A 57,062-nucleotide genomic window follows, 5' to 3' on the forward strand; every position below is an offset into this window, starting at 1 on the left:
ATCATAAATAAAAATTAATGTAAAGATAATAACCACCCTGGGGGGGTGGTTATTAGTTAATAATATTTTTTATTCAGTTCTTAATGCTTCTATAGGGTTTAATTTAGCAGCTTTACGTGATGGGAAGTAACCAGAAATAATAGCAACTAACATTAAACTAATTATAAGCACTATTGAGGCAGGCCAGTCCATAATTAATAGCTTAGTCCCCTCGCGTAAACCTATAGCACTACTGATAGCAGGATTAAGAAGCGTAAATAATGAAGCAATTGTTACACCTATTACCCCACCTAAAAAGCCAATTAAAGCAGCTTCGTAACGGAACAACCTAGAAACATCTTTACTTTTAAGTCCTAATGATTTCATTAAACCTATTTCACGAGTTCTTTCTAGTACGCTAATGTATTGAGTATTAATAATACCGAATACGCTGGCTAAAATAGCTAACATGCCAAAGCCAATTAAACCGTACTGTAAAATAGCAAGTGCTTGGCTCATAACTGAAGCTACTTGTTTGAATGATAAAGCTTCATAACGGCTACCACCATCTAATTCCTTAATTTTATTAGCTATTTCTTCAGCCTTACTACTATCATTAACTATTACAGAAATATATCCGTAATAATTATTACCACTTTGAATTTGGGCTAACTCGGTCATATCTTCAGTAGACATAACTATATTTTCTTGGTAGTACACAAAAGCATCATATTTACCGTTATCAATACCAGCAATTATGAAATCTTTAGTGAATTTTTCACCGTTAGTCTTTTTAAATCCTAACCTTATAGTTTTACCAATAAGATCCTGTGGGTTTTTACTTAAAGCTTCAGCGTAAGATTTAGCTACAACAACTGTACCATTTTGAATATTTTTAATGCTTTTTTGCTTGCCTTGTGATAATTCTATAGAACTCTCATTAATTTTAGGTGCTATTGAGCCAATATATTTATTATTACTATTAGCTAGCTGAAAATATTCAATGCCAATATTATTAACCCCATTTACCTTTTTAACACCTTCAACTTTTTTTAGCTTTTCAATATCGTTATTATCAAAGGTGTAATCTTTTAGCGATTTAGCTTTCTTTTCTTCAACGCTTTCTTCTTTTTCTTCATATTTATTAACTTTATTTTTTTCGTTATGTTCAACTTTTCTAGTCACTTGAATGGCATTTTTATCAGCATTAGCTGAGACAATAGTGTCTAAGTAATTACTTGCACCTTTACCAGCTGCTAAGGATAAAGCAATAGTAGTTGAACCTACTGCAATAGCAAGCGAAGTTAGAAGTGTTCTTATTTTAGACCTTTTTAAATTTTTACTAGCTCTTTTAATTATATCTATTCTACGCATTTTTATTACCTTCAATTCTTTCTATCTGACCATCTTTAATATGAATTTTAATCTCACATTTTTTAGCTAAATCTTCATCATGAGTAATAATGAAAAGAGTTACACCAGATTGCTTATTATAATCAAAAAGTAATTTTTCAATTTTCTTACTTGTTACTGTATCTAAGTTCCCGGTTGGTTCATCGGCAAAAATAATTTTAGGGTTATTTACTATTGCCCTAGCAATAGCTAGCCTTTGTTTTTGCCCACCTGATAAATCACGAGCTTTACTTTTAAGCTTATCTTCTAAACCTACTGACATAAGAGCTTTTTTAATTCTGCTTTTTCTACTATGTAATGGTACTTCGGCAATCTCTAACGGCAAACTAACATTTTCACTGCAAGTTTCATTGCCTTGTACGAAAAAGCTCTGGAAAATGAAACCCATTTTTTCTGCCCTGAATTTATCAATTTTCTTCTGCTTCATTGATAGAATATTAACTCCATCAATAAATACACTGCCTTCCTCTGGAGCGTCTAGCCCACTTATAGCATGGATTAATGTTGATTTACCGCTACCACTTTTACCAACAATAGCTACACTTTTACCACTTGGAATTTTAAAACTTACATTTTTTAAAGCTTTAAAACGGTTATGCTTTTTGCCATATGTTTTAGAAATATTTTTAACTTCTATCATTATATCCTCCTATCTTCATCTATATCTAACATAAAACACTCTCCCCTGCGTTCTTCATTAAAGTCCTTACCATTTAATAAAATTTTTGCAGGCTTTCCTTTTTCTAGACTTAATTCAGCATAACTATGGTAGCCTTGTCTGTTTCTACAGTTAAAAGTTTCAAATTCTACATTATCAGCTTTGAAGAGCTCAATTCTACCTATGTCAGATCTTGCAATTAATTTATTAGCTATAACACCGTTAGCGTTTACATTGCTTTCATTTTCTTGCATTACTTTAAGTTCATCAATAGTAATGTCGCCTAAAACTTTTAGTGAACTACTTTTTTGTACTATTTCTAACTTAGGTTGAGATACGCCGTAATAATCAAACCTGGTATTATTAAGGGTTATTTTTTCAATTTCTGGACCAACTATATCAATATTTTGTTTAAAGCCCCAACCATATACATTAGCTTTAGCTGTAGATATTTTTAAAGTGTCGCCCACAATTTCTGCCTTAATATCTTCTTTCTTAATAGTAGTTTTTATTTTGTCAAATTGATGAAACTTAGCGGACACTTCTTTATTTTTAGCTACACTATAATTAACTTCAATGTCTCCATCTACTTTGATATTTTTAATTTGGCTTAATTTTTGTTTATCAATATTTAAGTCTACCACTTTCTCATTTGCTAAAATATCGCCTCTAATACTATAACTACGCGAAATAGCTATAAATATTCCACTGGTAAAAGACGTAACACTAATTATAAAGCTAGCAATTAATAGTATTAGCCTTGCTCTACCTAATTTAATTAAGAATAAACTAATAGCAGAAACTAGGAAAAATAGTACAAAAGTAATACCTGATATATTTGTTAAAACCCTAATAGCTATTTTGGAAGCTTCGTCAATTTCTACCGGTACAGTAAAAGCTTGGTTTAAGCCAATATTACCAATATAAATAAGGAAAATTCCTCCTAAAGCTATTAAAAGTGATATTACGCCTAGAAAGTAACAAATAACTTTTTTAGTGTTTTCACTGCTATGGTTTATTTTTGCAAAATCATATTCTGCATTTACTTCTTTAATATTATTAGCCGTAATTTTTTTACCTCTTAAGTTCAAAATTTCGCTAGCATTTTTAGCTCTAGGAATTATAAGGCTTAGAATAATATAGACCGGAATACCTACACCAAAAGAAAGGAAACAGGCTAATATAAATGCCATGCGTACTATTATGGCATCAACCTCAAAATATTCAGCAATACCACTAGCAACACCTGTAATAATTTTATTTTGTGTATCACGATAAAGTTTCTTTTTTACTTTACTATTATTTTCTAAAGGCTGGTTATCATCTTCACGAAAAACTGATGGATCGCCAATTTGCTTTTTAATTTTCTGTACATCTTCAAGTGTAATAATACCACCAGCAATAATTTTATTTTCACTTAAAATTTCTGTAATACGAATTTCTACATCACTAAAAATATCTTCATCTGCTGAATATTTTTTTAGCTCATCTAAATATTTTTGCAGTACTTTTTTAGCATCTATTTCAATATCATAAGGAACTTTAGCTAAATGTATTCTTGTTATTTCTTTCATATAACTCTACCCTCTTAAAGTTTTTTAATTGTATTATTTAAATTTTGAATATCTTCTTTTACTGCTTTCATTACTCCTTCCCCAAATTCAGTAATTTTATAGTACTTACGGGGTGGACCCTGTTCACTTTCCTGCCACTCATGAGATAAAAGCCCATCTTTTTGTAAGCGAGATAATAGTGGATATATAGTACCCTCCACTACTACTAGCTTCGCATCCCTTAGCTCTTTAATAATATCGCTAGTATAGACAGGTTTTTTAGAGCAAACTTTTAGCACGCAATAAGCAATAAAGCCTTTTCTCATTTGAGTAGACATTTGAGAAGTATATTTTTCTATGCTACCTTTGTCTGTCATACTTCTATGTTATACCTAGTACCTTAAAAATGCAAGTAGTTTTTTTTAAATTTATTGAAAATTTAAAAAATTAAAGAAAAACTACCACTGATATAGAGGTAGTTAATTATATTTTTTATTAAAATAATTTTCTAGCTATTATTATATTATTAATTAAAAATAGGCAAGCATATATGCTTACCTATTTTTATTATTTTACTAAAAATTAAGCTTCTGCTTCTTCTTTAGGTTGGTTCTTTCGCAATTTTTCTACATTTTTAATTGCACGATTTTTTGGAGCTGGTTTTTTAACCCATTTAGGTAGTTCAATACCTGCTTTTTCTAGTAGCAAGGCTACGCGTGGTGTAGGCTGTGCTCCGTTATAAAGATATTTTTCAGCTAATTCTTTTTCAATTTTAGCTTCTTTTGTATGTGGGTTATATGAACCAACATAGCTAACTACGCGCCCACTCGACGGATGTCGATGCGCTTCCTGAACCGCAAGACGATAAACAGGATAACCTTTGCGACCAAGTCGCTGTAATCTGATTGCTAGCATTCTTGTTTCCCTTTTATTAAACTTTTATATAGCTATAAAATTATACTAAAAAATAACTTTTTTTTCAAGTAGATAAATAATTATTTGACTTTTATTTGATTTAATGGCATTATATTGATAATTTAGTACATTACTGGGAGGGATAAAAAATGAAAAAGGATAATAAATGCCCTACTAAATATAATTATAATAAGTTAATTGAGCTACAAGAGGCTATTATTATGATTTTTATACTGATAGCTATAGTCTTAGGTGCTTATTTTATTGCAATTCACCCAATATCTATAAAAATGGATGAGGAAGCTAACCTGCATTTAAAGAATGAAATATTACAACATATAAGCAACAATCAAGCTACTATTCCAGTTAAGGATGTAGGCAAAGCTAAAGAATATTGTAATAGAATAGAACGCTTTCAAAAAGAGGGAATAACTAATATTGAAAGATGTTCCGTTATTGACAACAATGACGATGAAGGGAAAAAAGTTATAGTATATTTTAAAAAAAGTACGCATGAGTAAATGCGTACTATTTTATTTGAGAGCCTTTATATTTTTTAATAGCATCCCTAGCAGCTTCTTGCTGAGCTATTTGTTTGCTAGGCCCTTCACCTTGCCCCATTTGTTTTTCGCCAACAAATACGCCCAATGTAAAAGTTTTGTCGTGGTCTGGGCCATTTTCATCTAGAACCTTGTAAACAGGCGTGTAGCCATCTTTAGCTTGAGATAACTCTTGAAGGTATGATTTAGGATCTCGCCATGATTCTTCATCTAAAATTTGAGGAAGAGTAGATAAAATATTATCTGTTATATATTTTTTAGCAGCTTCATAACCCTTATCTAGATAAATAGCACCAGTAGTAGCCTCAAAAGCATTAGCTAGAATTTGTTGGCGTGCTCTTCTAGAACCTTGCTTTTCACCACGACTCATTCTAATTAGCTTTTCGTAACCTAAGCGGTCGCCAGCAGCACCAATGCTTTCAGTTCTAACAAGCGCTGAGCGCCAAGCAGTTAATATACCCTCTGGTTTATTGTAGTTTTTAAATAAGAAATCAGTAGTTACCAGTTCTAAGACAGCATCACCTAAAAATTCTAGCCGTTCATTATGTTCACTAGCTGATTTTTTATGTTCGTTAATATAACTACGGTGCGTTAAGGCTGTAATTAATAATTCTATATTATCAAAATGATAACCTAATTTTTCTTTTGCCCAGTCTTGATATGGCTGAACTAAAATTCCACTCATATTTTATAATTTCTCCTGTCTTATTTTTTTCATAGCAAGTAGAATTAATTTTTCAATATCTTCATATTCAATAGCATCTAGAGCATCTATAAAACTAAACCAACGGATATCGTTCATCCATTCTTCTTTTTGTATAGCATTAGTGTCACCTAAAGCCTTAACTAAATAAACTTGCGTTGTCATTAAAACAAGTTTATCAATTCGACGGTAACGAAAATTTATTTTACCAAGCCAGCCAATAACTTTAACATCTTTAAGGCCAGCTTCCTCGCCTATCTCCCTTTTAGCAGTTTGTTGTGCTGTTTCGCCTGGCTCAATATGACCTTTTGGAATAGTCCAACGGTTTTTAGCATCTTGTATTAAAAGAATCTCAACTTCACCCGATTTATTTCTACGGTAAATAACGCCACCAGCAGTTGGTTCACGCACAATTTCCTGTATTGAAACTCGACGGTTGCGATTAAAATACTTTTTAAATTTCTCTACTTTCTTGTTTGCCATCCTGCTTCTCTATAAAAAGCTTATAAGCTGTACCTAGTACGCCATTAATAAATTTACTTGAATTATCAGAACCAAAAGCTTTAGCTAATTCAATAGCCTCATTGATTGCCACTTTTGTTGGCACTGTATCTTGCATATATAGAAGTTCAAAAAGGCCCATACGAAGTACGTTTCTATCTATACGTGCAATTTGTGATATTGGCCATTCTGGCGCCATTGGTTGTAACTTAGTATCAAGTTCAACTTGCTTTTCAATTATCCCGTTTAATAAATCTTGAACAAATTGTTTGTCGCCAATAGTTTCCTCATAGCGAGACATGTTACGCATAATAATTTCGCTTAAACTAACTGTTGGGTCGTTTAACTGTGAACGAAATTCATATTCATAAAGTGTCTGTAAAACAACAATTCTTCCAAGGTGTCTATTTGATGCCATATTGAGTAAGGTTCTTTCCTTTTTTATCAAAATATTAATTCTTTTATTTTAAATAAAATAAAACGCCGCAAGCACTAAGCCGCAAGCGTTTTATTTTCTTCTAGTTGCTTATTTAAAGCTTTACCAGATTGTTTTTTAGTAGTATAAACTTTAACTGGTGATTTTTTATTAACACGGCGTGCTAATTCTAGGCGAAGATGACTGCGTCTTAAACCAGTTTTTCGTGGACTACTTTGTTTTTTTGGTTGTCCCATAAAGGTTCTCCTTGAATAATTTAATATTTACTTTGTAATAATTGTAGCAAATTAACCTATAAATATCAAGTACTCTTTATTTTACGAGATTTTGCCTAATTGACATAAGAAGTATTTTATGATATAATAAAAGTATAATGAAAAATTATGAAAAACAAAAAAGACAACAATACGAAACACATAAAAAACTAAACCGTCGTGGTAAAAAAGTATTAGGAATGCTAGCTGCCTCATTAATGATAGGTGGGTATGCCTATAGCTCTAACGATGCTAGTACACATAATATTAAATACGATAGTCGTTTCAAAATGCAAAGTAATGAAGGTTTAGTGGGTACAGGTATGGACCTTAATAGGCTAGAAAAAATATCTTCAAACGGTGGAACTATTGAGCTAGATGATGGCGAATCAATAAGAGCTACAATTGGTCATTATAATATGGAGAAAGGTTCAGGAAACCATACTGCTATTGCTACAGCAAAAGAAAAAGTCAAATTACACCTTTCTGGAGATGTATACCGTTACGGTAACCAAATTGTTGCAGAAAATAGTAATTTAAAAGACACTACTAATAATGAATCATTAGTAGTAGAAAATAAATATGGTAGCCATATAGTACTAGATAATTTTGACAACGACTTCAAAGCCGACAAGCAACAATAAAATAACCCTTTCGTAAAAGGGTTATTTTATTTATATTATTGATTTACTTTACTACAAAGTTAATTAATTTATTAGGGACAAAAATTTCTTTAATAATCTCCCCTTCTGCTAGGTATTTCTTAACTTTTTCTTCATCTTTAGCTAGCAATAAAGCTTCTTCTTTAGTGTGTTCTTTAGGTAGAGAAATTTTTCCCCTTAATTTACCATTTACTTGAATCATAATTTGAACGGTATCTTCTACTAATAATTTATCGTCCCATTTTGGCCAGCCTGCATGGTCGATAAAGGTATTATTACCCATAATCTCCCATAATTCACTTGCCATATGTGGAGCGAAAGGTGCTAACATTTTTAGTAAATCTTCCAAAACACCTTGCCATTCTTTAGAAAAACCAACTAGTTTTAACTTATAAAGTTCATTAGTCATTTCCATAAGAGCTGCAATAGCAGTATTTAAACTTTCACGGTGAAAATCTTCAGTTACCTTTTTAATTGTTTTATGCTGAACTTTTTGAACTTCGCCAAAATTATTAACTTCTTTTTTATCGCTATCAGTAAATTCATTAACTAGCGTCCAAACACGGTTTAAGAAACGGTATACGCCAGCAATGCCACGAGGATCCCATGAAGCATCCAGTTCGTAAGGTGCTATAAACATTTCGTAAGTACGAAGAGAATCAGCACCATAACCTTGATCAATAACTTCAAGTGGATCTACCGTATTACCTTTGCTTTTACTCATTTTAGTGCCATCTTCAGCATTTATATAACCGTGATATAACAGTTTTTTAACAGGCTCAGCGAAGTTAGTAAGGCCTAAATCACGGAAAAAGTGCGTCCAAAAACGAATGTAAAGTAAGTGAGCAACAGCGTGATCTCCCCCAACATAATAATCAACAGGAGCAAAATAATTTACTAAGTCACTATTCCATGCTTCCTTATTATTTTTAGGGTCACAATAACGGAACAAATACCAACTAGAACATGCATAACCGTCCATAGTATCAGTTTCGCGAGTCATTTTTTCGCCATTAATTTCTACTTGTAGAAATTCTTCACTTTTAGCTAGTGCTGAACGACCACTATCATCTGGCTTAAAATCAGCTAAGTCCGGTAAGAGAACTGGTAATTGGTCTTCTGGGATTAAATGCTCGTTTCCATCCTTATCATAAGCTATAGGAATTGGACAGCCCCAATAACGCTGGCGTGAAATTAACCAGTCACGCATTTTATAAGTAACTTTAGCTTTACCGATGCCCTTTTCTTCTAACCATGCAACAATCTCTTCTCGTACATCAGAAGAATCTTGACCATTAAAATTAGCAGAATTTACCATAATACCTTCACCACTGTAGTATTGACTATCATCAACTATAGTGTCAGATTTTTCAATAACTTTAATGATTGGTAAGTTGAATTTATTAGCAAACTCAAAATCACGCTCATCATGAGCTGGAACAGCCATTATAGCACCCTCACCATAGCCACCTAGTACATAATCACTTGTCCAAATTGGCATTTTTTCGCCACTGGCTGGATTGATAACATAGCTTCCTGTAAAGATACCTGTTTTTTCTTTATTTTCTTGCCTTTCAATTTCTGATTTTTTCAAGGAAGTTTGTTTATATTCTTCTAAAGCTTCTCTTGTAGAATTTGTAGCTAAATCTAATAAATATGGATGTTCAGGCGCTAAAACAATAAAAGAAGCACCAAAAATAGTATCTGGCCTTGTGGTGAATACTTTTATTTTTTTATCTTTTCCATCAATAGCAAATTCAACTTCAGCACCTTCACTTTTGCCAATCCAGTTACGTTGCATAGTTTTAATTTTTTTAGGCCAGTCAAGGCTGTCTATTTCTTCAAGCAATTCATCAGCGTAAGCTGTAATTTTAAAGAACCACTGAGTCATTTGCTTTTTCTTAACTTCTTCACCGCATCGCCAACATTTTCCACCTTCAACTTGCTCGTTAGCTAATACAGTTTTGTCCTTATCGCACCACCATTGGTAACTTTCTTTACGATAAGCTAGGCCTTTTTTATAAAGCTGAGTAAAAATCCATTGTGTCCATTTATAATATTCTGGATCAGAAGTGTTAATTTCCCTATCCCAATCTATTGATATACCTAAACGCTTAAATTGTTTTTTAAAGTTAGCAATATTTTCATGCGTTGCAACTTTTGGTGATACACCTGTTTTAATAGCATAGTTTTCAGCAGGTAGACCAAAAGTGTCCCAACCAATAGGGTTTAAAACATTTTTACCATTTTGACGATAAAAGCGAGCAATACTATCTACAAGTGTATAGCTTCTAGCATGCCCAGTATGAAGCCCTGCTCCACTAGGATATGGAAACATACCAGATATATACATTTTTTGTTTATTAGGGTCTGCACTTACGCTATAAATAGCCTCTTCATCCCATTTTTTTTGCCACTTTGGTTCAATTTCACTTGGATTATATCGTCTCATATTCTATATATTTTAACAGATGAAATAAGTGTTTTCAACTTGATGAATAAAAATGATAAAATATAAATATATGGAAAATTACCTCAGTATGCCACTTGCAGAAAAAATGCGTCCCACCAAACTGAGTGAGGTTGTTGGTCAAGAACATTTACTTGGCGACGATGGTATTTTAACTAAAATAGTTAAAAATAAACAACCTATTAGTATTATTTTTTGGGGGCCTGCTGGATGTGGTAAAACTACCTTAGCAAGAATTATAGCTAAAGAAGTTGAAGCTGATTTCATTGAACTTTCAGCTGTAACTTCTGGCAAAAAAGATATTGAAGAAGTAATTAAAAGAGCTGAACAAAACTGGAATTTAAGAATTAATACTATTGTATTTGTAGATGAAATACACCGTTTTAATAAAAGCCAACAAGATGCTTTTTTGCCTCATGTTGAAAGTGGTCTTATTAGTTTAATTGGTGCTACTACTGAGAACCCAGCTTTTGAAGTAATTACCCCTTTAATATCTCGAAGCCGTGTTTTAACCCTTAAACCTCTTGAACAAAAAAATATTACAACCCTACTAAAACGAGCTTTAGTAAAATATTATCCACAAGATAAGTATGAAGAAAAAGCATTAGAGATAATAGCAAAAGCAAGTAGTGGTGATGCTAGAGTTGCTTTAGGAAATTTAGATATAGCTACTAAATTTGATAATAAAATTACCTTACAGACCCTTAAAAAAACTTTGAATAATAATTTTATACAATATGATAAAAAGGGTGATGCTCATTACGATAATATTTCTGCCTTTATTAAAAGTATGCGTGGAAGTGATGTAGATGCTACCTGTTACTATTTAGCAAGAATGCTTAAGGCTGGTGAAGATCCTAAATTTATTGCACGCCGTATGATTATTTTTGCGAGTGAAGATATAGGTTTAGCTGGTAATGGCGCATTAAGTTTAGCTAATAGTTGCTTTGACGCAGTAACTAAAATAGGAATGCCTGAAGCTAATTATGTTTTATTTCATACTGCTTCGGCTTTAGCTAAATGTAAAAAATCTAGACTAACCACTGATATAATGCATAAATCTTATAAATTAGTAAATGACTATCCTTTCGCTCAAATACCTTTGCATTTGCGTAATTCAACCTCAAAAATAACAGAAGAGCTAGGCTATACTAAAGGCTATGAATGGAAAGCTAATTTTCAACATCCAAAAGGCTTTTTACCTGAAGATATTCAGAAAATTTTAAAAAATAAAAGTCCTAGAAAATAGGACTTTTAAAATTTAATTTTAATTTTGGCAATTTGCCGTTTTATAAATAAACCAACTAAACTAATAATACCTAGGAAAGATATAATTATAATATTAGTATTAGCAGGATATAGCCCTGTATTTGGCGATAAGATCATACTACTAGGACTATTACCATTTTTATTATCTATAGTATTACCCTGTTTATCATTATTACTGATATTGTTTATAGTACGCACATTAGAAGATGTTGAATTATTATTCACTATATTTTCTAAGCTGGAAGATTTAGCAAAAGCATTACTACTCCCAAACAATAATATAGCCATTAAGACTAAAAATAACCCTTTTATTTTCATTTTGTTTCCCTTTTTTAACCCTTAAACTTTTGTTTTTGTGCCTATATTCTAGCATAAGCATATTAATTTTACAAGGTTTGTTTTACCTAATTAATTTAAAAAATAGCCTTACAGCAGGCTATTTTTTAAATACTTTTTATAGGCTACGATAGTAGAAGCTATTAACCTAATTTTAATTTATAATTACTAAAAATTAATTCTTGAGTATATATCCTTAGTAGTTTCAGATATTTCATGTTTTAATTGCGGGAAAGGCACGCCTTCACGAGCAGTTACTCCTTCAAAAATCCAAAATACACGTTCACTATAGCCCATTCCACATGCTGGCGGCATTCCATATTCAAGCATTTCTACGAAGTCAATATCAAGCATCATTGCTTCATCATCCCCTGCGTCACGCATATTTTGTTGTTCCATAAAACGATTTAGCTGATCAATTGGATCATTTAATTCGCTAAACATATTACAAAGTTCAGAGCCTGCAATAACAACTTGTGCACGTTGCGTCATCTCTGGGTGATTTGGGTGAGTTTTCGCTAAAGGTGAAATAAAGGTTGGTGTATTAACAAGCCAAATTGGACCTGTTACATCTTTACGAATATTTTTCCAAAGCTTATCAATACCGCGAGCTTTATTTTCGGTTTGTTCTACCTCTAAATTATTTTCTTTTAGGGCTTCTTTGACTTGTTCTAGAGTACAGTTATAAGGGTTAATGCCGTAACGTTTCTCGATAGTTTCAGCGTAATCCCATTCTTCCCATTTTTGATCAAGGTTCACATTGAAATTGCCTAGCGTGAATTGTAATGTACCAAAAGTTTCTTTTAATACATATTTAAACATTTCTTCTTGGAATTTTAGACCGTCACGCCAATCCCAATAGGCTGCATACCATTCCATAGCAACATGCTCCGGTAAATGTTCATCAGAATAATTCTCATTACGAAAACGTGGCCCAAGGTCGTAAACTTTTTCAAAACCAGCACCAAGTAATCTTTTTAAAGGTAATTCATGACTAATACGAAGATAGAATTGGGCATTATCTAAAGCATCCATATGTGTAACGAATGGGTTTGCGTCTGCCCCACCTGTAGTATGTTCTAGTACTGGAATATTTATTTCATAGAAGCCGTGATTATTCAAAAAATCTCTTGTGGCTTGCCAAAACTTACTACGACGGACAAATCTATCTCGTACATCAATATTTACATTCATATCAACATATCGACGGCGAAAACGCTCTTCCTTATTAGAAAAACCGTCTTGAATAGTTGGCATTGGCCTTAGGGATTTAGTAAGAAGTTTTAGCTCCTTAGTAGCTACTGAGATTTCCCCTGTTTTAGAACGAATTACTTCACCATTAGCTTGCACAAAATCACCACTATCTAGCAAGTTTAAATCTTTAATACCAATTAAATTCCCCTCTTTAGAAGTTTCAGCAATATTATTTGCTTGAATGAAAAGCTGAATAGTACCAGAAAAATCACGAAGCACAATAAAAGCTAATTTTCCAAATTTACGAATACCAGTTATTCTACCAGTAATTTGTACATTTTTCCCTTCCATTGCATCAAAATTATTAACAATTTCAGCAATCATATGAGTGCGGTTAGTTTCTGCAGGATAAGGATTTAAACCAAGCTCCTTAATCTGTTCGAGCTTATTTAAACGCTCTTGTCGTAATTCTTTCATAGTAGCCATAGTTAGAAATATTTTAGCACAAAATATAGTTTTTTACTAGTTAACTACCTTGCAAAAAATAAAAATATATGTTATAATATGATTATCAACGATAGGTTGGTAATATTTTATATAGAGGTGAGAATATGCTCAAACGTTCTTTTGAAAAAGGTGATATCATTGATATCGTATCATTTAACAATCTTCGTTGTATTGCTATAGGTGAAATTGTAAGTGTTGACGAAAAAAATAACACTGCAACCCTAAAAAATATATTCTATAGTTTGCAACACTCTGATGTATGGAGAAAAGTGAGAGAACAAGAAGTTCCACTAGATCATCTTTTTATGAAAGTCACAGACAATGAGCCGTATATGAAAATATACAAAAAGCTCATTAGTACATACAGCAGTCACTAGTACATACAACAGAACCCCTTTATTATAAAGGGGTTCCTTTTTATTTAAATTATTTCATAAATTTATTGTATATATCTTCAATAGTTAATTCTTCTATTTCGCCATTTTTACGAGTAACTAGTTCGAATCTACCTTGTTTAATTGCTCTACTACTAATAGTTAAACGGTACGGAATACCCATTAAGTCGCTATCAGCAAACTTTTGGCCAGCACCAGTATTTCTATCGTCATAAATTACTTCAATGCCTTGATTTGTTAGTTTATTATAAACTTCTTCTGCTAGCTCTTTGGCATCTTCACCAATTTGCATAAGGTAAATTTTAGCTGGAGCTATATTTTCTGGCCATACCAAACCTTTATCATCAGCAAAATGCTCTGCAATTAAACCCATTACCCTACTTGGGCCAATACCATAACTACCCATAAATACTAGTTTTTCTTTTTCATCACTATCAATAAATTTTAACCCTAATGCTTCAGAAAACTTATAACCTAAAGTAAATATATTACCAACTTCTACTGCTTTTTCTTCTACTAAATCTTCTTTTTTAACGCCAAGTTCAGCTAATACTTCATCGTTATAAACCTCTTGATTGATAGCAATACCTTTTTCATGAGATACATAAATAGTATCTTCACCTACTGGGCTGATAGTCTGAAATTCATGGCTAAATTTCGCAAAGCTACCACCACTAGCAAAAGTTTTAAAAGTATATCCACCTAAGCCTAAACGATCAAAAATACGAAGGTAAGCTTTAGATATTTCTTCATAAAACTCATCATGCTGTTCTTTATCTTTAGAAAAACTATATAAGTCTTTCATTAAGAATTCACGGCCACGCATTAAACCAGATTTGCTACGGAGCTCAGCACGAAACTTAGTTTGAAATTGGTATGGGTAAGATGGCAAATCCTTATATGAACTAATAAAATTACGCATAAGTTTAGTAATTGGTTCCTCATGAGTTGGCGCAAGACCAAACTCACGGCCATTACTTAATTTGGTTTTAAACCAAACATCCATAACCTCATCATCCCAACGGTTAGTTGCCTGCCATGTTTCAGGATTTTGTAGAGCAGTCAAACTCATTTCTACTCCACCTATTTTATTCATTTCTTCACGAATAATTTGTACAATTTTATCAAGTACATTTTTGCCAAGTGGCAAGAAATCATAAACTCCTGCCATCTCTTTATGTACAAAACCAGCCCTAATTAATAGCTGTGCATTTTTAGAAACTTCATCTGCTGGGTTATTTTTGGATGTTTTTGTAAACATTTGTGACATCTTCATAAATTATCTCCTTTTTTAAATTAAATAAAAAACTCGGCACTGATCAGCCGAGTTAATATTTTAATTTATTTCTGTAATTTCGTATTTTATAGAGCCTTTTGGTGTGGTAATTTCAACCACTTCACCGAGTTTTTTATTAATTAACTGCTGACCTATTGGTGATTCATTACTAATTTTACCCTCAAGGGGGTTAGCTTCTACAGCTCCAACTAAAGTATATTTAACTTCTTTAGAATTTTCTAGGTTTTTTAGTTTAATAGTATTACCTAGATTAACTTTATCTTTCTCCCCTTCACCAATAATTACTGCATTTTGTAAAATATTTTCAATTTCTGCAATACGTGTTTCAGCTAACCCCTGTTTTTTTCTTGCAGCATCATATTCACTATTTTCACGTAAATCACCAAAATCACGAGCAGTCGCAACTTCTTCGGCAATTTCTTTACGTTGAGAAATAAGAGAAGCTAATTCTTCTTCAAGGTCCTTTTTCCCAACTTTAGTAATATTAAACACCTGTTTCATATTCATTCTATTTTAACAAAAAGCTATCCATTTAGCAACATTAAATTAGGAAAAATAAATAGGAACATAAAAGCAATGCCATTTTTCAAAGAATGCAGAAAAATTGGTGCCCACAATGTTTCAGTAACATATTCGCGAATATAGCACATGATCATACTCATAGCAAAAGTAGTAACTGCAACATTAAGTTGCCCATGTGCATAAGCAAAAACTATAGAAGTTATGAACATAGAGCCATATATGCTAATTTTACGAACTTGGCTATATAGCACTCCCCTAAAAATTACCTCCTCACATAACGGAGTAACTACAGAAAGCATTAAAAACGCAATTATCATCATTAAAGGATTATGATTACTAGAATATCCAACGTTTTGAGCTTGATTAATATTAAAGTTAGGTACCACGGCTTGCACTATAAGCATTAAAATACCGCTAACTAGTAATGCAGCCAAAAGGCCCACAAAAGCCACACCAATATCGCTCCATTTAGGAAGACCTACTAGCCCAATCTCTTTTTTTGTAATTTTTACGCCTGTTAATTTTGTAGGTACTAAATAAAGAATTGCAAGCATTATTAGGAAAAATACTGCCGAATATACTGCAACAACCACATTATTATTCATTATACTATTTATTTTAGTGGTATCGCCAACAAATAAAATAACAAAGAATAGCCGAACTAAAAACCTAGCAAAATAATAAGCAATAATAGTTGTAGCAGGATATAACAAAAAGCGTATTATTTTATTTTTAACTAAAAGCTTAAAATTTACTTTTTTACAAAATAAGTATGCTAACGCAAATATTACAATTAAGTAAATAGGTAGAAGTAATATATAGTGGTTCTCCAGCCAAGATATTTTATTAGTTAAGGGAATAAGATTAACTAATAAAAATATAATAGAATGAAAAACATATGCTACTGTTAAAACTGTTATTAAAGAAGTGATTTTATCTTGAGTTTTATTAATCCCTATTTTATTTTTCATATTAATTATTACCTCTTTTAAGATATTTTAATTATATCTAAAATAATTATCAATAAAGAAAGACCCATCAAGAATAGAAAACCATAGCCATTAATTTTTTCTTCAATTTCCGCAGTTAAAGGTTTCTTTAAAAGCTTACGAAATATAAATGTCTGCAACCATCTACCACCATCTAATGCCGGAATAGGTAAAACGTTCATACAAGCTAAGGATAATGATATTATTGCCATAAGTAATAATATGGTGTCTAGCCCAGATTGAGTAGCTTGAGGAAAAATTTGACCAATAATCATTACTGGTCCAGCTACACCCTCCCCTGCTTTACTAATTTGTTCATTTGCTTTCTGTTCTAGATTTTTCCCACCAACAACTTTATTATAAAGCCCCGTAAAGAGATTGCTTACCATATCCCCTAAAGTCTTAAAGGTCTCCCCTGTTAATTGAAAAGTAGTGCAAACACCTACAACTGGAGCAGACCAAGTTGAATAAATTTTTTCGCCAGTTTTAGTTGTTGCAGTACCTAAAAAGCCTTTACCGTCAGCATTATCTTTACGAACATGGACTCTTTTTATAAGTTCATTATTATTACGTTTTATTTTAAAATCTATATCCTTGTCTACATTATTCTTTGCTAAAATACTAATTTGCTCAGGGTTTTCTATTTTTTCACCATTAATAGCCAGGATCCGATCACCCTTTTCTAAGCCAGATTCTTTAGCTGGCATACCATCTTTCAAGTTAGTTATCGTAATTTCACCACCTATGATCTTAGCATCTTCCTTGATATAAAACTGATTAGGTATTAGCTTAGGTAAACCTACAATAGCTAGAATAGTAAAAATAACTATAGAGACTAGCCAGTTCATTATAACGCCAGCGAATAAAATTTGTGTTTTACCCCAAAAAGTAGCCTTGCCGTAATCTCCTTTTTTATTATCGCTATCGTGTTCCCCTTGGAGTTTTACGAAACCACCTAGTGGTATCCAGTTAATAGAAACTTTGGTGCCTTTAGGAAGAACTTTATTAGTCTTAGTTTTAAAACTCCAAACATTAGGTGGGAAGCCAATTCCAAATTCTTCTAATTTAACACCATTGTGCTTAGCAGCTAATGCATGCCCTAACTCATGAAGAGCTACTAAAATAGTTAGAACTATTAATCCAACTATTATTCCTATTATTAAATTCATTTTTTGCTATCCCCTCCCATTCTACGGTCACGTTTTTGATAATTTAATAAAGCTTTTTCTATATCTTCATCTTTCATATCTGGCCAAGGCTTATCTAAAAACAGCATTTCTGAATAAGCCATTCGCCATAGCTGAAAGTTAGAAATTCTTTGTTCACCTGAAGTGCGAATCATTAAGTCTACTGCTGGCACTTCTGGTGTATACAAATTTTGTTCAAATAATTTACTATCAATATCATCTATAAGTAATTCGCCACTTTGTACTTTTTGAGCAATTTTACGCGTAGCCTCAATTATTTCAGTTTGTCCACCATAATTAAAGCATAAACATAATGTGCCACCACTATTACCACTGGTTAACTCTTCTGCCTTATTAATTATTTCTACTAACTTTTTAGAAACTTTATTTTTACGATCGCCAGAAAAAAGTACTTTTATATTGTTTTTATGAAGATCTTGAATTTCCTTACTGAAATATCTCTCAAAAAGTTTCATTAAATAGCTAACTTCTTCATTAGAACGATTCCAATTTTCAGTAGAAAATATATATGCGCTAACATATACTACGCCTTCATTAAAGCACTTCTTAATTATTTTTTTAAGAACATTAAAACCCTCTTCGTGCCCTTTTAATGTATGCAAATTTCTAGCCTTAGCCCAACGCCTATTGCCATCAACAATAAGGCCAATATGATTTGGAATTTTATTGTTCATTATTAAGATTAAACCTTCATTATTTCAGCTTCTTTAGATTTGAACATCTCATCAATCTTAGCTGAAAAATCTTTAATTTGGCTATCTATATTTTTTTCAATGCCTCTAAGGTCGTCTTCTGTAATAGTTTTATCTTCTTTAGCTTTTTTTGCATGTTTTAACACATCTTGACGAATATTACGTAAAACAATTTTAGCATTTTCTACTTTTTCACTAGTTTGTTTTACTATTTGGCGTCGCCTTTCCTCAGTTAATGGTGGAACTGGTACGCGTATTAAACGTCCATCATCACTAGGGTTAAAGCCTAAACTTTGATCATTACGAATAGCTGCTGAAATAGTAGCTATATTATTAACATCAAAAGGTGTAACAAGTATCATACCAGCTTCAGGTGCAGTTATATTAGAAACTTGATTTAATGGCATTTTAGTACCGTAAACTTCAACATGTACGCTATCAAGCATTGATGGATGCGCTCTACCTGTACGCACTTTCTTTAGTTCACTAGCAAAATGATCAATAGCTTCATTCATTTTTTGGTTGTAAATATCTGTATCAAACATAAAACTCCTTTTATATATATTTTACTACAGTTGAAGCTTTTTGTCCCCCTTGATTTAAAGTGTAAAATATTGTAAAATATTATTTATAAAAATAGTACATTAATAATATTTTACTTCCGCAAATTGTTTTGTAAATATTTAAAAAACAATTTGCGGAAGTAAAATTCTAGCTTATATTATTGGAAAGTAGGTACAACCTATGAAAGCAAACACAATGTGTAGTCCAGCTTCTTTACTCGATACTAGCTCAGCTAAACTTAAGTATAATGAGCATGAAGTAGCCTATGCTTCTGACATCTTTAAAAGAATAAAAGAATTTATTGCTCAAAAAAATCATGTAACTAGCTTTGAGCTAACGGATATGTACGAAAAATCAGTCTTATCTATCAGTTTTATAGAAGCTTATAGGCTTGGCTGGAAAGAGTTTGATCAAGGAGACTTATTTGAATTTCGCCGTAGAGAAGAACTCTCACAGTTATACTACAGTGAGAAAAACGGAGAAAAAACTATTAACTTTGTTTTTTTAAAAAAGTTTAAAAACGAAAAAAAGCCAAAAAAGACAAGAGAGTTTAGTTGCAGTGAAAAAAGAGCTACTACCTTTTTTGAAATAGTTAAAGAAGAAGTACAATTAGCTATAGATAGCCTACCAGATAGCGAAGTTGCTATTCTTAATAAAAATATTAAGGACGGCATTGGGTATACAGTATATGTAAATCTTAGTAGTTACGATCTTACGATTGCTCAAAATTTTAAGGATTTAAAGCTACGCTACCCTTCAATTTTTAATGAAATAGGAATAATAAGAACCGTTCCTTCTGGAAAAAACCGTTATAAAGTTGCTGTACTTATCTTCAATACTCAATTATAAGCTTTTTCATGCCACTCCTTAGGGGTGGCATTTATTATTGACTTTTATAGTAAATTATGTTAATATATTAAAGTATAATTACAAAAACAAAAAGGAAACAAATGACAAAAACTAAAAAAAATCTAGCTTCAGAGAAGCGTTTTAAAAAGATAATTGCTTTAACTAAAAAATATGATTTAAACTTTTATGATGAATTAACAAATCAAAACTATAGCCTAAAAATTGAGATTAACCCTAGTAAAAAAGAATTAACTCGTATTATATTACCTACAGAGAATAATTTCTTTAAAGGGGTAGAATATAGTGAAAAAGTTCAACTTAAAGAACTTGCAAACGGTAGATGGACAAAAAATTACACGCTAAATTTGGTACTGGTGCAAAAGAACTTTTTGGCGTTACTGAGCTTAATGAGAACAGTGATTTAGAGGCTAGAGATATAAGAATTATTGCTTTTGTAGATGATTTTTTAAGTAAATTAGCAGAAAATTCTATCCATACTACTCCACTACTATTAAAACCATCAATTAAGGCGTAATAAAAAATAATCCCTCTCTAGAGGGATTATTTTTTATTTAATTGCTAGATAGCTCTTATTCTGTTACGCCTAACTCAATGCGTGAGAACTGACGAATCACGATATTCTCACCAAGTTTAGCAATAGCTTCTTTTCGGAATTGTTCAACTGTCTTAGAATCATCCATAATGTAGTTTTGAGAAAGTAATACTTTTTCAGCAAAATATTTCTTAACCTGTCCATCTACAATTTTAGCAGCAATATCAGCTGGCTTACCTTCTTTAGCTATACGCTCTTCAGCTTCAGATTTAACGCGTTCAAGCTCTTCAGCAGGAATATCCTCTTCACTAGCGTAAACTGGGCTCATAGCAGCAATTTGCATAGCAATTTGATGAGCAAATTGTTTGAAATCTTCAGTTCTTGCTACGAAATCAGTTTCGCAGTTAACTTCAACTATAACACCAATACGTCCACCGTGAACATAAGCTTCCACTAAGCCTTCACGTGCTTCCCTATCGCCTTTCTTTTCAGCTTTAGTTAAGCCTTTTTTACGTAGAGCTTCTAAGGCTTTATCAAAATCACCATTAGCTTCAAGTAAAGCTTTTTTAGCATCAGATAAACCAAGACCTGTCAATTCTTTTAGTTTTTTAATTTCTTCAATAGAAACTGCCATTTCTTCCTCCTTAGATTAAAATTTCATAATTTTGAATTACTTTTCGCTATTAGCTTCACGAACAGCTTCGGCTACGTAATCTAGTAATAGTTGTACACCTTTAATTGCATCATCATTAGCTGGAATTACGTAGTCAATACCATCTGGATTCACATTAGTATCAACTAAAGCAACAACAGGAATGTTAAGCACCTTAGCTTCACGAATAGCGTTAGCGTCAGCAATAGCATCAGTAACAAATACAATACCAGGGCGTCCCATTAAATCTTTAATACCACCATAACGTGTATTTAAAGCCTCAATTTCTTCAGCATAACGTTGAACTTCAAGTTTAGAATAGCGTTTTGCTAATTCACCAGTCGCCATACGTTTTTCTAGAGTTTTCAACTTCTTAATTTGTTGGTTAATAGTACCTGAGTTAGTTAACATACCACCTACCCAACGCTCAACAACATATGGTTGATTTACAGATTCAGCAGTTGTACGTACAGCTTCTTTGCTTTGTTTTTTAGTTCCAACAAAAAGAACTTTTTTGCCACTTTCAACTGTTTTTGTAATAACAGGTAAAGCTTTTTCAAGAGCTTCAACTGTTTTTGTCAAGTCAATAATATGGCTATCTTGCCTCTTACTATGAATGTAAGGTGCCATTTTTGGGTGCCAACGAGATGTTTTGTGTCCAAAATGAACTCCAGCTTCAAGCAGTTGCTTGATATCAATTTTTACAGACATTTATAACTCCTTTGTCTCTACTCATAAAATAATTTTAGGAATTTATTATGAGTTGTTTCATTAATTTATATTACCTTACTATTATATCAAATATCTTACTATTAATCAATAAAAAAGCCCCTTATCATAAGGAGCTTTAGGTTAAAAAAACCAAGCTATATAGAAAGAGAGAGAAATAAACGCTATAATGATACATAGTATAATCGTATATAAAGAAAGCATTACTTCCATATAAACTCTTAAGTCTATTCCCTCGGAATCTATAATGCAAACTTTCGTTTCCGGATGGACTTTTGCTTCTTTTATGTTTTTTATAAAAACCTTAACTGGAAAACCGTCGTCATCAATAAATACACAATAAAATATTAGTAGTGCAAAAGCTAAAAAAAATATAGCTACGGATAATCTTATTCCATTAATAAAGAGGGAAATCAAAGATATAATACCAAAAATCCATTTACCTACTGTTGTATTCTTTTCGCGAAAGTTTGGGCCATTTGGGTTAAAATTAGATTTCATAATTTTAACCTCCTTTCTAATGTGCTAGGCTTTAATATCCTATTTTGTTATATAGATATTATAAAACAAAAAATACCATTTGTAAATGGTATTTTTTAGTGCTTTTAAAAACTATTTAGTTATGTTTTTTAATATAAACAGTAGCTACAGATAGTATGCTTGCAATAAAGCTAGCAATAATACCTACATCCGTTTTTTCAACAACGCCTATACCTGTATTAGGTGCTTGGATATTAGTTTTTTGAGGAGTAGTGATATTATTAGCTACTACATTTTCTGTTTTTTTATGATTTTCTGGAGCAATAACTACTGGGTTTGAGTTTACGCCATCCTCTTTTTTTGGTGGATTATTATTGGTGTTAGTATTATTAACGGTAGTATTGTCTACATTAGAGTTATTATTTATATTAGTATGATTTTCTAGTTCATTAATTCTAGCATCTACTATTGCTAGTAATTTATCTATAAGATTAAAACTCTCATCAATTGTCATAATATCATCTGCTGATAGTTTATCTGCTACCTTAACTTTAAAGTCCATCACCATTTGTTTTATTTCAATAAGCTCTTCTTTGTACAATTTAACTTTTTGAATATCTGTTTCTTTCTTAATATTTTTCATTGATTCTGCAAGATCATTAAAAAATTCTTCATTAATAATATCTGCTGCAGAAACATTATTATCACTCGCATAAACATTAGCGTTTATTACCATATTAACTGTAAATAAAGCCATAACAGCCAATATAATAGCTTTCCTATTCATTTATTTAAAATTCCCTTTCATATTTTTATTACTACAACATAAATGTATATTAATTGCAACTAATTTGCAAGCAGTAGCGTTTTGTTTTATAATATTTATTTACTTTTTAAAATTGATATGGTAGAATATTAGGGATATGAAAAAGAGTTTACATCCAACCAACTATCGCTTTGTCGTATTTAGCGACGAAGTGGCTGGATTTGCTTTCTTGACTCGCTCAACAGCAGATTCAAAAGAAACTATAAAATGGGAAGACGGCAACGAATACCCACTTGTAAAAGTACATATTTCAAGTGCTTCACACCCATTCTTTACAGGTGAAGAAAAGATTATCGACACCGAAGGCCGTGTTGATCGCTTCAAACGTGCACAAGAAATGGCAGCAGCTCGCAAAGAAGCTTTAGCTAATAAAGCTAAAAAACAAGCAGCAGAAAAAGCTAAAAAATCTGAACGATAAAGTATCGCCAGAAGAAATGCCCCAACTAGGGGCGTTTTAATTATTTGTACAATAAGTTACTATTTTAGAGATATTGTTTCTTATATTGCCCCTCTTTTTATTTACCAATTAATTTCATCCTGACTGTTTTTTTGTAAAAACTCATTTGTTTTAGAAAAAGGTTTCGATCCAAAAAAACCACGATGAGCTGATAAAGGTGATGGATGCGAGGTTTCTATTTTAAGATGTATAGGGTTAGTTATTATTTTCCCTACTTTTTGTGCGTGTGATCCCCACAACAAAAAAACTAGTGGTTTATCTAAATTGTTCAATACTTTTAGGATATTCTCGGTAAACTCCATCCATCCTATATTTGAATGGCTTGCAGGCTTCCCTTTTTCGACACTCCATGACGTATTCATTAAAAGAACTCCCTGCCTTGCCCATCTTTCTAAATTACCGCTTTGCGGTAATTCTTTAATCCCTATATCTTCTTTAAGCTCTTTAAAAATATTTTGCAGACTGGGCGGAATCTTAACCCCTTCTTTAACGGAAAAACTCATTCCATGGGCTTGGCCTTCTCCGTAGTATGGGTCTTGCCCTATTATTACAACTTTAACTTTACTCAGTGGACATTTTTGAAAACAAGAAAACATTTCTTTACGCAAAGGGTAAATATTTTTAACTGTTCGCTGACGGTCAACATATTGCATAACCTTTTTAAAATAGGGTTTCTTAGCCTCATCTTCAATGACCTCACGCCAACTACTATAGTTGTTCATATAAATATTATAGCACTCCTCCCCTTCTTTTAAAAAAGGTTATTTACTGTTATAATATAGGTTATATATGCCAAAAATCGACTTAAATTTAAAAGAATTAAAACAAGAATATAGTGATATTCGTGATTTTTTAAGTACACCAACAGCTTATTCTAGTCCAGATTTTTCTAACAAAAATAAACGCTTTTCAGAACTAGAAAAGATTATTGAAACTGGCGAGAAAAGAGAAAATCTTGAAAAAAATATAGCAGAAGCTAAGGAAATTATCGCAAGTGGAGATAACGAACTTAGTGAATTAGCTAAATTAGAAATTGCAGAAAATGAAGAAGCTTTAGAAGCCTTAGAAGATGAGCTTTTTGTTATGCTAACCCCTAAAGATCCTAATGATGACAAAAACGTAATTGTGGAAATTCGTGCAGGAGCTGGTGGAGATGAGGCTTCGTTATTCGCTGCTGAACTATTTAGAATGTACTTAAGGTATTGCGAAAATAATGGCCTTAAAACTGAATTAATGAACGAAAGTGCTAACGATGCAGGAGGGTATAAGGAAGTTATTTTTGGTGTTAAGGGAGATAGTCCTTATTCAAAATTAAAATTTGAAAGTGGAGTACACCGTGTACAGCGTATACCTGCAACAGAATCCCAAGGAAGAATCCATACTTCCACAGTTACTGTGGCAGTACTGCCTGAAGCAGAAGAAACAGAAATTGAGATTAACCCTAATGATCTAAAAATTGATGTTTACCGCAGTGGTGGACATGGTGGACAAAGTGTTAATACCACGGACTCGGCAGTCCGTATTACCCACCTACCTACAGGTATGGTAGTAACAAACCAAGATGAAAAATCACAAATTAAGAATAAAGAAAAAGCTTTAAGCGTTCTTAGGGCAAGATTACTGCAAGTTAAAATAGACGAGGAAAATGCTAAATTAACTGCAGAAAGACGAAGTTTAATTGGCTCTGGTGATCGTTCCGAAAAAATACGTACTTACAATTTTCCCCAAGATCGTATAACTGATCATAGAATAGGATATTCTCGTAGTAATATACCAGCTGCTATGAATGGCCAAATAAATGATCTTGTAGAAAATTTGCACGCTTATGAATTAGAGCTTTTAGCTAAAAATGCATCAAATTAAAATATGATAAATAAAGTAACAACTGTAAACAATTGGCTAAAGCTAGCAAAAAACAAGCTAAAAGAAGCACAAATATCGAGCTATAGCTTAGATAGTGAGCTTATTTTGTGTAATATTTTAAAAGTAGATAGAACAACTATATTAGCTTATCCAAAACGTAAGCTAACAAAACAAAATATTTTTCATGCTAATCATTTTTTAAAAAGACGCTTACAGCATGAGCCCTTGGCCTACATACTAGGATTTAAGGAATTTTATGGCCGTAATTTCAAAGTAAATTCAAGCGTATTAGTACCTCGCCCTGAAACCGAAGAAATAATAGAACAGCTAAAAAATAACCTTGTAAACAATAATGAGACACTATTAGATATTGGTACTGGTAGTGGAATATTAGCAGTGACAATAGCTAAAGAATTTCAGAATAAAAATATAAAAGCTTATGCATCCGATATCTCAAAAGATGCTCTAGTATTAGCTAAAGATAATGCTATACTACATAATGCCAATATTAGTTTTATAAAAAGTAACTTGCTGGAGAATATAGAACAAAATATTTTAAATGAAGTTACTATTTTAATCGCTAACCTACCCTATGTCAATAAAAACTGGATTGACCAAGAGAAACCGAATGAATTACACTATGAACCACAAATAGCATTATATAGTGAAAAAGAGGGGCTAGAATTGATAGAAAAACTATTAAATACTACCAATAAAATACCAAACTTAAAATATTTAATTTTAGAGGCAGACCCTGAACAATTTTGTAAAATTGAAAAAATAGCTCAAGAAAATAATCTTAAAAAAATGGTACAAAAAAATTATACAATTGTATTTAAAAAATAACGCTTCTATAAATTGAAGCGTTATTTTTTATTTCTTTACTACAATTATTTAACGGCTTACTCCATCAAGTATAGCTTTAACTTCTATATCTTTTCCGTTACGTATAATATTAAGTTTAACTTCATCACCTGGTCTAAATTCCGATATTAAGCTAGAGATACTTCCCATTTCTCCTACTTCAATGCCAGAAACTTTAGTAATAATATCACCCTTAAGCAATCCAGCTTTAGAAGCTGCAGAATTTGGCTTTACTACTTCTTCATTATCTGGTGAATATAAATATGCACCTTTTTTAACTGGTAAATCTCGTTCTTTTGCTATTGCAGGAGTAATTTGCACATAATTAACACCTAAAGTTGCTCTTTGTGCTACACCTTTTTCAATCAATGATTTAAGCATACCTTTTGTTGCGCCAATAGGTATTGCGAACCCTACACCATGAGCATCGCTAGCTATTGCTGTATTAATTCCAATAACTTGCCCTTTAGCATTAAGTAGTGGCCCTCCAGAGTTGCCTGAATTAATAGCTGCATCAGTTTGAATCATATCGTTCAAAGATTCTGTTGAACCATGACCATCAGAAGCATCAACACTACGGTTTGTACCAGAAATAATTCCTCGTGTAATAGTATTATGATATTGTCCTAAGGCATTACCAATAGCAATAACTTCTTGACCTGAATGTATCGTTTTGCTATCGCCAAGTTCTGCAGCAGATAGATTATCAACATTTTCAATTTTCAAATAAGCAATATCGTTCAATGGATCTTTAGCTACAACCTTCACAGTATCATAACTAGTACCATCATTTAAAACTACAGATATTTTATCCATATCTTTAATAACATGTTTATTAGTAATAATATAACCATTTTTAGTCACAATAACACCTGTACCAGCACTAGAGGTATTTGATAAGAATCCTTTTTTCTTATTAGTTGCAACAATGGAAACTACACTATTTGAAGTTTTTTTAGCAATTGATTCAATAGTATTCTCCCCACCGGTTTCTTTTTTAAAAGATGACCCATTTCCATCTTCAACCTTATCAAACTCGGCAACTTGTTTTTTTGGCTTTAAAACTTCAATTATTACTATAGTACCTATAGTTACTAACGATAGCGATAATATAATGCTTACAGCAATTATTAAACCTTTCTTTTTATTCATTCTTCCTCCCTATTTAACTTATTCTATTTTACCATATTTAGAGTATAAAGCTTAAGCTATTTTAGGAATAGAAGAAAAGAATATTAGTAGCATAAGAATAAGAATAGTACTAAAAATTACTGCGGGTAAAATATCGCTAAACTTCTTTTCTTTATCATCTTTTTTAGGTAAAAAGAACTCAAAAGCCGTAAAACTTAAAGCTGAAACTATAATTGATACCTGTGGAATTGCAAAATTAAAAATATTAGAAATTTGAATAGGATAAGCTATAACTAAGAAATTAGAAAACCACGATATTTCAGCTATTATCAACCCCCAAAATAGGCTTAATATCTCGATGTCTTTACTACTATTGATTGATAATATATGCCTAAGTGAAGCATAACCAATTATAAAGCTAGCGATAACTGTTATTAATTCATCCCAATTATAACCAACGGTAAACAGCGTAGTGAATCCGAAAAACACAGATAGCAAAGCCTGAATTTTCATAAAAAGTTCATCGCTACGTGGCTTAATAAAAGTTAACCACAATATATATAGAATAACAAAACATATTTGCAGAATGCTATTATTAGTTACATTAACATAAGCGTTAGAATAAGCTATAGCATACATAAGTATTGCAATACTTAAAGAAAAAATTAAGTCTACTAGGTTTGACTTTACGTTAACAGCCCAAAATCGTGGTCTTACCGCAAAAGTACGCCATTTACTGGCTATAATTAATATAATAGCAATTAATGGCGATTTAGTAATAACTATAGATAGCCAAACTATTACGGCTAATATAATATTAAATAATAAATGAAAAAAACTTCCCCAAAAAGAATGCTTTTTAGATATCCTAATAAAATCCATGATATGGCTATTATAACATAATTTTATTTTTAACTGTAAGCTTAATTGTTATTACATGTTGATTATGTTAAAATATAAAAATGAAAAGTAGCTTTTGGCAAAGGCATCAAAGATTATCTGACATACTAGGAATATTTGCTTTTATCTTTGCTGTAACAATTGGCACAATTCTTATAAATTCTTTTTTATTTCAAAGTTTTACCGTGGTTGGCTCTAGTATGGCAAACACACTTCATAATGGCGATAAGGTAATTATAAATAGGCTACACTCAACATGGGCAAGTATTTCTAATAAACCTTACAAGCCTGAGCGAGGAGATATTATCGTTTTTGAAAATCCACAATACGTAACAGGTATGCGTGAACAATACTTAATTAAACGAGTTATTGCTTTTGCTGGTGAAAAAGTTAAAGTTAAAGATGGAGTTATGACTGTTTATAACAATAAGCATCCAGACGGTTTTAACCCTGATAAAGAAATATTCAACAGCGAACCAAAGGCTTTCACTAGCCATGATGGAGAATGGGTAGTTCCAGAGGGAGATATTTTTGTTAGTGGAGACAACCGAGAAGGATCTAATTCTTATGATTCGCGAAGTGGTCTAGGTACTGTTCCTCTCTATAAAATAATAGGGCCTGTATCTTTCAGATTATTCCCATTTGATAAAATTAGAACTTTCAACTATCAACAAAAATAATAAAGTATTCTAAATAATTTAGCCCCTTATTATAAGGGGCTAAATTAAGTAATTTTATTTAATTATTAGCTTAAAATATCTTCTATTCTTTTTAGTTCTTCTTCGTTCTTAAATTTAATTACAATCTGTCCAGATCCACGAGCAGAAGTTTTAATGTTGACATCTGCTTTTAACTTAGCTGTCAATCTTTTAGAAGTCTGTTCAAAAGGCATTATAATTTTATCTTTTTTAGGCTTTTCATTACTCTCTAAGCTCTTTTTATATTGAACTAAAAATTGTTCTACTTTTCTTGAACTCCATTTTTCTTTAATGATTTTTGGCAAAATTTCAAGAACCGTTTTCTCATCTACTTGAAGCAATGGCCTAGCCTGCCCCTCTTTTAGCTCACCTGTGTAAATATATTTTTTAACTTCATCAGGTAACTTCAATAGCCTAAGAGTATTCAACACAGAGCTTGAGCTTTTACCTCCAACACGCTCACCTATCTGTTCAGCCGTCATATTAAACTGCTGGCGTAATTTTAAATAAGCTGTTGCAGTTTCTAAAATATTTAAATCTGCTCGTTGTAAATTTTCTATTAAACTTAATTCTAGTCTGTTTTGATCAGATAAATCTCGAATAATTGCTGGTATTTTATCTAATTTAGCTAATTTAGAAGCCCTATACCTACGCTCACCAGCAACGATAATGTATTTATTTCCATTTTTTACAACAACAATTGGTTGTAATACGCCGTGTATTTTAATTGAATTAGCTAAGTCGTTTAACGCTTTATCATCAAAATGTCGTCGAGGCTGTTCTGGGTCAGCAATAATATCTTCTATATTAAGTTCTTTTAATTTAGATATTTGATTATCTATACCTAAAGTAGGGTCAAACTGCTCATCTAAAAGCATATCTGTTGGTATAAGTGACGAAAAACCTCTTCCTAAACCTTTTTTAACCATTTATTAATTATTCTCCTCAATTCGCTTAACTATTTCTTTAGTTATAGATTTATAAGCTCTAGCACCCTTACTAAAACGGTCATAAACGCCTATTGGCACTCCGTGACTAGGTGCTTCTGCTAAACGAATATTCCTTGGTACTGGAGTTGAAAATACTTTTCCTGGGAAAAATCTTTTAATTTCTTCATATACTTGACCACTTAAAGTTGTTCTAGAGTCTACCATGGTAGGTAAAACTCCTAATAATTCAATATTAGGGTTCATGCCTTTTTTAACTAGCTTCATACTTTCTAGTAATTGCCCTAACCCTTCCATAGCATAAAATTCAGCTTGTACGGGTAAAATTAAAAAGTCACTAGCAATAAAACTATTTACTGTTAATAAGCTAAGTGATGGTGGGCAATCTAATATAACATAATCAAATTCATCGCTAACAGTTTTTAGAGCTTCTCGTAACCTAGAAAAACGCCCTCCCACATTAGCTAGTTCTATTTCTGTGTTGGCTAATATTGGTGTTGATGGAGCTAATTTCAACTTATGAAATTCCGTCTCTAAAATAACATCTTTCAGTGCAACTGATCCTGAAATTACATCTGACATTGTTGACCCTAAGCTATTTTTATCTACCCCTAACCCACTAGTAGCATTACCTTGAGGGTCAAAGTCTACTATTAATACTTTATAGCCCATTTTAGCTAAGTAAAAAGATATGTTAATAGCACTGGTAGTTTTACCAACCCCTCCCTTTTGGTTAGTTATAGAAATAACTTTCATATTTTGATTATATCATATAATGCTTTAGTTTACTAATGGTAATTATTTAGGTAAAATAAAATATTGTTAGTACAACTTAACCATTGTAATAATTTTTTATACATTAAAAATATCCCTCTTTTACACCTGCTATATTGCCTTTTAACTATTTTTATGGTAGAATAACAAAGATATTAACTTAATAAGAGGATTTTATGAAAAAAGCAGTCGTAAAAGTTGGCGGTAAGCAATTTATCGTTAGCGAAAAAGAGACCCTTCTGGTGGACCTCCTCCCGCAAGGTACTAAAGAGCTCAAACTCGACGCTTTGATGCTTATTGATGGCGACAAAGTGGAAGTTGGAACTCCTACAGTTAATGGCGTGAAGGTTTCTGCTAAAGTTGTTGACGAACTTGTAAAGGGCGAAAAAATCCGTGTTATTCGTTACAAAGCTAAAAAGCGTGTACATAAAGAAAACGGACATCGTCAAAAATATACTAAAATTGAAATTACTTCAATTAAATAATACGGTTTATAAAACCTATAATAAAACAATTTACTCAAACTCAATAAATTAGCCTTAAGGCTAATTTATTTTTTTAGTTAAATAAAATACTTCGCCCTGCGAGAGGCGAAGTATTTTTACTGCGGAAATTTCATTATTTCTTTTGGATTTTAGCTTTTATAGCTTTAACCTTTTTTACGACTGGGTGGTCTTCTACTTCTAGACCAACATCAGCTGTAATTTTCTTCATTTCCTCATGGCTTCTAAACCAGTAAGCTATAGCGCCTGTTATTACAGTAATTGATATAAACATCATAGCTGCTTCAGCAGGACCAGTTTTTGGAAGTTCTGAAGGTATTTCAGCACAATTTTTATCATCAGCTTTTAGATGTTCAAAACCTTTAATTTTACATTGTTCAGAACATTTAGGATCATTAGCTTTTAGGTCACCTTTTCCTGCAATCTTACATTGGTCTTTAGCTTGACCTGGCGTACAATCACGCCTTACAGTAACTGTCGCAGTGTCCGATTTACCACCATTCTCAGTTTTTACCTGAGCAGTATTAGTTAGTGTATTATTTCCACAAACTAATTTATCAACTGGATCAATTTGAGCAGTAAATATAAGTGTTGCAGAACCATCAATACTATAGTTTCCTATATTAATACCAGCTCCAACTACATTATCGCTCAATGTTTTTTCACTAGGTTGTGATGGGTGTGATATTCTAGTAGTACCCTTTACAAGAGTCATACCTTTTGGTAATAAATCTTTAATATTAACATTATTTTGCGTCATAGTGCCAATATTTTTATAAGTAATTTTAAAGTCTATTTTTTCGCCAGCTTGCGCTGTTTGGTTTTTTACCCATTGATTTTTACCATGCAATGAAACGGTTTTACTCATTTCAAAATCGGCATAATCTGCTTTAAATTTATAAATAACTGTTCCAGAGAATTCTGTACAACCAGGAACTGCGCCATTTAATGCGTCGTAACCAAGGTTAGCACCTTCGCCAAATAATTTATCAGCTGGCAAGCCCATACCATTGATTTTACCGTTACTAATAATATGAGCTGAACCTTGGATATATCGAAGTGCTACATCTCTAGACGGTGAAGAAATTGCAGCTTCATCCCAAACTTTTAATGGTTTCGAGTTGCTTGCAGATATTTCACTAAGAACTCTTAAGGTCTGACCTTTTTTCACTACATGCGGTAAGTTAGCCCTTAGTTTAGTATCTAGTGCAATGCCTCTAAAATTATGTTCTCTATCGTTTAAAGTTGAAGCAGCATTGTTATGGTAATGCGTCCAAACTTCATATTCTTTACCTGGAACTATATTAATACTATCAACATAGTTACCATTACCTGCCTCACGAATACGTACAAAGTTTCGCTCATCACCCATATGAGGGTTATTAGTGATAGAGTTAAATGTTACGTAATCAGCTGGCTTTTCACCTGTGAATGTAGCCCTTTCTGGACCGTAAGCAAAAGTATTTACTAACGGAAGAGCTAGTACAGCTAGGGTTGCGCTAAGCGCAACACCTATCCGAATACTATTTTTGTTTTTAATTTGTTTTAACATTGTTTTTATAACCCTTATTTACTTTGAGGAAAATCTATTATTGTTCCATCACTTAAAGTGGTGCTGTTACTTTGATTATTAGCTTCTTGCTGTGCTCGACGTATCTCGTCTATACTAATGGATTTTCCACCACCTATATTAACGTTTTGGTCTTGCGAGGAAGCTTCATACTCAGCTGTTACTTTCTTTTCAGCTTCAGCATTAGCTTGGTTTTTAGCTTCTTGCGCCTTACCAGCTTCAGTAACTTCTCCAGCATCTTCCTGTGGTTGTTTTTCTAGGTTAGATACGTCTATAGATTTATCATTGCCCTCTGCCTTTACTTCACTACTTGCTTCACCTGATTTAATAGTTGGGTCCACATTATTTTTCTTTTCTTCTTCAGTAGTGTTTTTGGTAAGCTCACCTTTACCCATTTGATCTATGTTATCATATTGATTTTTATCTAAAGTCCAATCTTTATGATATTCAGTTTTTGGCGTTTCCTTAGGATTTTCCTTAGGTGTTTCTTTTGGATTTTCCTTAGGATTCTCCTTAGGTGTTTCCTTAGGGTTCTCCTTAGGTGTTTCTTTTGGATTTTCCTTAGGATTCTCCTTAGGTGTTTCAGATGGAGGGGTTGGAGTAACATAAGTATCATACTGATGTGGAGTTACTACCCTAAGTATCATGTCTCCATCCTCAACCATATATTGTGAACACTGGTCACGCATATCGAAGTTACCAACTAAGTGTTCTCCATTTATAACCATATCATAGTTAATTGTACGGTATGTTCCACCTATATTTAGGTTAAGGCTCTTTCTAAATGACCAACTACCATCTTCTTCTTGTACCCTATATATAGAGTTAAAGCTTTTATCGATATTTTTCTGTTCACTAACTTGAGCTTTACCCCAAAGATTTTTCTTAAAATCTTGTAGTTTATTGAATAGCCCTTGGTCGCCTTTTTCTATACGGTCAGTGGCTTCTTCTGCAGACATACCAAATACTTTTTGTGCCATATCTGGATTCATTTCTAGCACCTGCATAGTTCCTGCCACGTTATCTTCAGCCATAAAACGGTCGATATATGCTTGACCTTTTAGTTCTGTAAGATCAGTACCTACTGAACCCCTACTCTCTTTTTGGTCAAATTTATAGAAGTCGTCATTTTCTTTATCATACTTGCCATTATGCTTAGTATCAATTCTTTTTTCAACTTCCGTAAAGCCGTGGCTAGATTCAGCTTTAGTAACAGTTTCCTGTCGAGGCTCGCCATCCGCCTCGGCATGACTATGATTATTTGCCATCTTATCTGTACCAACAACCATAGCAGCTGCGGCCCCTATAATCATACCTGCTTTAGCAATAGTTTTTTTGTGCTTTTCCCAAAGCCTACCTGCTTTTTTACCTACTTTACGCCAAAAACTTTCATTTTGCTTTAGAACTTCTTTAGCTTCTATTTTAACTGGTAGATTATTTTGATTTTCGATAACCATAGGTAGAAGATCGCCATTAGCCTCCTCAGTAGCTACCTCTTTTTCTGGCTCAGGTCCAGTTGTAACTTCAACTTCCTCTTTAACTTGTTCGGCTTCTTGCTTTATTTTTGCATTATCAACTTCATTCTGAAATGCATCAATAAAATTACTTGAACCATCATATTCAGTTGTTTTATATTCAGTTGTTTCACCTATTCTAAACTGCAAAGTATGATCATTTGTATCTAGCGTAGATGATGCCATTACATCAAAAGCTTCCTTAGCAATCCCCTTTTCATTAAATTCTGAGTGCATTGCTTTTGCTAAGAAACGCTCTCGGCCATTAATGGTTTCAACCAATTTATTATACTCATCTTGGTTTTTAGTATTTGGGAGCTCTGCTTTGAGCTTATTTATCTGCTCGGCAAGTTTTGCGTATTTGCCATAACCACGATTGTTAAGGTTGCTCTCGGCTACATTATCCTGATATTCATTGTATCTACGAATATCCTCTCGCTCTTGCTGAAGTCTTTCCAACTCTTGTTGGTACTTCTCTTGAAGCCTTTGGTTTTCAGCTTCAGCATCTGCAGTGGAATAATTGCCAGAATTAAAATTATTAAAATTCTTTGGCATTTTTGTCCTTTTATTTTTATTTTATATTATTTTACTCCTGTATTTTACCATAAGTATATAAAAAAGTCAACCATTAACTGGTTGACTTTGTAGTATTTTTTACATTTTAATATGTCCAAAATTGCAAGGCTTTTACAAAAGTTTTTCCTCTGTTAGTTTGTCGTTTTTCAGCTTTAAATTCAGATATTTGTGATTGAAGAGTATCTTGAGATAGATGCATATTTGGACGTAAGCTATACCCTTCTCTACCACCATAATTTTCTATTACTGCTTCATACTGATCAAAATAATTTTTATTATCTCTGTAGCTTATTTCTTCAACCCTAGACATCTCAAAAACATTACCGTTTTCTCTATCTTCCTGTTTACGATAAACATCTTGCAAAGCTTCAAGATTTTCGCTTTTAGTACGTTCATGCTCTTCTATAATGTTTTGCTCTTGCTCGGGAGTGAATTCTTTTTCATGATTTAAATACTCTAAATCAATAGTAGCAAATTGCTCATAACTATCATTATATTGTTCAATTTTTTTATTTGTTTCCATATTCTTTTTGTTTTTTGTTTTTAATAAAATAACTTATGCCAATATAATAGCATAAGTTATTTAAAATGTCAAGGATAAGGCTATTGCTTTTGCAAGGATATTTTAAGATCCATACTTTCAATTTTAACCTCAAAATTATGTTCTAAATCTTGAAGGTTATCTTCAAAGTTAGTAGCTAGTACTTCTTTAGATATTTCTTGTACAAATTTATTATACACCTCTTTTAGTTCATTATTAGATGAATGCAAGTAAAGGTTAATTCTATCATCTACATTTAATCCTGCTTTTTTACGAGAATTTTGAATATTGCGTATAACCTCACGCATTAATCCTTCTGATTTAAGCTCTGATGTTATGTTTAAATCCAACTCTACTGGACCAGCACTCCACTTAACTTCTTTAACATTTAGTTCTTCGAGAAGTACTGGTTCCATCCATTGCTTTACCTCTTCGCTTATATTATTGCTTGGTACGGATATAGATTGTAAAGGTTGACGAATTTTTACACTATTTTTAGCCCTTACTGCTAAAGCCTCATTTACATAGCTACGCAGTTTTGCCATATCTTCAATTATTTCTTGGTTAATTTCACCTGAATTAGGCCAATCATGTAAATGAACTGACTTATCGCCTACCATCTTGCCCCATAATTCTTCTGATAAGAACGGTGTAAAAGGTGCTAGAAGTAAAGCAAGGTAGCTTAAAACATAATGAAGGGTTTGATATGCCTGCATTTTGTCTACAGAGCTATCGCTCTTCCAGAAACGACGGCGAGAACGACGAACAAACCAGTTAGATGCATCATCTAAGAATGGTACTATTCCTTCTAATGCTCGTGGAATATCGTACTTATCCATATTAGTTGTAATATCATTTCTTAACTGATGAACTCGGCTTATTATCCATTTATCTAAAGGATTTTCTAAATTGTCACTTGGATCTTCCAGCTCACCTTTAAATTGCCAATTGTCTACAGAAGCATACATCGTAAAGAAATCGTACATATTCCATATCATTGATAATTTTCGGGCAATATCACTCACATCCTTATCGTGAAGTGCAAAGTCTTCACCATTAAGCAGTGGGCTAGATAATAATAAGAACCTTAAACTATCTGCAGAATATTGGTCCATTAATTCATTAGGGTCGGTGTAATTACCTAATGATTTACTCATCTTGCGGCCGTCATTACCTGCAACGACACCAGTAGTAATAACATTTTTGAAAGCTTTTTTGCCAAATAAGGCAGTATTTACAGCATGAACATAATAGAACCATGCCCTAACTTGACCAATATATTCTACAATAAAGTCACCTGGGAAATTTTTCTCAAATTTTTCTTTATTCTCAAATGGATAATGGAACTGAGCGAATGGCATAGATCCACTCTCAAACCAACAGTCAAGAACTTTATCTATTCTAGTATACTTTTCGCCATCAATTTCAAAAGTAATATCATCAACCCAAGGCCTATGATAATCTTCTAACTCCACTCCAGAAAGCTCTTTAAGTTCAGCATAAGAACCAACTACCTTAATTTTACCACTCTCCGATTTCCAAACAGGCATTGCAGTAGCCCAAAAACGATCACGAGATAAATTCCAGTCTGGGGCAGCTTGAATATTTTTTGCGAAACGGCCATGTTTTAGATGTGATGGAAACCAATTAATGCTTTCATTTTGCTCTAGCATTAAGTCTTTTTGACCTTGAATATCAAAGAACCAGCTTGGATGAGCACGATACATTAAGCGATGTCCTGTACGAGGATTATGTGGATATTCATGGCGTATGTAATCTATCTTCCAAACTTTACCCTCTTCTTTTAATGTTTTAGCTATTTGTTTGTTAATTTGCCAAACATCCTCGCCTTGCCAACGCCCATCAATATATTTTCCAAATTCATCTAGTGTATGATATACAGGAATCCCATATTCTTTACCAAAATTAAAGTCTTCTTCACCGTAAGCAGGAGCAGAATGGACAATTCCCGTACCACCATCTAAGGATACGTAGTCAGCGCCCCATACCTTATAAGCATTTTCTGATCCTTCCCCATTATAGGCATACTCCTCAACTACTGGTTTATAGCTTAATCCAATTAGGTCAGCTCCATCAATTAGGTTTATTAATTGGTATTCTAAAGGTTTATGTTTTTCATCTACCAATACTTTTTCAACTAAGTCTTTAGCAATAATAAAGTTTTCACCATCAATTTTTACTTTAGCATATGTAAACTCTGGGTTAATAAATAGACCCATGTTTCCTGGTAGAGTCCAAGGTGTAGTTGTCCATGCTAGCATAGCTGTCGGCTCATTAGAGCCTTCACTATCCATAAAATCATTAAGCCAAAATTTAACAAATACGCTAGGGTCTGTTACAGTTTTATAAGCATCGTTATCCATAGTAATTTCACTTTTGGAAAGAGGTGTAGCCCAAGCAGTATCATACATAAGCACTCTTTCACCCTCATAGATCTTGCCTTTTTCATAAAGAGTTTTAAAGGCCCACCAAACACTTTCCATAAATTCTTTATCCATGGTTTTGTAAGCATTGGAAAATTCTACCCAGCGTCCAATTCTATCAATTGTATCTTCCCATAGACCTGCTGTAGCGACCATACTTTCACGAGCACATGTTATATAATCTGCTAAAGAAATCTTATCGCCAACTTCATGTCTAGTTGAAATTCCTAACTTTTTCTCAACAAAGTTCTCTGCAGGAAGACCATGACAATCCCAGCCCCAACGTCGCTCTACCCTTTTACCTTTCATTGTTTGGTAGCGAGGAACGGCGTCCTTAACTATAGAGCTTAAAAGAGTGCCATGATGAGGAACTCCTGTTATAAATGGAGGACCATCATAGAATACAAAAGCGTCATCTTTACTACGGTTTAATACTGATTGTTCAAAAGTTTTTTCTGCTTTCCATTTTTTTAGAACATCAGCTTCATATTCCTTAGCTCTTCTTCTTGAATTTGATTGAAATTTCATTTTTACTCCTTTCTAAATTAAAAATCACCTCTATTGAATTCGAGAACCGGCTTTCGCTGGCGTTACCATCTCGATTCCAAAAGAAGTGATTCTTTTAGCCCTTAATTAATGCTATAACAGTGCATATCCGCTTGGTTCTACTAGGCGTAAAGCTGTTCTTCCAAGAGCTTCGTGGGTGATAGCCACTTATTTATCCTAAAATAAAATGCTTTGTAGTATTATAACAAAGCATTTTATAAAAGGCAATAATTAACTTTATTAAATAAAAAATAAAATAGGTATAAAACCTATTCTATTTATGGTGCTGGGAGAAAGATTCGAACTTTCGAAGGCATCTGCCGACAGATTTACAGTCTGTTGTGTTTGACCGCTTCACTATCCCAGCATATAAAAAATGCATTTGGAGCCACCTTTCGGATTCGAACCGAAGGCCTGCTGTTTACAAAACAGCTGCTCTAACCAGCTGAGCTAAGGTGGCATAACCAAATACTATTTTAGTATACACGACAGCTAGTTAAAATGCAAGAGGTTTAAATATTTTTATTAGCAGAAAATTCAATAGTTTCATCAACTATATGATATTTATTCAATATTTCAGATACTTCGCTCCTGGTATTTTCTATATTCTTGAATTTTTTAATTATTATATTTGCAGTAAAAACATGGCTTTCACCATCAAGAGTCCAAAAATGTATTTTATTTATTTCTACTACATTATCTAGCTTTAATATATCTTTTTTTATTTTATCTAGATCTTTCATATTAGGGGTGCTTTGCATTAAAATTTTAATAATTTTATACAAATTAAGAATAGCATTGCCACCTACTAACACTAGAATTGCTATAGAAGCTACCCTATCCAGAATGTGCATATCTGTTAGATAAATCATGATAGATGTACATAAGCTAAAAATCCAGCCTAATAGATCTTCTAAAATATGTATTAATACGGTTTTATTTAAAATATTTTTAGAGCCACGCAACTTATACATAGCTATAAGATTTACGACAACCCCAATTACAGAAACCCAAAACAAGCCAGCTACATGAACATGTGGGTGAGTGTGTTGAACAAAAAACTCACGAAAAACCCATTTAATAATGGAATACGAACCCATTAAGATTACAACTGAATTAATTATAGCACCAATTACGGCTATTCTACGATATCCGTATGAGTATTTAGAATTAGCTTGCTTTCCTGCTATCTTATTAAATATCAAAGATATCGTTAACACTAATGCATCACCTAAATCATGAACTGCATCTGCCATAATCGTTGCAGAATTAAAAAATGCACCAGCTATAAATTCAATAGCAGAAAATAAAAGATTTATACCAGCTGCTATTTTAAGATTTTTAGATTCATGATTATGGGTGTGGTTATGCATAGTATTTTTTATTCAATTGTTAGAATTTCAGCTCCGTCTTCCGTAACTAATACAGTGTGTTCAAAATGAGCAGATAATGATCCATCCCTCATTAACACATCCCAACCGTTGCTAGTCCCATCAAAAATAACATCACCCTTTCCTAGGCTAGTCATAGGTTCAATACAAATAGTATCTCCAGCTTGAAGTACAGGACCTTTACCTTTTTTACCAAAATTAGGAACTTCTGGTGGCATATGCATTTTTTTACCAATACCATGGCCAACTAAATCTCTAACATTGCCTAATTTAGATTTTTTCAAAGATCTTTCTACAGCTTCACCTATGTCGCCAACACGTACGCCAGCCTTAACTGTAGATATACCCTCGCTTAAAGCTTTTTTTGTATCGTTCAATAAATGTTTTACTGCACCTTTAGGTTCCTCACCTACAACTGTTGTTACAGCAGAATCAACCATCATTCCATCACATATTATAACCATATCAAAAGCTACTACATCGCCAGCCTCAAAAGGTATAGAATTTGGAGCCCCGTGCACAACACAGTCGTTAACAGATATACAAACAACTCCTGGGAAATTTACTTCAGGGGCATCATAAGCTGTTTTAACTCCATATTCTTTTAACTTTTTACGAGCATACTCATCTATCTCGATACCAGTGCTACCAATTTTAGCTGCTTCACATAGCTCACGTAAAATACGAGCTAAAATTTTACCCCCCTTACGCATAGCATTAATTTGTGCTTCAGTTTTATTTCCTGTAATTAAATCTGGCATGATTCAATCTCCTCCATAATACGGTCGTGTACTTGCCCAACGGTACCAGTACCGTCAATATGTGCTATCTTTACGCCATTCTCGTTAAAATAATTTAAAACTGGGTACATTTCTTGGCGATAAATCCTTAGCCTTTCATCAATAACATCTGGAGTATCATCAAGACGGCCACGTATTTCAAGGCGTCGCATTAGTTCACTACGTGGCACTTCTAGTACTATAACTAGGTCCACATTACGATTATATAAATCTTTATTTTCTATAAGCCACTGAGCTTGAGCTAGCTGCCTTGGGTAACCATCTAATATAACTTGGCTAACTTTATCATTAGCACGAACTAAGGCTTCCCCCATCACTCTATTTACTATATTAGGATCGACAAGCTTACCTGTAGACATTGTTGCTAATAATTCTGGGTCTTTGCTGTCACGTAGTAATTGCCCTGCGCCAAGCCAACGCCAATTATTGCGTGCGGCTAATAAATTTCCTTGAACACTTTTGCCAGCACCTGCTGGACCAAAAAATACAATCATTAATTTCCTTTTGTTTTTTAAATTATATACTTTTATATTATAGTATAAAAATTTAAAAGTTAGAAATCTTGGCAATAATTAGCCCCTCTTGAATATTTTCCTTCACCAAGACCTTCAAGATAGCCAAAAATAGCAACGTTTCCTTCTTTTTCTTCTGGAATCAAACCACCCCACCTCTCATTATTTTTATCAGTACACTTGGCTCCAATCATTATAAAAGCTATATTTTCATAACTATTTTCAGAGCCATTATGGTAATTAGTCATGGGAGAAAAAGAATGCCTTCCATTAGGACCACCATCACCAACATAATCATGCCAATGGAAAGAGCCTTTATGAATTATCATATACCCATCAATAATATTTGTTTCTTTTAAATATTGTGCTAAAACACCTTTTCCAATTGGGGAAATATTCCCACTTCGCTCACCAACCTTTTCAAAAGTTGGAAATTCACCTTTATTATTTGCCTTATATGTTTGTATTGCTGAAGCAATTGTAGAAAAATCTTGCTTTCGAGCAGTATTCCGCTGACTACGTTGCAAAGCTGGCAACGCAAGAAATATCATTAAAAATATCAATCCAGCAACTGCAAGCACTAAAACAACTTCAATAATTGTAAAACCCCGATAAAGATTATGCTTTTTCACGCCTCTATTATAGCACCCCCCCCCCACAAAAATCAATGTTAAAAATAACCACTCAATAGTGATTATTTTTAGTACATATTTTTACAAAAAATCATAATCCAGCACGCTTCAGAGCGACGCTAAATACAAATATTTTAAACGAGTTCTTCTTTAACCATTTTAGCTAGCATAGAACCATCAATACTGTTACCATATTTTGCTTTTATGCTACCGATAACTTGACCCATCTGTTTTGGAGATTTTTCATCTAGCTTAGAAATTTCATTCTGTACAATCTTAAGAACTTCTTCCTCGTTCATCATTTCCGGTAAATATTTGCTCAATATTTCAGCTTCTTTTAGCTCGTTATTAGCTCTTTCTTCATCTAATAATTTAGCTGCCTCATTACGTTTTTTTACTTCACGAGCAATAACAGACTCTATTTCACTATCATCTAGACCTTCTTCACGCTTGTTTTTTGCTACTTCTTCACTTAAAATAGCCGCTTTTAAACCTCTTAGAACATTAGTTGAAAAGCTATCTCTAGCAAGCATTGAAACTTTTAAATCTGCATTAATTTTTTCTTTTAAACTCATAAAACTCCCTTTTTACAAAAACTACCCAAGCAAATTGGGCAGTTTTTATGTAATTTTAGCGAATACCTAATCGCATTTTTAGTGTTTTTTCAGCTTTACGCTCATTTCGAACGATTGCTTTTTTGCGTCGTTCAGTCTTACTGATTGGTTTAGAAAAACGCATAGAAGCTTTAGCTTCACTCAAAACTCCACTTTGCAAAACCTTACGGTTAAAGCGACGAATAATATTTTCGTTAGCTTCCTTTTGGTCTTTTCTTGTTACTTGAATACTCATATCTATCACATTTTAACAGATAATATGAATAAAATCAACTAAAGTTCATTTTTTAATATCTGCTGGTAGATATTTTTTAATTGATTTCCGATTTTTTCAATACTACGTTCTTCGGCTACCTTATACCCTGATTCAACAGTACTATCAATTTTACCATCTAAATAATCTTCTATCGTCTTTTTAAACTCATTATTATCTCGCCCCATAAAACAATTGATCTTATTCTTTAGCCACGGGCTATAAACTTCAATATCTCTAACTAAAACTTGAGTTTTTGAGGCTAAAGCTTCTAGCACCACAATACCTTCTGTTTCTTCATAAGATGGAAAGAAAAACATATCTGCACTTTGAAAAGCCCCCTGAATAATATCGCCATCAATATACCCAGGCAAAATCACATTATCTGGTTTGTTACGAATAGCCTTTTTGACGTTTTCAGTAAGTAAAGTTGATGAGGTATGGCCAAACCATATAAATTTAATATCTGGAAAAGATCTTGCTATTTCAATAAAATCAATAATACCTTTACGCTCAAAATAATGCCCTACAGATATAATAGTTTTTTGCTGTTTGCTCAACTTAAAATGCCGTTGAAATTTTTTCTTCTTCTCATTATTTAAACGAAAATCATCAAGATTAATACCATTAGATATGGGTATAATTGGAACTTTAAAACCCATTTTATCAATTAGCGTCTTAGAATAAGGTGTTGGCGTTAATAAAACATCTGCTGTAGAATAACATTTTATAAGCCATTTACGAAATAACGGAGCTATCTGATTAGATAAAGCAAAAGAATTACGAAAATCTTCTTCAGTAGAATGAGCATGAAAAACAACTTTTTTGTGATTTTTTTTAGCTAATTTAGCCAACATAAAAGATTTTGGATTAATAGTATTTAAATGAATAATATCATATTCATCTTTATAATCTAACGTAAAATCTACCTTGGCAAGCCTTAAAGCCTCTCTTTGATGCTTTAGAGCTCTACCTATGCCTGATTTTCTAAAAATTTTTTCATCATCTTGAAATAAGCAAATTTTCATAACCTAATTATAACACAGTGCTTTTCTTGGCATATACTAGCATACCCTCAACTGTTTGATGTCCTTGCCACTCATTTATCCCAAGATTAAATAAAATATCCACCTTATCATTAATAGCAAGATCATCCTCATTGCCATAGTTGAATTTAAGTACCTTAAACTCTTTTCTTCCATCAGATAATGTTACTTTTATATGGTTTTTATTCTTCCCCATATATTGCTTATCTATAACAAGTAAATTATTAATTCTTAAAATTGGCTCTTCATTACCTTTTCCGAAAGGCCTTAATTTATTTATCTCATTATAAAGATCAACATTTAATTCTGATAAATCATTCAAAATTACATCTTCCTTCGGTATTAGATATTCTTCTTGGTTTTGAAGATTTAGGGATTTATAGTAACTATTAACAGCTATACGAAAATCGTTAATTTTTTCTTTTTTAAGTGTTACGCCAGCGGCTGCATCATGCCCCCCACCTTTAATAATATGGCTATTAGCCATTTTTATAGCTTCACCTACCGAAAAATCTCCAAAACTTCTTGCTGAACCCTTAGCAATATCTTTATGGGTAGCAAGAATAAAAACTGGTTTTTTATACTTTTCCAATATTTTTGAGGCTACAATACCGACAATTCCTTCATGAAAACTTTCATCTGCAATTACAATAACATTATCTGTAGGGTATTTTTGAGCTATAGCATCAGCTACTTGAAAAGATTTATCCTGTTTAGTTTTTCTTTCAGTATTTACTTTATTAAGATTATTTGCTTTTTCTAGTGCTAAGAACGGATTCTTCTCATTAACTAAGTCTAAAGCAATTGAAGCTGAATATAATCTACCTCCAGCATTAATGCGAGGACCTACTATGAAACCAATGGCAGTTTCTGATACATTTTTAATATTATTAGAAACTAGTAGAGCTTTAAGCCCTGCCCTTCTAGTTTTTTCTAAAACTTTCAGCCCCCAAAAAACATTCTGCCTATTTTCCCCTTTAAGTTCCATTACATCACAAATAGTACCTAAAGTAACTAGATCTAATAGCCATTTTTCTTGGCCGTTAGGAATACCTTCAAGTTTTGTAGACAGGGCTTGAACCAATTTAAAAGCTACACCTACGCCTGCAAATTTTTCACCATTAGCATATTTATTTTCTGATCTTCTAGGGTTAACTACTGCTACAGCCTCTGGCTGAATATCTGCAATATTGTGATGGTCAGTCACTATAACATCAATGCCCTTGCTTTTAGCTAAAAGTATCTCTGAATGATTCAAACTACCACAGTCAACAGTAATGATTAAGCTAGTACCTCTTTTGGATATTTCTTCTATAGCTCGTTTGCTCATTCCATAGCCGTCAATAAATCTATCTGGCAAAAAATAATCAACATTGTTATAGCCAAACCTATTAAAAGCATCTAATAATAATGCCGTAGCTGAGACACCATCAACATCATAATCACCATAAATAGTAATTTTTTCTTGTTTTTTATAAGCTTGGATGAGCCTATCTACAGCAAGATTCATATCTGGCAATAAAAATGGATCTTGCTGGTTATCATAATCAGGGAATATGAAATTATCATATTCCTCACTAGATATTCCACGCTTATCTAGTATTTTTTTTATAATACCTTTAGTAGACACTTCTTATTTATCCGAAGAGTGCGACAATAAATTAACATTACGTGATGCTGTTTGTTGAGCACGCACTTTCATAACTATTGATTGTAGTTCTTTAAATAATATAAAATCAGTATTTGCATAAAATACAAAAGTATTTTTTTTCTTTTCTTTTTTAAGAAAACCTTCTTTTTCAAGCCTACTAAGTTCTCTTTGTAGATTTCCTGGGTCTTCCTTAATAAGCTTAGCTAACCCTCTTGAATGCATTTTTATTGCAGGATAGGTAGTAAAGAAAACAACCACCTTTCGTTTAACCCTAGAAGTTATAAAAATTCCCAAATCCACCATAATATATTTATATTTTAGCACAGTAAAAAACTTTTAGGCAAGCTACTTTTAATTACTTCCAGTTTAATACTATATTGCTTATTTTATTAATAACATCTTTTAAAGGTGGTACATTATTATCATTGTAATAATGATTAGTATCTAAATAATTATTTTTTACATCTAATATGTGTATTTCGTCGGCCGAAACATGCAACCTATCAACAGCTTTTATGCTAGCTACTGGAGAAGCAGCTATAATACGCCGATATTCTATGGGCTTAATAAAGTCTAAAACTACATCAATTGTTGAGCTATCAATAAAACCATCACTTACAACAATTATATTTCTCCCCCTTAGTAAATCTAAAGATATCGTACCACCATCACCTATTAATCTATTTATTTTTTGTATTTTCTCTCTTTTAAGTTGTTCAAATACATTAAATAATTCCCTAGAGTATTCATCGAATTGCCCATCGCTTAGATTTCTATTTTTTACAAAATTGCCATTTTGAGATATTTCCCCTAACACAAGATCTTCGCTAGGTATAGTTATTTCTTCACTAAGTAGCATAGTTAAAACTGAGTGTAATTTTTCTGCTATAGGTTCAGCAACAAGAACACCCCCACTATTCAAGGCTATAATAGCACAATCCTCCCACCTATATTCATCAAACAGTTGATCTGCTAATATATCACCTGCCACCCTTCTATTTTCAAAATACATATTTTTATTATAAAATAAAGAATAATGAAATTCTACTATGAGGTAGCACCAAATAAGACTGTTATTAAGAATAGTCATTTTTTGACTTACCATTCAAATAAAAAATTACAGAGTGGTCAAATTGTAGAAATACCTATTGGCAAAAAAAATATTATAGGTATAGTTTGGAGAAATGTAGAGAAGCCTACGTTTGACACAAAAGAAATAATCCGTTGCTACCCTACACCATTGCCCAAACATTTACTAGAAGCTTCTAGATGGATATCTGAGTATTATCAAACACCCCTAGGTAAGGTTATTAGTGCTATATTGCCTAAAGGAATTTTTAAAAATAGAAGAAATAAATTAGTAACTGAATCTTACACATCCAAAAATAGTCGAACAAATTTTGTGTACACAAATAGTCAAAAAGATGCAATAAAAAAAATAGATGCCATAAATTCAGGCTCAATTATTCTTCATGGAATTACTGGTAGCGGCAAAACCGAGGTTTATATAAATCAAGCTAAAAAAGTGGTAGCTTCCGGTAAATCAGTAATAGTGCTAACTCCAGAAATAGCATTAACATCTCAATTATTAATAAACTTTAAACGTGAATTTAATAATATAAAAGTTGTTCATTCAGGGTTAAAAGAAACCGAAAGATTCAATATATGGAACAATATAATTAATGATAATTCATCACAAATCATTATAGGGGCTAGGTCTGCTATTTTTTCACCAGTAAAAGAATTAGGGCTTATTATAATTGATGAAGCGCACGAACCTAGTTTTAAGCAAGAGCAAACCCCTAAATATTCAGCCCTACGTTTAGCATCTTTTTTGGCTTCTAAATTAAAATTTAAGGTCATTCTTGGTTCTGCAACTCCATTAGTTGAAGATTATTTTTTAGCTAAAAAATCTAATAAAAATATAATAGAATTAACAGAGCTTGCCAATGACAACGCAACAAAACCTATTTTAGAGATTATAGATTTAAGCAAAGAAAAGTCTCACCCCTTTTTATCGGCTAAACTTATACATAACATAAAAGATAATATTAAAAATGGCCAGCAAACTTTAATATATCATAACCGTAGAGGGACTGCTCCCATTACCCTATGCCAAAATTGTGGGTGGCAAGCTAATTGTCCTAATTGTTTTTTTCCTTTAACCTTACATCATGATATGTTTACTTTACTTTGTCATACTTGTGGCCATAAACATAATGTCCCTACCTCATGCCCTGACTGTGGAAAGGCTGACATAATATATAAAGGGGTTGGTACTAAAAATATTGAGCAAGAATTAAAAAAGCTTTTCCCTGAAGCGTCAATAATTAGGTTTGATGCAGATATAGACAAAGATAAAACGGTAGATAAGCTATATAATGAAATAATTGGTGGTAATTTTGATATAATAATTGGCACTCAAATAATAGCAAAAGGCCTTGATATCCCTAAGTTAAAAACTGTAGGAATTATTCAGGCTGAGGCAGGCTTATCATTACCAGATTTTACATCTAGTGAACGAACTTTTCAGCTAATCTCTCAAGTTACGGGAAGAGTTGGTCGGCATTCTAGTAACACCAATGTGATATTGCAAACATACCAACCTAAAAATCCAATTATTCTATACGGGCTAAATCAAGATTATCATAATTTCTATAATTATGAGCTAAATATAAGGCAAAAAACTTTCTTTCCTCCTTTCTCATTTTTGTTAAAGCTTAACTGTACATACAAAACAGAAAAAACAACTATTCAGAATGCTAGAAAGGAAGCCAATAATATCAAAAAACAGTTTGGTGATAAAATTCAAATACTAGGTCCAACCCCTGCTTTCCATGAAAAAACTAATGCTGGCTATAGGTGGCAAATTGTAGTAAGAGCTAAAAAAAGGTCAATATTATTAGATATTGCTGCTAATTATTCCGAAAAGCCTCATTGGTCTATAGATATAGACCCCCCTACACTTCTATAGTGTGTTATAATGTACTTAATGAAACAAGATGATATTATAACATTACCTAATACGCACCTACGCAAAAAAGCCGAAAGAGTGCATGTGATAACTCCTGAAATAATTAATATAATAGAACAAATGACTGAAGCTAGCTTAGACTGGGAGAAGAATCACCCACATGAAATTTCAGCAGCTTTAGCAGCACCACAAATAGATAAATTATATAAAATTATTATTGTGCGTAGTGATTTAGATGACAAGAATAATAAAGAATTTACTGCACTAATTAACCCAGAAATAACTAAATTTGAAGGGGATATAGTTGAAGATTGGGAAGGCTGCTTATCTATTAAAGGTATCTACGGAAAAGTACCTCGTTACTCAAAAGTTAGGGTTAAAGCTTTAGATATTCATGGAAATGAAGTTAGAATTAAGGCTAATGACTTCTTAGCAAGAGTATTACAACATGAAATAGACCACACTAATGGAATACTTTTCATAGATCATATAAGAGAAAAAGAAGACTCTTTCTATAAACTAGATGACAATGGAGAATTAATTCCTTTAGATTATAAAAAATGCATAAAAGATAATCCTGATTTGTGGGAAGACTAAAAAATAGCCTAACCCTTCTTATATTAATAGAGTTGCTAAGTTAATAAATTAGCAACTCTATTAACTATTATTTTAGATAAAACATAGTCTAGCATTGTGCATAATAAATAGACTACTACTGCAAATATGAAAGGTGCAAAATATATTAAATAACTGTTATAAAAAATATGTATGTCAAATACCTTCCATAAATACCTATTTGATAAAGCAGAATTATGAAGAAGATAAACGCCTAATGAGTAGCTTGCTAAAACATTTATAATTTTCATATTAATTTTAAGATTTAAGAACATAAAGAAAATACTTAATGCCATTATGAAATGAGTAAAATGGTTATTCCAAGTATCATACCTATACCCTGTACCAAAACCAAATTTTACAACAGCTATTGACCATGCTAAAGTAATTAAATAAGAGAATATTGCCCAAATATAAGTAGTTTGATGGCTTAATTTTATTTTATATAAGCCAATATATGCACCTACCATAAAAGTTATAAGATAAGTAATATATGTACCAAAACCATCAAAATTCAAGATAGGATCTTCTAATCTGAATAAAAAGGATGCTAAATAAAATAAAAAGCCAAAAATAATTAGAAATCTTTTCATTTTAGCTCGTTTAACTTTTTTAACAACGTTCGCTATAAATGGTGAAGCTACCATAATGATTATATAGGTTGATAAAAACCACCATTCAGTAGTTGTTGGATTAAATACTTCCAAAAAGTGCATCGTAACACCTTCACTAAAAATATTATCTCTAATACTGGTATAGCCAACAGCTAAAAGCGTAAAAGCAAATAAAGCTATAAGTACCTTATATAAATATCCCTTAATCCATATTTTCGCTAAAGATTTAGCTTTAACTGGCTTTAAAATAGTAAAATACCCTGAAATTAAAAAGAAAATATGCACCCCAACCTTACCTAAACCAGACAATGATTCTAAAAATATAGACCTAACACTACCATCTTGAGTCATACTAGAAAAATAAGGATTCCAACCTATACAATGGCATACAATAACCATAAGCATTGCCACAATTCGTAACAATTCTATATTAGACTCTCTATTAAGTCTATTCTCTTCCTTCCTCATAAATATCATATAAGCATTATAGCATATTTATTATTATAATGATTGCAACTCTGCTAAAATAGTATTATGAATATAGACAACCCTATCATATTTTTTGGAACTGAAGATTTTTCTGCAGTATCTCTGCAGAGGCTAATTGACGATAAATTTAATATTGTAGGTATAGTAACAAAACCAGACTCAAAAAAAGGTCGAGGCCAAAAAATTTCTATGCCAAAAGTAAAGGAAATAGGTATAGCTAATAATATTGAAGTTTTACAGCCTAATAGACTTAAAGAAATTATTCCTTTTGTAGCTAAATTTAATAAACCTACTGGAGTGCTAGTTTCTTATGGTAAAATAATTCCTCAATCTATTATTGACTTATTTAACCCTGGAATAATTAACGTACACCCATCATTATTGCCCCTATATCGTGGACCAAGCCCTATAGAGTCAACTATATTAAATGGAGACACTGTAACGGGTGTGTCTATAATGCTTTTATCTAAAGAAATGGATGCTGGACCAGTATATTTACAGGAGAAAATTACATTATCAGGTACAGAAACATCTACTTATTTATATGATTCGTGTGGAAAGATAGGTAGTGAAATGCTGGCTAAAGCACTACCTAAAATTATAAAAGGAGAATTAGAACCTATTAATCAATGTGATGATAGAGCTTCCTATTGCAACTTATTAACGAAAGAAGATTCTATCATCAACCCTAATAATATAACTTCTTACCAGGCTGAAAGAAAAATTAGAGCATTAGAAATATATCCTAAAAGCAAAATAACTATCTGCGACAACACTATAATTATAAAAAAAGCCAGTATAACCACTAACCCAAACAGTAAAGAATTATCCGTAAAATTTAAAGATAACAACTACTTGGTATTAGAACAGCTTATAGCTCCTAACGGCAAAATAATGGATGGTAAAGCATATAAAAATGGTTATATAAATAAAATGCACTAAGTAGTGCATTTTATTTTGGCTTAGAAATTATATGATTTTATCTATGTTCTCTTTTAGTTCTTTTTTTAACTCATCAGAAACTGTTGCAATAATTTGCGAAAAATCTGGCCGATTTAGTTGTATCCATTTTAAGGCAGCGTATTCAGATAATATTTCTTGCTCACTACCGCCCTCTGATTGAATAGCTGTATATAACTCGTCATTATGATAATCGATAGAGTTAGCTAGTAACCAGTTATACGCTTCATTATCGTCTGTAGCATCTATTATTTTTTCAAACTCATTTAGTTTTTCTGGTGGTACGCCGTCAGAAATTCTTTCACCCACTCTAACTTCTATTTCTTCCCTAACATGATCTTTAAAAGCTTGGGCTTCATCTGCTGGCATATTATTAACACCAAGTTCTTCAAAAAATTTTTCGTCTAATTCAAACATCTTTTCCCCTTTTAACATATTTTAGCATAACCATATTTAATTATCAAATTTTAAAAAGAGGTCTATAAGACCTCTTTTTAACTCTATTGCTTAAGTTTGCGTTTTACAATTTCTCTAGTGAAGAATTCTAGCCTATCACCAATCTCTAATTGGAATTTTTTCTTTGTTTTTAAGCTTAGTCCACACATTTCACCCTCTACAACATCCTTAGCCTCAATCTGTTGGCGTTGTACACTTGAAACTTCAACTTCGGCTATTTGTTCTTTTTTTCTCCAAACTTTTGCAAGCAACCCTGAATATATTCTTCCTGAAGTAACTTCACCACCAGCTATTATTTCTTCTTTCATAGTTCTAAACACACCTTTAATATCTAAAGTTCCTATCTCAGTCTCAACTACCTCAGGGGCTAGTAAGCTTTCCATCTCATTTCTAGCATCATCAAGTAATTCATAGATTACTTTATATATTCTTACTTCAACCCTATCTCGAACAGCTATTTTTTTAATTGCAGGAGGGAGCTCAACATTAAAACCATAAATAACTGAGTTTTCACTAGCTGAAGCTAAACGAATATCGTTTTCTGATATATTACCTACGCTTTGCTTAATAATATGCAAATTAACTTCACCATTAGTATCTATTAACCTCAAACTATCGGACACAGAAGTTAATGACCCTTGTACATCTGCTTTAATTAAAACATTAAAATCTTCAGCATCTCTTTTTTGAGACATCATTTTTAATAAATCTGCACCAGTTGTATTAGCTGTTGCTGCATTTTTTTCTGCCTCTATTTTAGCTTTTGATGCTAAGCTCCTAGCTATTTTTTCAGTTTTAACAACTTTAAATACATCACCAAATTGAGGCAACTCTTTAAATCCTGTTACTGTTATAGGTGTTGATGGACCTGCTTCCTTAATATTATCATTCTTATAGTCTTGTAATGTTCTAATTTTTCCATAAGTGGTTCCAGCAATCAAGAAATCACCTTTTTTAATATCACCTTGTTCAACTAATAATGATACGACAGAACCTTTACCAACTTCCATATGAGATTCTATTACCAATCCCTCTGCAGGAATACCGGTATCTGCTCTTAATTCTTCCATGTCGGCAGTTAACAATACCATATCTAGCAATTTATCAATGCCATCGCCTTTTATTGCTGAAATAGGCACCATTATAGTATCTCCACCCCATTCTTCAGCCATTAAGTTATTTTCGGCTAATTGCCCTTTAACTAGGTCTGGGTTAGCTGTATCTTTATCCATTTTGTTGATGGCAACAACTATTTTTGCATTGGCATTTCTAGCGAAACGAATAGCTTCTAGGGTTTGTGGCTTAACGCCATCATCGGCAGCTACAACTATAATAACTACGTCCGTTAAGGTAGCTCCGTGTTGCCTAAGAGCAGCAAAAGCTTCATGCCCTGGCGTATCTAGTAAAGTAATTTTACGACCATTACGTTCTGTTTGATATGCTGAAATATGTTGGGTAATTCCACCAGCCTCTCCAGAAGCTGTTTTTGTTCCTAAAATAGAGTCTAGAAGAGTTGTTTTACCATGATCAACATGACCCATTACAGCTACTATAGGTGCACGAGGTGTAGCATTTTCAGATACTTCATGAATTTTTGTAAGCCTAGATGTAATTTCATCAGCTTTTTTCTTTTTATGTAGTTCTACATCTTTTAGTCCTAACTCTTCAACTATAATTGTCGCTGTGTCAAAATCAATACGTTGATTTATTGTGGCTACAATACCATTTTTAAAAAGCTCACCAATAAGTGTTGTAACAGGAAGATTTAATGCCCCTGCCAATTCATCTACAGTGATAGAATCGGTAATATTTACTATTTTCTTTTGACTCATTAAAACCTCCTATTGTTTTATTTTTCATACACTGAAATTCGAAAACCGATTTAACTATAAAACCGATTTTCGAGCATTCAATGTAAGAAAATTGTTTAAAATTATTTAGCTAAGCTAAGTGAAATTTTACGATTTTCTTTATCGATGTCAATTACTAGAAAGTCTTTTCGCTCATTTAAAGTGAAAACATTTTCTGGGTTAACATCGCTTCCTTTTCCAAGCTCAGAAACATGAACTAGTGCTTCAATAGCTGGACTAATTTGTACAAAAGCACCAAATGGAGTAATTCTTGTTACTGTTCCTTCTACTTTTGAACCTTTTTCAAATTTTTCTACTTCAGAAAGCCATGGATCTTCGCTTAACTGTTTCATGGATAGGCTTAAGCGATCTTTATCTATAGCAATAATTTTAGCTTCAATATTATCACCAATCTTTACATAATCTTTAGGATTATTTACACGCTCCCATGAAATCTCTGAAATGTGGACTAGTCCTTCAATACCTTCAATATTGATAAATACACCAAAGTCTACTACGCCAGTAGCAACACCTTCAACCTTGTCGCCAACTTTTAGGCTATCAAATCGTTCACTTAGACCATCTTTAATAGCTTCTTTTTCGCTAAAGATAAGTTTGTTAGTTTTGCGATCTGCATCCAAAATTCTAACATTAATACCTTTATTAATTAGTGCATTTAATCTTGATAAAATTTCATCTTTATCGCTTGCACCAACACGTGGGTAATGCTCTGCTGAAAGTTGAGAAACAGGTAAGAAACCACGAATACCTTCGTATTCTACTAATAATCCGCCTCTATTAGCATCAAAAGGAACGATTTCAATAACTTCGCCACTTTCTAATTTAGCTAAAATCTCTTCCCAGCCTTTGTCCTTAGCGGCCTTTCTTAATGAAAGTAAAGACATACCATTATCCATTTCAGCGTCAACAACACTAGCTGTTACTTCTTCACCTTCTGTTAAGTTTCGTGAGTGTCCAGCTTCACGCCTTGGCACAAAACCTACACCTTTAGCTCCTAAGTCAATTAGGATTTCATGCTTTTTTACAGAAAGAACTGTTCCTTCTACAGTATCTCCCTGTGATAGCTGGTTTACGCTCTCTGGAGCAGACGCCAACAATTCGTCCATTGTTATTTTTTTGGCTGTTGCCATTAGTCTTTTTAGACTCCTTCCTTATATTGTATTTCTTTAAGCATACCTAAAATAAGCTTAAAAGATTACCTATATTATATCTTTTTTACTGTTAAAAAGCAATAGCATAGGAATATTGAAAAAAGATAAAAACAAGTTTAAAATAGTAGCCATGATAATAGCAATTGATACAGGAGGAACTAAAACTTTATTGGCTAGCTTTAGCAATTCAGGAGAGCAACTAAAATCTTTCGAATTTAAAACTCCTAAAAATCCTACTCAATACCTTGATATAGTACACAAAATAATAAAAAATGAGTTCAAAAAAAATACAATTCAGGCTATTTCAATTGCTGTAGCTGGAATTTGTAGCGATAAAGAAGTATTATGGGCAAATAACTTAGGGTGGCAAAATTTTAAAATAGTAGAGAATCTGCAAGAAAAAATAAAAAATATCCCTATATTCCTAGAAAATGATGCAAACCTTGCAGGATATTATGAGGCTAAGCAAACTAATAATAGCAACGCACTATACATAACCATATCTACAGGAATTGGCTCTGGAATTATAATTGATGGTCAAATTAGTAAAGCATTAAGTAAAAGTGAGATAGGTAGAATAGCTATAGAATACGATGGCAGAATTCGTGAATGGGAAACTTTTGCTAGCGGTAAGGCTATTTATGAAATCTTTGGAAAATACGCAAAAGATATTAAAAGGCCAAAATATTGGCTAAATATTGCTGATAGAATTAGCCGTGGTTTACTTGTTTCTATTCCTTTACTTCAGCCAGAAACTATAATAATTGGTGGAAGTGTAGGTGAGCAATTTGAATCATTTAATATTTTCTTACATCAATTACTGGTCGATAATCTCCCTAGTCATATAGTCTGCCCTAATATTATTAAAGCCACAAAACCTAAAGAGTGTGTTATTTATGGTTGCTATGAATACGCAAAAGCAAAACTTACTAATTAGGCTATCATCAGATTTTGTAGATATCAGTTTTAAAGAAAGTGATATTTTTAAATGGAGCTATAAGGAAAAAACTATTTATTTTAATCCTTTAGAAAAATATACAGTCTTTAGTATTTCTTTGCTACATGAATTAGCACATGCAACATTAAATCATGATGAGTATCACTTAGATATAGAACTGTTAAAAATAGAAAGAGAAGCTTGGCAAAAAACAAAAGAGCTATGCGAAAAATATAATATAACATTCAATGAAAATTTTGCAGAGAATAACCTAGACACTTATAGAAACTGGCTACATCTTCGAAGTTTATGTCCTGATTGTAAAGTAAATGGTATGCAACTAAGTAACTTAAATTATAGGTGTCTCGCCTGTTTTAGAGAATGGACTAATAACGATTCTAGATTTAAACGCCTACATAAAAGAATAAAAAAATAGCACCTTTACAGTGCTATTTTTTTATGGATTATTTAGGCAACCCTAACTTCAATTTTTGATGTCTCTGAAACTTCAGTTGCATCAATTATAGTTCTTGCTGGTCCACGCCTACTAATTCTTCCTCCTTTTTGACCTGCAATTTTTGCTAACTCACGGTTAGCAGCAAAGCCACCTGTAGTACCATTTCTTCCGCCTTTTTGACCTATTCTTGAATAAAAGTCTTTTCCATATTTTTCACGATTAGTTGCGGCAGCTTTAGCGCCACCAGCTTTTGTTCCAGCCATTGAATCTCCTTTGTTCTAATTTGTTTTTAAATCACTATTTGATTATGTTTTAAATTATATCACAACATTAGCTCTTTGTCAACATTTACATAAGCCCTTTTTATTATATTATATCTTTTTGCATTCTTATTTTTGTTCATGATATAATGTTAATTATGTTTTTTCGAATTAATAATGAATTTTATCGAAAATTACCAAAGCAAATTTGCATATTCTTCTTGCCAAAATCAGCAAAAACTAAAATCCAAAGAAAAATGATTTTAAAGCTTCAGGAACAATATTCGAATACTTTACCAAATTTTAGTGAAAGTGAGCTTAGAGAGTACGAAAATAGTATTAGAAACGTATTTTTTTGGCATGGAACTGGTGGCTTTGAATATGACTATAGTGGAACAATCGCACCAATTTTTGAAAGTATTTTAAAAAATGGTCTAAAGGTCCGTCAAGATGATTATTTAGTAATTTACTCTAAAAAACTCAGTATGAAATCTATTTCCTTGGTAGATAAAAGAATTATTGCTAGATGCTATGCAGACAATCATAATTTTAAAAATCCTAAAACTTTTCGTTTCGGTAATAGTATTTTTTGGATTGTGCGACATTATGCAAAAATGTATATTTTAGCATACACAATATTCGCCCCACGCTCACTCGTAAATATTCTAAACTGGAGAAAAAAAAATAAAATAAATTCAAGTAAGTCTTGGAGCGGGAAAGTAAATAAATCTTGTCAAAATACATGGGAATCTTTTGAAAAATATTCCGACATTAAAGGTAATTTTCCAGTAATTATTGGTGTTAAAGAACTAAGAAAAACCGTAAAACTACCAAAAATATTTAGCGAAACTGAAGTTCGTTCCTTAGAAGATATTACTTTTAAGG

The 57,062-nt window shown here is 32.4% G+C and carries 63 protein-coding genes and 2 tRNA genes (1 of these 65 running past the window's edge); 17 read left to right on the plus strand and 48 right to left on the minus strand.

The annotated features are described in order from the left end of the window. Positions 1 to 69: 69 nt before the first annotated feature. From G6CMJM_RS01430 to rpsP, 5 genes are all read right to left on the minus strand, one after another. Positions 70 to 1,353 (minus strand): ABC transporter permease, encoded by a 1,284-nt coding sequence (locus G6CMJM_RS01430; RefSeq protein WP_129718707.1) that lies wholly within the window; start codon positions 1,351 to 1,353, stop codon positions 70 to 72. Continuing rightward, positions 1,346 to 2,032: an ABC transporter ATP-binding protein gene (locus G6CMJM_RS01435; RefSeq protein ID WP_129718708.1), complete on the minus strand. Its 687-nt coding sequence runs from the start codon at positions 2,030 to 2,032 to the stop codon at positions 1,346 to 1,348. The genes G6CMJM_RS01430 and G6CMJM_RS01435 overlap by 8 nt, the downstream gene beginning before the upstream one ends. After that, positions 2,032 to 3,624, minus strand: coding sequence for a PspC domain-containing protein (locus G6CMJM_RS01440; protein WP_129718709.1), 1,593 nt, complete (start codon positions 3,622 to 3,624; stop codon positions 2,032 to 2,034). Before G6CMJM_RS01440 ends, G6CMJM_RS01435 begins: the two co-directional genes overlap by 1 nt. 14 nt (positions 3,625 to 3,638) lie before the next feature. Beyond that, positions 3,639 to 3,980: a PadR family transcriptional regulator gene (locus G6CMJM_RS01445; protein WP_129718710.1), complete on the minus strand. Its 342-nt coding sequence runs from the start codon at positions 3,978 to 3,980 to the stop codon at positions 3,639 to 3,641. 205 nt (positions 3,981 to 4,185) lie between these two features. Beyond that, positions 4,186 to 4,518: a 30S ribosomal protein S16 gene (rpsP, locus tag G6CMJM_RS01450; RefSeq protein WP_129718711.1), complete on the minus strand. Its 333-nt coding sequence runs from the start codon at positions 4,516 to 4,518 to the stop codon at positions 4,186 to 4,188. A gap of 149 nt (positions 4,519 to 4,667) precedes the next feature. Here rpsP and G6CMJM_RS01455 point away from each other — a divergent pair, with 149 nt between their 5' ends. After that, the gene (locus G6CMJM_RS01455; RefSeq protein WP_129718712.1) at positions 4,668 to 5,039 is read left to right on the plus strand and encodes a hypothetical protein; all 372 of its coding nucleotides are present in this window, start codon (positions 4,668 to 4,670) and stop codon (positions 5,037 to 5,039) included. Positions 5,040 to 5,046: 7 nt separating this feature from the next. Here the strand turns inward: G6CMJM_RS01455 and rnc are convergent, their stop codons facing one another. From rnc to G6CMJM_RS01475, 4 genes are all read right to left on the minus strand, one after another. Further along, positions 5,047 to 5,763 (minus strand): ribonuclease III, encoded by a 717-nt coding sequence (gene rnc, locus G6CMJM_RS01460; RefSeq protein WP_129718713.1) that lies wholly within the window; start codon positions 5,761 to 5,763, stop codon positions 5,047 to 5,049. A gap of 3 nt (positions 5,764 to 5,766) precedes the next feature. Beyond that, a complete protein-coding gene (locus G6CMJM_RS01465; protein WP_129718714.1) occupies positions 5,767 to 6,264 on the minus strand; it encodes an NUDIX hydrolase in 498 nt (165 codons plus the stop codon). Further along, positions 6,236 to 6,700 (minus strand): transcription antitermination factor NusB, encoded by a 465-nt coding sequence (gene nusB, locus G6CMJM_RS01470; RefSeq protein WP_129718715.1) that lies wholly within the window; start codon positions 6,698 to 6,700, stop codon positions 6,236 to 6,238. The genes G6CMJM_RS01465 and nusB overlap by 29 nt, the downstream gene beginning before the upstream one ends. Positions 6,701 to 6,774: 74 nt before the next feature. Then, positions 6,775 to 6,954, minus strand: coding sequence for a hypothetical protein (locus G6CMJM_RS01475; RefSeq protein ID WP_129718716.1), 180 nt, complete (start codon positions 6,952 to 6,954; stop codon positions 6,775 to 6,777). 137 nt (positions 6,955 to 7,091) lie between these two features. On the opposite strand from G6CMJM_RS01475, the gene G6CMJM_RS01480 reads away from it, so the two are divergent. Beyond that, positions 7,092 to 7,616 (plus strand): hypothetical protein, encoded by a 525-nt coding sequence (locus G6CMJM_RS01480; protein WP_129718717.1) that lies wholly within the window; start codon positions 7,092 to 7,094, stop codon positions 7,614 to 7,616. Between the two features lie 43 nt (positions 7,617 to 7,659). Here G6CMJM_RS01480 and leuS read toward each other — a convergent pair whose 3' ends face one another. Then, positions 7,660 to 10,086: a leucine--tRNA ligase gene (gene leuS / locus G6CMJM_RS01485; protein WP_129718718.1), complete on the minus strand. Its 2,427-nt coding sequence runs from the start codon at positions 10,084 to 10,086 to the stop codon at positions 7,660 to 7,662. Positions 10,087 to 10,156: 70 nt separating this feature from the next. Here leuS and G6CMJM_RS01490 point away from each other — a divergent pair, with 70 nt between their 5' ends. Continuing rightward, a complete protein-coding gene (locus tag G6CMJM_RS01490) occupies positions 10,157 to 11,353 on the plus strand; it encodes a replication-associated recombination protein A (protein WP_206660763.1) in 1,197 nt (398 codons plus the stop codon). Between the two features lie 5 nt (positions 11,354 to 11,358). Here the strand turns inward: G6CMJM_RS01490 and G6CMJM_RS01495 are convergent, their stop codons facing one another. Together G6CMJM_RS01495 and G6CMJM_RS01500 are read right to left on the minus strand one after the other, a co-directional pair. Further along, positions 11,359 to 11,691 carry a hypothetical protein gene (locus G6CMJM_RS01495; RefSeq protein ID WP_129718719.1) on the minus strand — a complete coding sequence of 111 codons (333 nt, stop codon included), beginning with the start codon at positions 11,689 to 11,691 and terminating at the stop codon, positions 11,359 to 11,361. A gap of 186 nt (positions 11,692 to 11,877) precedes the next feature. Further along, positions 11,878 to 13,389 (minus strand): lysine--tRNA ligase, encoded by a 1,512-nt coding sequence (locus tag G6CMJM_RS01500; protein WP_129718720.1) that lies wholly within the window; start codon positions 13,387 to 13,389, stop codon positions 11,878 to 11,880. A 125-nt stretch (positions 13,390 to 13,514) separates the two neighbouring features. On the opposite strand from G6CMJM_RS01500, the gene G6CMJM_RS01505 reads away from it, so the two are divergent. Next, positions 13,515 to 13,787: a hypothetical protein gene (locus G6CMJM_RS01505; protein WP_129718721.1), complete on the plus strand. Its 273-nt coding sequence runs from the start codon at positions 13,515 to 13,517 to the stop codon at positions 13,785 to 13,787. Positions 13,788 to 13,836: 49 nt separating this feature from the next. Here the strand turns inward: G6CMJM_RS01505 and G6CMJM_RS01510 are convergent, their stop codons facing one another. Genes G6CMJM_RS01510 through frr form a run of 6 tightly spaced genes read right to left on the minus strand, consistent with a single transcriptional unit; the run spans position 13,837 to position 19,058 of the window. After that, entirely contained in the window at positions 13,837 to 15,081 is a 1,245-nt protein-coding gene (locus G6CMJM_RS01510) for an aminoacyl--tRNA ligase-related protein (protein ID WP_129718722.1), read from the minus strand. A 60-nt stretch (positions 15,082 to 15,141) separates the two neighbouring features. Then, positions 15,142 to 15,609 (minus strand): transcription elongation factor GreA, encoded by a 468-nt coding sequence (gene greA / locus G6CMJM_RS01515; protein ID WP_129718723.1) that lies wholly within the window; start codon positions 15,607 to 15,609, stop codon positions 15,142 to 15,144. 17 nt (positions 15,610 to 15,626) lie between these two features. After that, positions 15,627 to 16,595 (minus strand): CPBP family intramembrane glutamic endopeptidase, encoded by a 969-nt coding sequence (locus G6CMJM_RS01520; RefSeq protein ID WP_129718724.1) that lies wholly within the window; start codon positions 16,593 to 16,595, stop codon positions 15,627 to 15,629. Between the two features lie 17 nt (positions 16,596 to 16,612). Beyond that, positions 16,613 to 17,782, minus strand: a complete 1,170-nt coding sequence (locus G6CMJM_RS01525; protein ID WP_129718725.1) for a M50 family metallopeptidase — start codon at positions 17,780 to 17,782, stop codon at positions 16,613 to 16,615. Continuing rightward, on the minus strand, positions 17,779 to 18,495 hold the full coding sequence (uppS, locus tag G6CMJM_RS01530; RefSeq protein WP_129718726.1) for a polyprenyl diphosphate synthase: 717 nt from the start codon (positions 18,493 to 18,495) through the stop codon (positions 17,779 to 17,781). The genes G6CMJM_RS01525 and uppS overlap by 4 nt, the downstream gene beginning before the upstream one ends. An 8-nt stretch (positions 18,496 to 18,503) precedes the next feature. Further along, complete coding sequence (frr, locus tag G6CMJM_RS01535) at positions 18,504 to 19,058, minus strand: ribosome recycling factor (protein ID WP_129718727.1); 555 nt, start codon at positions 19,056 to 19,058, stop codon at positions 18,504 to 18,506. A gap of 199 nt (positions 19,059 to 19,257) precedes the next feature. Here frr and G6CMJM_RS01540 point away from each other — a divergent pair, with 199 nt between their 5' ends. Further along, positions 19,258 to 19,926, plus strand: a complete 669-nt coding sequence (locus G6CMJM_RS01540) for a hypothetical protein (protein WP_129718728.1) — start codon at positions 19,258 to 19,260, stop codon at positions 19,924 to 19,926. A gap of 101 nt (positions 19,927 to 20,027) precedes the next feature. Further along, a complete protein-coding gene (locus G6CMJM_RS01545) occupies positions 20,028 to 20,351 on the plus strand; it encodes a hypothetical protein (protein WP_129718729.1) in 324 nt (107 codons plus the stop codon). 165 nt (positions 20,352 to 20,516) lie between these two features. Here G6CMJM_RS01545 and tsf read toward each other — a convergent pair whose 3' ends face one another. The 4 genes from tsf to G6CMJM_RS01565 all read right to left on the minus strand — a co-directional run bounded on the left by tsf (position 20,517) and on the right by G6CMJM_RS01565 (position 23,127). Next, the gene (gene tsf / locus G6CMJM_RS01550) at positions 20,517 to 21,113 is read right to left on the minus strand and encodes a translation elongation factor Ts (RefSeq protein ID WP_129718730.1); all 597 of its coding nucleotides are present in this window, start codon (positions 21,111 to 21,113) and stop codon (positions 20,517 to 20,519) included. 36 nt (positions 21,114 to 21,149) lie between these two features. After that, complete coding sequence (gene rpsB, locus G6CMJM_RS01555) at positions 21,150 to 21,842, minus strand: 30S ribosomal protein S2 (RefSeq protein WP_129718731.1); 693 nt, start codon at positions 21,840 to 21,842, stop codon at positions 21,150 to 21,152. A 141-nt stretch (positions 21,843 to 21,983) separates the two neighbouring features. Then, complete coding sequence (locus G6CMJM_RS01560) at positions 21,984 to 22,361, minus strand: hypothetical protein (RefSeq protein ID WP_129718732.1); 378 nt, start codon at positions 22,359 to 22,361, stop codon at positions 21,984 to 21,986. A 115-nt stretch (positions 22,362 to 22,476) separates the two neighbouring features. Next, entirely contained in the window at positions 22,477 to 23,127 is a 651-nt protein-coding gene (locus G6CMJM_RS01565; RefSeq protein ID WP_129718733.1) for a hypothetical protein, read from the minus strand. Positions 23,128 to 23,263: 136 nt separating this feature from the next. Here G6CMJM_RS01565 and G6CMJM_RS01570 point away from each other — a divergent pair, with 136 nt between their 5' ends. Next, positions 23,264 to 23,584 carry a type B 50S ribosomal protein L31 gene (locus tag G6CMJM_RS01570; RefSeq protein ID WP_129718734.1) on the plus strand — a complete coding sequence of 107 codons (321 nt, stop codon included), beginning with the start codon at positions 23,264 to 23,266 and terminating at the stop codon, positions 23,582 to 23,584. A 101-nt stretch (positions 23,585 to 23,685) separates the two neighbouring features. On the opposite strand, the gene G6CMJM_RS01575 is transcribed toward G6CMJM_RS01570, so the two are convergent. Further along, the gene (locus tag G6CMJM_RS01575) at positions 23,686 to 24,345 is read right to left on the minus strand and encodes a uracil-DNA glycosylase (protein ID WP_129718735.1); all 660 of its coding nucleotides are present in this window, start codon (positions 24,343 to 24,345) and stop codon (positions 23,686 to 23,688) included. A 67-nt stretch (positions 24,346 to 24,412) separates the two neighbouring features. Between G6CMJM_RS01575 and prfA the strand changes: the two genes are divergently transcribed. Both prfA and prmC read left to right on the plus strand, forming a co-directional pair. Next, positions 24,413 to 25,486 (plus strand): peptide chain release factor 1, encoded by a 1,074-nt coding sequence (gene prfA, locus G6CMJM_RS01580; RefSeq protein ID WP_129718736.1) that lies wholly within the window; start codon positions 24,413 to 24,415, stop codon positions 25,484 to 25,486. A 3-nt stretch (positions 25,487 to 25,489) separates the two neighbouring features. Beyond that, complete coding sequence (gene prmC / locus G6CMJM_RS01585; RefSeq protein WP_129718737.1) at positions 25,490 to 26,332, plus strand: peptide chain release factor N(5)-glutamine methyltransferase; 843 nt, start codon at positions 25,490 to 25,492, stop codon at positions 26,330 to 26,332. Between the two features lie 48 nt (positions 26,333 to 26,380). Here prmC and G6CMJM_RS01590 read toward each other — a convergent pair whose 3' ends face one another. Together G6CMJM_RS01590 and G6CMJM_RS01595 are read right to left on the minus strand one after the other, a co-directional pair. Then, positions 26,381 to 27,502, minus strand: a complete 1,122-nt coding sequence (locus tag G6CMJM_RS01590) for a S1C family serine protease (RefSeq protein ID WP_129718738.1) — start codon at positions 27,500 to 27,502, stop codon at positions 26,381 to 26,383. Between the two features lie 51 nt (positions 27,503 to 27,553). Beyond that, positions 27,554 to 28,363, minus strand: coding sequence for a hypothetical protein (locus G6CMJM_RS01595; protein ID WP_129718739.1), 810 nt, complete (start codon positions 28,361 to 28,363; stop codon positions 27,554 to 27,556). 80 nt (positions 28,364 to 28,443) lie between these two features. Here G6CMJM_RS01595 and lepB point away from each other — a divergent pair, with 80 nt between their 5' ends. Further along, on the plus strand, positions 28,444 to 29,061 hold the full coding sequence (lepB, locus tag G6CMJM_RS01600) for a signal peptidase I (protein ID WP_129718740.1): 618 nt from the start codon (positions 28,444 to 28,446) through the stop codon (positions 29,059 to 29,061). A 65-nt stretch (positions 29,062 to 29,126) separates the two neighbouring features. On the opposite strand, the gene G6CMJM_RS01605 is transcribed toward lepB, so the two are convergent. Both G6CMJM_RS01605 and G6CMJM_RS01610 read right to left on the minus strand, forming a co-directional pair. After that, on the minus strand, positions 29,127 to 30,008 hold the full coding sequence (locus tag G6CMJM_RS01605) for a ParB/RepB/Spo0J family partition protein (RefSeq protein ID WP_129718741.1): 882 nt from the start codon (positions 30,006 to 30,008) through the stop codon (positions 29,127 to 29,129). 3 nt (positions 30,009 to 30,011) lie between these two features. Continuing rightward, on the minus strand, positions 30,012 to 30,782 hold the full coding sequence (locus G6CMJM_RS01610; RefSeq protein ID WP_129718742.1) for a ParA family protein: 771 nt from the start codon (positions 30,780 to 30,782) through the stop codon (positions 30,012 to 30,014). 194 nt (positions 30,783 to 30,976) lie between these two features. Between G6CMJM_RS01610 and rplU the strand changes: the two genes are divergently transcribed. Beyond that, positions 30,977 to 31,285, plus strand: a complete 309-nt coding sequence (rplU, locus tag G6CMJM_RS01615; RefSeq protein WP_129718743.1) for a 50S ribosomal protein L21 — start codon at positions 30,977 to 30,979, stop codon at positions 31,283 to 31,285. A gap of 133 nt (positions 31,286 to 31,418) precedes the next feature. Here the strand turns inward: rplU and G6CMJM_RS01620 are convergent, their stop codons facing one another. From G6CMJM_RS01620 to G6CMJM_RS01695, 16 genes are all read right to left on the minus strand, one after another. Continuing rightward, complete coding sequence (locus G6CMJM_RS01620; protein ID WP_129718744.1) at positions 31,419 to 32,855, minus strand: DUF11 domain-containing protein; 1,437 nt, start codon at positions 32,853 to 32,855, stop codon at positions 31,419 to 31,421. Between the two features lie 14 nt (positions 32,856 to 32,869). Beyond that, on the minus strand, positions 32,870 to 34,942 hold the full coding sequence (locus G6CMJM_RS01625; RefSeq protein ID WP_129718745.1) for a hypothetical protein: 2,073 nt from the start codon (positions 34,940 to 34,942) through the stop codon (positions 32,870 to 32,872). A gap of 106 nt (positions 34,943 to 35,048) precedes the next feature. Further along, positions 35,049 to 35,486: a hypothetical protein gene (locus tag G6CMJM_RS01630; protein WP_129718746.1), complete on the minus strand. Its 438-nt coding sequence runs from the start codon at positions 35,484 to 35,486 to the stop codon at positions 35,049 to 35,051. 80 nt (positions 35,487 to 35,566) lie between these two features. Further along, entirely contained in the window at positions 35,567 to 38,476 is a 2,910-nt protein-coding gene (gene ileS / locus G6CMJM_RS01635; RefSeq protein ID WP_129718747.1) for an isoleucine--tRNA ligase, read from the minus strand. A 299-nt stretch (positions 38,477 to 38,775) separates the two neighbouring features. Next, positions 38,776 to 38,861 (minus strand) — tRNA-Tyr (locus G6CMJM_RS01640). Between the two features lie 16 nt (positions 38,862 to 38,877). After that, positions 38,878 to 38,954: transfer RNA gene (locus tag G6CMJM_RS01645), tRNA-Thr, on the minus strand. Between the two features lie 52 nt (positions 38,955 to 39,006). Then, a complete protein-coding gene (locus G6CMJM_RS01650; protein ID WP_129718748.1) occupies positions 39,007 to 39,867 on the minus strand; it encodes a cation diffusion facilitator family transporter in 861 nt (286 codons plus the stop codon). 8 nt (positions 39,868 to 39,875) lie between these two features. Continuing rightward, on the minus strand, positions 39,876 to 40,646 hold the full coding sequence (map, locus tag G6CMJM_RS01655; protein ID WP_129718749.1) for a type I methionyl aminopeptidase: 771 nt from the start codon (positions 40,644 to 40,646) through the stop codon (positions 39,876 to 39,878). After that, positions 40,634 to 41,179 carry an adenylate kinase family protein gene (locus G6CMJM_RS01660; protein ID WP_129718750.1) on the minus strand — a complete coding sequence of 182 codons (546 nt, stop codon included), beginning with the start codon at positions 41,177 to 41,179 and terminating at the stop codon, positions 40,634 to 40,636. Before G6CMJM_RS01660 ends, map begins: the two co-directional genes overlap by 13 nt. Positions 41,180 to 41,238: 59 nt before the next feature. Next, a complete protein-coding gene (locus tag G6CMJM_RS01665) occupies positions 41,239 to 41,829 on the minus strand; it encodes a type II secretion system protein (protein ID WP_165302664.1) in 591 nt (196 codons plus the stop codon). A 134-nt stretch (positions 41,830 to 41,963) separates the two neighbouring features. Next, positions 41,964 to 42,404 (minus strand): GatB/YqeY domain-containing protein, encoded by a 441-nt coding sequence (locus G6CMJM_RS01670; protein WP_129718752.1) that lies wholly within the window; start codon positions 42,402 to 42,404, stop codon positions 41,964 to 41,966. A gap of 55 nt (positions 42,405 to 42,459) precedes the next feature. Then, a complete protein-coding gene (locus tag G6CMJM_RS01675) occupies positions 42,460 to 42,678 on the minus strand; it encodes a 30S ribosomal protein S21 (protein ID WP_129718753.1) in 219 nt (72 codons plus the stop codon). Between the two features lie 38 nt (positions 42,679 to 42,716). After that, the gene (locus tag G6CMJM_RS01680; RefSeq protein WP_129718754.1) at positions 42,717 to 43,724 is read right to left on the minus strand and encodes an LTA glycolipid anchor biosynthesis glycosyltransferase, IagA/BgsA family; all 1,008 of its coding nucleotides are present in this window, start codon (positions 43,722 to 43,724) and stop codon (positions 42,717 to 42,719) included. A 7-nt stretch (positions 43,725 to 43,731) separates the two neighbouring features. After that, positions 43,732 to 45,372: a single-stranded-DNA-specific exonuclease RecJ gene (recJ, locus tag G6CMJM_RS01685; protein ID WP_206660764.1), complete on the minus strand. Its 1,641-nt coding sequence runs from the start codon at positions 45,370 to 45,372 to the stop codon at positions 43,732 to 43,734. A gap of 3 nt (positions 45,373 to 45,375) precedes the next feature. After that, positions 45,376 to 45,696 carry an ArsR family transcriptional regulator gene (locus G6CMJM_RS01690; RefSeq protein WP_129718755.1) on the minus strand — a complete coding sequence of 107 codons (321 nt, stop codon included), beginning with the start codon at positions 45,694 to 45,696 and terminating at the stop codon, positions 45,376 to 45,378. Positions 45,697 to 45,748: 52 nt separating this feature from the next. Beyond that, positions 45,749 to 46,405, minus strand: a complete 657-nt coding sequence (locus G6CMJM_RS01695) for a phosphoribosyltransferase family protein (protein WP_165302666.1) — start codon at positions 46,403 to 46,405, stop codon at positions 45,749 to 45,751. 24 nt (positions 46,406 to 46,429) lie between these two features. Here G6CMJM_RS01695 and priA point away from each other — a divergent pair, with 24 nt between their 5' ends. Both priA and def read left to right on the plus strand, forming a co-directional pair. After that, positions 46,430 to 48,367: a replication restart helicase PriA gene (gene priA / locus G6CMJM_RS01700; protein ID WP_129718757.1), complete on the plus strand. Its 1,938-nt coding sequence runs from the start codon at positions 46,430 to 46,432 to the stop codon at positions 48,365 to 48,367. Between the two features lie 18 nt (positions 48,368 to 48,385). After that, complete coding sequence (gene def / locus G6CMJM_RS01705) at positions 48,386 to 48,964, plus strand: peptide deformylase (RefSeq protein WP_129718758.1); 579 nt, start codon at positions 48,386 to 48,388, stop codon at positions 48,962 to 48,964. Positions 48,965 to 48,999: 35 nt separating this feature from the next. On the opposite strand, the gene G6CMJM_RS01710 is transcribed toward def, so the two are convergent. Next, on the minus strand, positions 49,000 to 50,073 hold the full coding sequence (locus tag G6CMJM_RS01710; RefSeq protein WP_129718759.1) for an acyltransferase: 1,074 nt from the start codon (positions 50,071 to 50,073) through the stop codon (positions 49,000 to 49,002). Positions 50,074 to 50,130: 57 nt separating this feature from the next. Here G6CMJM_RS01710 and fmt point away from each other — a divergent pair, with 57 nt between their 5' ends. Continuing rightward, positions 50,131 to 51,027, plus strand: a complete 897-nt coding sequence (gene fmt / locus G6CMJM_RS01715) for a methionyl-tRNA formyltransferase (protein WP_129718760.1) — start codon at positions 50,131 to 50,133, stop codon at positions 51,025 to 51,027. A 27-nt stretch (positions 51,028 to 51,054) separates the two neighbouring features. On the opposite strand, the gene G6CMJM_RS01720 is transcribed toward fmt, so the two are convergent. From G6CMJM_RS01720 to G6CMJM_RS01730, 3 genes are all read right to left on the minus strand, one after another. Next, entirely contained in the window at positions 51,055 to 51,462 is a 408-nt protein-coding gene (locus tag G6CMJM_RS01720; protein ID WP_129718761.1) for a DUF5663 domain-containing protein, read from the minus strand. An 83-nt stretch (positions 51,463 to 51,545) separates the two neighbouring features. Next, complete coding sequence (gene infB / locus G6CMJM_RS01725) at positions 51,546 to 53,333, minus strand: translation initiation factor IF-2 (protein WP_129718762.1); 1,788 nt, start codon at positions 53,331 to 53,333, stop codon at positions 51,546 to 51,548. Positions 53,334 to 53,434: 101 nt separating this feature from the next. Then, entirely contained in the window at positions 53,435 to 54,502 is a 1,068-nt protein-coding gene (locus G6CMJM_RS01730; RefSeq protein WP_129718763.1) for a 30S ribosomal protein S1, read from the minus strand. Between the two features lie 115 nt (positions 54,503 to 54,617). Here G6CMJM_RS01730 and G6CMJM_RS01735 point away from each other — a divergent pair, with 115 nt between their 5' ends. Further along, entirely contained in the window at positions 54,618 to 55,460 is an 843-nt protein-coding gene (locus tag G6CMJM_RS01735) for an ROK family protein (RefSeq protein WP_129718764.1), read from the plus strand. After that, entirely contained in the window at positions 55,429 to 55,896 is a 468-nt protein-coding gene (locus tag G6CMJM_RS01740) for a hypothetical protein (protein ID WP_129718765.1), read from the plus strand. Before G6CMJM_RS01735 ends, G6CMJM_RS01740 begins: the two co-directional genes overlap by 32 nt. A 32-nt stretch (positions 55,897 to 55,928) precedes the next feature. Here the strand turns inward: G6CMJM_RS01740 and G6CMJM_RS01745 are convergent, their stop codons facing one another. Beyond that, positions 55,929 to 56,180, minus strand: coding sequence for a con-10 family general stress protein (locus tag G6CMJM_RS01745; protein WP_129718766.1), 252 nt, complete (start codon positions 56,178 to 56,180; stop codon positions 55,929 to 55,931). Between the two features lie 155 nt (positions 56,181 to 56,335). Between G6CMJM_RS01745 and G6CMJM_RS01750 the strand changes: the two genes are divergently transcribed. After that, positions 56,336 to 57,062: the 5' portion of a hypothetical protein gene (locus G6CMJM_RS01750; protein ID WP_129718767.1), read on the plus strand. It continues 134 nt past the right edge of the window; the window shows 727 of its 861 coding nt (coding positions 1–727); its start codon is at positions 56,336 to 56,338; the stop codon falls past the right edge of the window.

The sequence above is a fragment of the Candidatus Nanogingivalis gingivitcus genome, assembly GCF_004151455.1.
Taxonomy (GTDB): domain Bacteria; phylum Patescibacteriota; class Saccharimonadia; order Saccharimonadales; family Saccharimonadaceae; genus Nanogingivalis; species Nanogingivalis gingivitcus.

Bases quoted from the DNA above. Each gene is read 5' to 3' on its own strand.
- G6CMJM_RS01430 (WP_129718707.1), bottom strand. From the start codon at position 1,353: ATGCGTAGAATAGATATAATTAAAAGAGCTAGTAAAAATTTAAAAAGG.
- G6CMJM_RS01435 (WP_129718708.1), bottom strand. From the start codon at position 2,032: ATGATAGAAGTTAAAAATATTTCTAAAACATATGGCAAAAAGCATAAC.
- G6CMJM_RS01440 (WP_129718709.1), bottom strand. From the start codon at position 3,624: ATGAAAGAAATAACAAGAATACATTTAGCTAAAGTTCCTTATGATATT.
- G6CMJM_RS01445 (WP_129718710.1), bottom strand. From the start codon at position 3,980: ATGACAGACAAAGGTAGCATAGAAAAATATACTTCTCAAATGTCTACT.
- rpsP (WP_129718711.1), bottom strand. From the start codon at position 4,518: ATGCTAGCAATCAGATTACAGCGACTTGGTCGCAAAGGTTATCCTGTT.
- G6CMJM_RS01455 (WP_129718712.1), top strand. From the start codon at position 4,668: ATGAAAAAGGATAATAAATGCCCTACTAAATATAATTATAATAAGTTA.
- rnc (WP_129718713.1), bottom strand. From the start codon at position 5,763: ATGAGTGGAATTTTAGTTCAGCCATATCAAGACTGGGCAAAAGAAAAA.
- G6CMJM_RS01465 (WP_129718714.1), bottom strand. From the start codon at position 6,264: ATGGCAAACAAGAAAGTAGAGAAATTTAAAAAGTATTTTAATCGCAAC.
- nusB (WP_129718715.1), bottom strand. From the start codon at position 6,700: ATGGCATCAAATAGACACCTTGGAAGAATTGTTGTTTTACAGACACTT.
- G6CMJM_RS01475 (WP_129718716.1), bottom strand. From the start codon at position 6,954: ATGGGACAACCAAAAAAACAAAGTAGTCCACGAAAAACTGGTTTAAGA.
- G6CMJM_RS01480 (WP_129718717.1), top strand. From the start codon at position 7,092: ATGAAAAATTATGAAAAACAAAAAAGACAACAATACGAAACACATAAA.
- leuS (WP_129718718.1), bottom strand. From the start codon at position 10,086: ATGAGACGATATAATCCAAGTGAAATTGAACCAAAGTGGCAAAAAAAA.
- G6CMJM_RS01490 (WP_206660763.1), top strand. From the start codon at position 10,157: ATGGAAAATTACCTCAGTATGCCACTTGCAGAAAAAATGCGTCCCACC.
- G6CMJM_RS01495 (WP_129718719.1), bottom strand. From the start codon at position 11,691: ATGAAAATAAAAGGGTTATTTTTAGTCTTAATGGCTATATTATTGTTT.
- G6CMJM_RS01500 (WP_129718720.1), bottom strand. From the start codon at position 13,389: ATGGCTACTATGAAAGAATTACGACAAGAGCGTTTAAATAAGCTCGAA.
- G6CMJM_RS01505 (WP_129718721.1), top strand. From the start codon at position 13,515: ATGCTCAAACGTTCTTTTGAAAAAGGTGATATCATTGATATCGTATCA.
- G6CMJM_RS01510 (WP_129718722.1), bottom strand. From the start codon at position 15,081: ATGAAGATGTCACAAATGTTTACAAAAACATCCAAAAATAACCCAGCA.
- greA (WP_129718723.1), bottom strand. From the start codon at position 15,609: ATGAATATGAAACAGGTGTTTAATATTACTAAAGTTGGGAAAAAGGAC.
- G6CMJM_RS01520 (WP_129718724.1), bottom strand. From the start codon at position 16,595: ATGAAAAATAAAATAGGGATTAATAAAACTCAAGATAAAATCACTTCT.
- G6CMJM_RS01525 (WP_129718725.1), bottom strand. From the start codon at position 17,782: ATGAATTTAATAATAGGAATAATAGTTGGATTAATAGTTCTAACTATT.
- uppS (WP_129718726.1), bottom strand. From the start codon at position 18,495: ATGAACAATAAAATTCCAAATCATATTGGCCTTATTGTTGATGGCAAT.
- frr (WP_129718727.1), bottom strand. From the start codon at position 19,058: ATGTTTGATACAGATATTTACAACCAAAAAATGAATGAAGCTATTGAT.
- G6CMJM_RS01540 (WP_129718728.1), top strand. From the start codon at position 19,258: ATGAAAGCAAACACAATGTGTAGTCCAGCTTCTTTACTCGATACTAGC.
- G6CMJM_RS01545 (WP_129718729.1), top strand. From the start codon at position 20,028: ATGACAAAAACTAAAAAAAATCTAGCTTCAGAGAAGCGTTTTAAAAAG.
- tsf (WP_129718730.1), bottom strand. From the start codon at position 21,113: ATGGCAGTTTCTATTGAAGAAATTAAAAAACTAAAAGAATTGACAGGT.
- rpsB (WP_129718731.1), bottom strand. From the start codon at position 21,842: ATGTCTGTAAAAATTGATATCAAGCAACTGCTTGAAGCTGGAGTTCAT.
- G6CMJM_RS01560 (WP_129718732.1), bottom strand. From the start codon at position 22,361: ATGAAATCTAATTTTAACCCAAATGGCCCAAACTTTCGCGAAAAGAAT.
- G6CMJM_RS01565 (WP_129718733.1), bottom strand. From the start codon at position 23,127: ATGAATAGGAAAGCTATTATATTGGCTGTTATGGCTTTATTTACAGTT.
- G6CMJM_RS01570 (WP_129718734.1), top strand. From the start codon at position 23,264: ATGAAAAAGAGTTTACATCCAACCAACTATCGCTTTGTCGTATTTAGC.
- G6CMJM_RS01575 (WP_129718735.1), bottom strand. From the start codon at position 24,345: ATGAACAACTATAGTAGTTGGCGTGAGGTCATTGAAGATGAGGCTAAG.
- prfA (WP_129718736.1), top strand. From the start codon at position 24,413: ATGCCAAAAATCGACTTAAATTTAAAAGAATTAAAACAAGAATATAGT.
- prmC (WP_129718737.1), top strand. From the start codon at position 25,490: ATGATAAATAAAGTAACAACTGTAAACAATTGGCTAAAGCTAGCAAAA.
- G6CMJM_RS01590 (WP_129718738.1), bottom strand. From the start codon at position 27,502: ATGAATAAAAAGAAAGGTTTAATAATTGCTGTAAGCATTATATTATCG.
- G6CMJM_RS01595 (WP_129718739.1), bottom strand. From the start codon at position 28,363: ATGGATTTTATTAGGATATCTAAAAAGCATTCTTTTTGGGGAAGTTTT.
- lepB (WP_129718740.1), top strand. From the start codon at position 28,444: ATGAAAAGTAGCTTTTGGCAAAGGCATCAAAGATTATCTGACATACTA.
- G6CMJM_RS01605 (WP_129718741.1), bottom strand. From the start codon at position 30,008: ATGGTTAAAAAAGGTTTAGGAAGAGGTTTTTCGTCACTTATACCAACA.
- G6CMJM_RS01610 (WP_129718742.1), bottom strand. From the start codon at position 30,782: ATGAAAGTTATTTCTATAACTAACCAAAAGGGAGGGGTTGGTAAAACT.
- rplU (WP_129718743.1), top strand. From the start codon at position 30,977: ATGAAAAAAGCAGTCGTAAAAGTTGGCGGTAAGCAATTTATCGTTAGC.
- G6CMJM_RS01620 (WP_129718744.1), bottom strand. From the start codon at position 32,855: ATGTTAAAACAAATTAAAAACAAAAATAGTATTCGGATAGGTGTTGCG.
- G6CMJM_RS01625 (WP_129718745.1), bottom strand. From the start codon at position 34,942: ATGCCAAAGAATTTTAATAATTTTAATTCTGGCAATTATTCCACTGCA.
- G6CMJM_RS01630 (WP_129718746.1), bottom strand. From the start codon at position 35,486: ATGGAAACAAATAAAAAAATTGAACAATATAATGATAGTTATGAGCAA.
- ileS (WP_129718747.1), bottom strand. From the start codon at position 38,476: ATGAAATTTCAATCAAATTCAAGAAGAAGAGCTAAGGAATATGAAGCT.
- G6CMJM_RS01650 (WP_129718748.1), bottom strand. From the start codon at position 39,867: ATGCATAACCACACCCATAATCATGAATCTAAAAATCTTAAAATAGCA.
- map (WP_129718749.1), bottom strand. From the start codon at position 40,646: ATGCCAGATTTAATTACAGGAAATAAAACTGAAGCACAAATTAATGCT.
- G6CMJM_RS01660 (WP_129718750.1), bottom strand. From the start codon at position 41,179: ATGATTGTATTTTTTGGTCCAGCAGGTGCTGGCAAAAGTGTTCAAGGA.
- G6CMJM_RS01670 (WP_129718752.1), bottom strand. From the start codon at position 42,404: ATGAGTTTAAAAGAAAAAATTAATGCAGATTTAAAAGTTTCAATGCTT.
- G6CMJM_RS01675 (WP_129718753.1), bottom strand. From the start codon at position 42,678: ATGAGTATTCAAGTAACAAGAAAAGACCAAAAGGAAGCTAACGAAAAT.
- G6CMJM_RS01680 (WP_129718754.1), bottom strand. From the start codon at position 43,724: ATGAAAATTTGCTTATTTCAAGATGATGAAAAAATTTTTAGAAAATCA.
- G6CMJM_RS01690 (WP_129718755.1), bottom strand. From the start codon at position 45,696: ATGGTGGATTTGGGAATTTTTATAACTTCTAGGGTTAAACGAAAGGTG.
- G6CMJM_RS01695 (WP_165302666.1), bottom strand. From the start codon at position 46,405: ATGTATTTTGAAAATAGAAGGGTGGCAGGTGATATATTAGCAGATCAA.
- priA (WP_129718757.1), top strand. From the start codon at position 46,430: ATGAAATTCTACTATGAGGTAGCACCAAATAAGACTGTTATTAAGAAT.
- def (WP_129718758.1), top strand. From the start codon at position 48,386: ATGAAACAAGATGATATTATAACATTACCTAATACGCACCTACGCAAA.
- G6CMJM_RS01710 (WP_129718759.1), bottom strand. From the start codon at position 50,073: ATGATATTTATGAGGAAGGAAGAGAATAGACTTAATAGAGAGTCTAAT.
- fmt (WP_129718760.1), top strand. From the start codon at position 50,131: ATGAATATAGACAACCCTATCATATTTTTTGGAACTGAAGATTTTTCT.
- G6CMJM_RS01720 (WP_129718761.1), bottom strand. From the start codon at position 51,462: ATGTTTGAATTAGACGAAAAATTTTTTGAAGAACTTGGTGTTAATAAT.
- infB (WP_129718762.1), bottom strand. From the start codon at position 53,333: ATGAGTCAAAAGAAAATAGTAAATATTACCGATTCTATCACTGTAGAT.
- G6CMJM_RS01730 (WP_129718763.1), bottom strand. From the start codon at position 54,502: ATGGCAACAGCCAAAAAAATAACAATGGACGAATTGTTGGCGTCTGCT.
- G6CMJM_RS01740 (WP_129718765.1), top strand. From the start codon at position 55,429: ATGAATACGCAAAAGCAAAACTTACTAATTAGGCTATCATCAGATTTT.
- G6CMJM_RS01745 (WP_129718766.1), bottom strand. From the start codon at position 56,180: ATGGCTGGAACAAAAGCTGGTGGCGCTAAAGCTGCCGCAACTAATCGT.